The following is a 57,671-nucleotide window of genomic DNA, read 5'->3' as shown; positions in this document are numbered from 1 at the left end:
GTCGAGAAGGTCCGCGACGTGTTCGCCCGGCTCCAGGCCACCTACAACGACGGGTGCACGACCCCGGGGAACTGCGAGTACTTCCTCGGCCGGGTGCTCGACGAGCTGAACGGCCTCGACGCGGCGATGAAGGCGGACCCCCAGGGACCCGCACACTTCAAGGAGCCCCTGGCCCGGATCGCGGAACTCCGGGCCGAACTCGGCGGCGACCGCTCCTTCGAGAACCTCAAGAAGCACCAGCAACTGCTCACCGGCACCCGGGACAGGATCAACGCCTGGATGCAGGGCCACCCGGAGGACTACCGATAGGACGGGCGCCGAGCACTAACGGCGCGAACTCCTCGGCCGCCTGGCCCGTTCAGCCACGCATGGGCCACACGCTGTCCCCGGGGTACGACGGCCGGATGGTCACTCCTCCCGGCCGTCGTACTCGGTACGGGACTCGCCGATCTCCTGCGCATGGGCGTCGGCCCAGCCGGCCAGATCGCGGACGACGCCGAGCAGCGAGCGGCCGCGTTTCGTCAGCGCGTAGTCGACCTGGGGCGGAACCGTCGGATGCACGGTGCGGCTGACCAGGCCGTCCCGCTCGAGACCGCGCAGCGTCACGCTGAGCATCCGCTGCGTGATGGGGCTGGTCAGTCGCCGCAGTTCGTTGAACCGGTAGGTCGACTCGCCCAACTGGCAGACGACGACCACGCTCCACTTGTCGCCGATCCGCTCCAGCACGCTGCGGATCAGCGGACGGGCCTCCTCGCGGCAGCCCGGGGTATCGGACGCCGCTTCCGTACGGAGTTCTTCTGCAGTTGCCGCGGCCACGGTTCCCTCCGGGATACCTGGGCACTTCGAAGTGCTCTCTTGTCCGGATCCGCCACCGGCACGAGGCTCGATCGTGAGCAGTCGGCGGTGCCGGAGCGCATCACATGCGTCCCACCACTGTAAAAGCCACAGGGCGGTGACCGGAGGCCGGAGGCGGACTGTCACAGCGCACGAGGAGAACCACATGGCGAAGATCGGCGTCGGCATCATCGGAGCCGGCCGCGGCGGCTGGGCCGCACTCGGACACATACCGGCCATCAGGGCCCTGCCCGACTACGAACTGCGGGCGATCAGCACCACCCGGCGCGCGTCCGCGGACGCGGCCGCCCAGGAGTTCGGCGTCCCGTCGGGCTTCGACGACCACCGCGACCTGATCGCCCACCCGGAGGTGGACCTGGTGGTCGTGTCGGTGAAGGTCGCTCACCACCACATGCTGGTCTCCGAGGCGCTGGGGGCCGGCAAGGCCGTCTACAGCGAGTGGCCGCTCGGCGTCGACCTCGACCAGGCCGCGGACCTGGCGCAGCGCGCCCGCGCCGCACGGGTCCGCACGGTGATCGGTCTGCAGGCGCGGTTCGCCCCCGCCGTGCGCCATGTCCGCGACCTGGTCGCGGACGGCTACGTCGGCAAGGTGCTCGGCACCACCCTGATCGGCTCGGGGCTCGCCTGGGTCGGCGAGACCGACCGCGCCCACGCCTACATCTTCGACCGTGCGAGCGGCACGACGACCCTCACGGTCCCCGCCATGCACGCTCTGGAGGCGCTGAACTTCGCGCTCGGAGACTTCGACGAGGTCTTCGCCAACCTTGTCAGGGGACGTACGGAGGTCCGGATCACCGACGAGGGGATCACCGTCCCGGTCACCGCACCCGACCAGGTGTCCGTGACCGGCACCCTGCGGGGAGGCGCCGCCGCCTCCGTCTACTACCGCGGGGCCCACTCCCGCGGCGACAACCTGCGCTGGGAGATCAACGGCACCGAGGGCGATCTCGTTCTGACCGCCCCCGGCGTCAACGGCAACCTGCAGGTGGCAGACCTGCGCCTGGAGGGTGGCCGCGGGTCCGACGAGACGGTCGCACCCATCGAGATCCCCGACCGATACTTCGCCGCGGTTCCCCGCGGGCTGACGGGACCGGCGCACAACGTGGCGCAGGTCTACGCCGCGTTCGCCGCCGACCTCCGCGACGGCGGCCGTACCGTCCCCGGCTTCGACCACGCCCTGGAACGGCACCGGCTGCTCGGCCTCATCGAGGCGACATCCCGGACCCGGACCGCCCTCAAGCCCGCCGCCTGAGGTCCGCCCGACGCACGGACGGGCCGGACTCCGGCGTTCGCTGCGTCCGTCCGGTGACCGTGGCCGGGCGGGCGATGGTGAACGCGCCGAAGAAGGAACTGCTGGAAGCGGTGGGGAAGTACGCAGCACACCTGCTGTCCGAGGCCGACCGAACCGGGGCTTTCGCGGGCGGAGTCGGGACCACCGGCCGGCCCGGCTCGATCCGCTACCGCTCCAGGGCCTCGATCACCGCGTACTCCACGCTGTCGTCGACGAGTACCACCCGGTGGCCGGCGGCGGCGAGCAGCGAGGCGGCGATCGCGGCTCGGAAGCCGCTGTGGCAGTGCACCCAGTACTCCGCGTCCGGCAGGGACGCGAGGGCATGGGGCAGTTGGGGCAGCGGGATGTGGCGGGCGCCGGGGAGGTGGCCGGAGCGCCACTCACGGCCGCCCCGGACGTCCAGTACCTCCACAGGACGCGCCGTCCGGACCCGGGCGAGGGTGGCGAAGTCGGCACGCGGGTACGAGGCGAGCCACTGGGCGCCCGCCCATTCCAGGGGGCTTCCGACGGCCGCGGCCGCGATGCGGTCGAAGCCGATCCGCAGCAGCTCGATCCGGACCGCCTCCAGTTGGTTGCGGCCGGTGGCCAGCAGGGAGAGGGACGAGTCGAACGGCACCAGCCAGCCGAGATAGGTGGCGAGCGACCCCGAGGCGTCGAAGTTGACGGTGCCCGGCAGGTGGGCCGAGGCGTAGTCGGCTCGTGCGCGCACGTCCACCACCCACTCGCCCGCCGCGATCCGGTCGGCCAGTTCGGCCGGTTCAGCCGGCCGGGGCGGGGCGAGCGAGGCCCGCGGCGCCGGACCGGCGGCGTTGATCGCCCCCATACGGTGGTAGTACGCGGGACAGGGCTCCAGAGCGGCCAGCGTCGTCGTGGCGAAGGCGTCTTCGGCCTGGTCGAAGACGGGGTTCACCTGCCGTTCCCGGCCGATGGTGGACCGCTGCACCGCGCTCGTCGTGGTGGCGGCGCAGAAGCTGCCGAAGCCGTGGGTCGGGAGCACCACCGTGTCGTCCGGCAGCAGCTCGGCCAGGCGGCGGACCGAGCGGTACTGCTGGTGGACCAGCGGCCCGGTCCGCTCACTGCCCATGAGGTCGGTGCGTCCGGTGGTGCCGTAGAGCAGCGAGCCTCCCGTGCACACGAGCCGCGGCACCCCGTCGGCGGACGCGAAGGCGTAGGCGACGTGGTGGTCGGTGTGCCCGGGCGTGGCGATCACCCGGATCCGCAGCTCACCGGCGTCCAGCAGGTCCCCGTCGGCGACCCGGACGGCATCGAAGCCCAGCCTCGGCCCGGTGGGCACCGCGTACCCGGTCCGGAAACGGCGGCTGAGTTCGAGACCGCCGGTCACGTAGTCGTTGTGCAGATGGGTCTCCACGACCAGACCGAGCCGCAGGCCGCGGGAGCCCAGCACGTCGGCGATCCGCTCCACGTCGCGCTGCGGGTCGACGGCGACCGCGACCGTCCCGTCCGTGATGAGGTAGCTGCGGTTGCCGAGGCTGAGTGTGGAGATCTGGATGATCTCCAGGCGTTCGGGGAGCAGTTCGCACAGACGCAGCTCGGCCTCGACGGTCCGGCCGGGCTCCGCCTCGACCGGTGTCTCGGTGACTCCGAGCGGAGACAGCGCCCGCAGCACCCAGCGCCCCGGGAGCACGTCGAAGCGGAACTCGCCGTCCGGTGAGGTGGCCACCTCGGCGACGAACTCGCCCGCCGGGTCGAGCAGGCGGACCCAGGCGCTCGAGGCCGACCCGTCGGCGGCCTGGACCCGCCCGGCCACGACGGTCCGGGTGGTGGTAGCGGAATCCACGGGCGTTCCGATCATCTGTGGCGTGCCGTCCGCGGACCGGTGCGTGCGAGCAGGTCGCCCCACACCGGGAACGCCGGGCGCAGTGCCGTGGACGTGAGCCGTCGACGACGGCTCCGGACGGCACGTCCCTCGGACGGGATACCTCCACCACACCCCATCCCTTCGGCGCCGTCAAACCCACGAGGCCCCTGATCACAACGGCCGCACCGGAGCGGGGTGGGGCATGCGCCCTCGTGGCACCCCGGGCACCCGCAGTGTCATCCTGGCCGCCGCGCCTGGGAGGGCACCTGGTCGCAGACCGTCCGGGCGGCCAGCGACGTGAACGCGCGGACCTTCGCGTTCTCGGTGTCCGCGCGCCAGACGAGTGCGCCGTTGGCCCGGGGCAGACCACTGAGCGGGCGGTGTACGACGCCGGGGTGCCGGTATGCGCGGAACAGTCCCTCATGGGTCGTCCACACCGTCTCGCCGGTGGCGACGTTGTGCAGCGCCTCCTGGTAGGTGCTCCCGCCCCTCCCGCGGCGCAGGGGCCTGCCGGTCGGGGTGAACGGCGGGCAGAAGCCGTGCCGCAGGGCCTCCGGCAGTTCGGCGGGACCGTCGAGCAGGACCCAGCCCGCCAGGTCCTCGATGTCGACCGACTCCCGCTCCCCCAGCGGATGGTCCAGGCCGACGGCCAGCACGCGCCCGTGGGACACGAGGACGGGCCCCACCTGGAGGTCGGGCTCGTCTGTCGGCAGCAGGGTCAGCAGCACGTCGACCTCGCCACTGCGCAGCGGCGAGTAGGGGTCGCGCCAGGCCACCTCGGTCACCACGACGTCACAGGCCGGGTGGCGGCGGCCGAAGACGACGACCATGTCCGTCAGGGGTGGCCCGTTGAGGCAGCCGAGGAAGCCCACCCGCAGGGTCCCGACCATGCCCTGCGCGATGGCACAGGCCTCGTCGTAGCTTCTGCGGAGGCCGGTGTACGCCGCGCCGAGCGTCCGCCGGGTGTGCTCGCCCAACGGGGTCAGCTCGACCCGGCGGCTGGTGCGGGTGAACAGCGGCGCGCCGATGTGCCGTTCCAGGGACCGGATCAGCTGGCTCACGCGGGACTGGGACAGTCCCATGCGTTCCGCCGTGCGGCCGAAGTGCAGCTCCTGCGCCAGTGCCAGGAAGGTCTCGATCTCCGTCAGATCCACTGCCTTGCTCCTCGCATCGATGAGCCCGGCTCATGGATTGTGTACTACTTCGGCCTTGATCGACCAACCCCCCACTGCGATCGTCTGGTTGCGGCCGGCCGACTCGTCGACATTCGGGGGAGTCGACAAGTCGGTCGGCGGCATGCGCGACGCGGAGGCGATCGCCCGGCGCTCCGCTCCGTGAACCGCCGTGCAGGGGCACGGGCCTTGGGCACCGCCACCACCGCGGCCCCGTTGCGGGGAGTCCACCGTGGGACGGGCGCGCCGTGCCGCCGGAGGCCGACGCAGAGGCTACCGCGTGGATCGAGGAGCGGTGCCCCCGGGCGGTACAGCCCTCCAGGTGAGTGGGGGGCGGTTCCCGTTTCTTGACGAACTCCTGACGCTTCGCCCGCATCCGGCAATCCGGTCCGCGGTGTCCAACTGGGTGTCACTCTTCGAAACCCTGTAAGGGAAGTGAAGTGCCATGGAAGGCACCGTCGTGGCGGTCGTCCTGGTGGTCGTGCTGGTTCTGCTCGTGCTGCGCAGCGGAATGCGGGTGGTCAACCAGGTCGAGCGCGGGGTCGTGTTCCGCTGGGGGAAGGCACAGTCGCACCACAGGCAGCCGGGCATCACGTTCCTGATCCCGTTCGCCGACCGGATGCGGAAGGTGAACGTGCAGGTGGTGACCATGCCGGTACCCACTCAGGAGGGAATCACCAAGGACAACGTCTCGGTCAAGGTCGACGCGGTCGTCTACTTCCGGGTGATCGATCCCGTGAAGGCCGCGATCGAGGTCCAGGACTACGTCTTCGCGGTCGGGCAGGTCGCCCAGTCCTCGCTCCGGTCCATCATCGGCAAGAGCGACCTCGACGATCTGCTGTCCGACCGTGAGCGGCTGCACGAAGGCCTCGCTCTGATGATCGACAGCCCGGCCGCGGGGTGGGGCATCCACATCGACCGCGTCGAGATCAAGGACGTCCAGCTGCCCGAATCCCTGAAGCGCTCCATGTCGCGGCAGGCCGAGGCCGAGCGCGAGCGGCGGGCCCGGGTCATCACCGCCGACGGCGAGTTCCAGGCGGCGCAGCAGCTGGCCAACGCCTCGCGCATCATGTCGGACACCCCGGAGGCCATGCAGCTCCGGCTTTTGCAGACGGTCGTGGAGGTCGCCGCGGAGAAGAACTCGACGCTGGTGATGCCCTTCCCGGTCGAGCTGCTGCGGTACTTCGACCGTGCGGCGCGCAAGTTCGGGTCCGAGGAGGCGCCGGGGCCCCGGGCGGACACCGTCAAGGCCCCGCAGGCCCCGCAGGTGCAGCCGCCCGCGGACCCGCGGCTGTCGACCGCGGTCTTCCCGTCGCCCGCGAACGAGGCACCCGGCAACGAGGCGTGACAACGCGGACGGCCCCGTCCCGGACCTTCGTGGTCCGGGACGGGCCCCCTCGCCGGCGAACGCGACGCCCTCCCCCCGCATACCGAAGTGCGGCCTCACTCCCCGCTCTTCGCACCCGCGGCGGCCGGCACGAGAAGGCCGTCGCGGGGCTGCCGACGCCGGGCCCCGACCGCCAGCGTCACCATGACCGACGCCACCGCCATCACGGTCATCGCGACGCCCGGTGAGGCGAGTTGGGCCACCGCTCCGGCCAGCGCCGCGCTGACGCCCTGCATCGTGAGCATTCCCGCCGAGTGCAGACCGAGGGCGTGCCCGGCGAGTGCGTCCGGCGTCAGCTCCATCAGCCGTTCCTGCTGAACGAGGCTCGCCCCGAAGCCCGCCGAGGCCACCGTCACGCAGACCGCCGCGACCGGCAGCGCGGGACGGAGCACGAACAGCAGATAGGGCGTCGCCAGAAGCAGCAGCAACGGAACGCCGAGGCGGCGCCGCACGGCGGGCGGCAGGAGTCGGCCCAGGGTCACGTCCCCCACGAACATCCCGAACGCCGCGCACGCGAACAGCACTCCGGCGCGCTCGGGTGCGTAGGCGACATACAGCGACTCGCAGCCGACGATCAGGCCGTTGGGGATCCACAGCAGCAGATAGATTCTCCGGCGCGGCGGCGACGACCACAGCAGCGCGTTGGTGCGCCAGGTCTGGGCGACCGAGGGACGACCGCCGGTGCGCGGGGCACGGCGACTCAGACCCAGACGGATTCCCGCGGCCGCCGCCAGGTACAGGGCCGCCGCGGTCAGCAGGGTCGTGCGCGGGGACAGGACCGCCACCAGAACACCGCCGGTCGCATATCCGGCGATCTGCATGAGCCCGCTCATCATGTTGAACAGCGAACGGCCCAGCAGATAGCCGTCCTTGGACAGGATCTCGTTCAGCAGCCCCCAGCGGACCCCGCCGCCGAGCGACTGGACCAGGCCGAGAAGCAGGACCAGCGCGAACACCCCGCCGACGGGCAGACCGGGCGCCGCCATGGCCGCCGTACCCACCGCGAACACGCACGCGATGCCGGCCAGGGTGGCCCGCGGGGGCAGCCGGTCCGCCGCCGACAGCAGGGTCGTCGCGCCCAGGACCTGCGCCAGCTGCGGGCCGAACATGCTCACGGCCGACAGCAGGGGCGAGGCGGTGGCGCGGTACACCAGGGTGCCGAGGGCCAGACCGCCGACGGTCGAGGCGGCCGTCAGGAGGGAGGTGGACAGGAAGAACGGGGTGAACTCCCGGGTGCGGAAGAGATCGGAGTAGCTGCGCATGCGCGGAGTCTGGGCGGCGTCCGCGCACGGTCGTTAATGTTTCGCGTACACGCGAAACATCGGGAGGGCGCGGGCCCCATGAGCCTCTGGTACCTCAACGCCGACACCCTCGCCGGCAGCCGGTTCGTGGTGTCGCCGCTCGCCGAGACCTTCGCGAGCCTGAAGCTGCTGCACGCGGGCGCGGCCTCCCACCCCGGCGAGAGAGCCTGGCTGGACACCCATCTGCCCGCCTACCGGCGGCTGCTGGCCGACGACCCGGTCACGGCGCTGCTTGTCCGCAGCGGCCTGGGCCAGGAGTGGATCGCGGACTTCCTCACCCCCACCCCGAGGGAGCAGGAGAGCTTCGAGGAGGGCGTCGCCCGGGTGCGCACGGCGTCCCCCGCCGTGGCCCGCGCCCATCTCACGGTCTCCCTGCGCGGCCCGCTCCCCGACCGCCTGGACCGCGACGACCTGCCGGAACGCGCCGCCGAACTCCTGACCTATGTGTGGACGCGGACCGTACTCCCCTACTGGGACCGGCGGCGGCGCATCCTGGAGGCCGACGTGGTCGCCCGCACCGCACAGTTCGGCCGGGGCGGCTGGGCGGCCGCGGTGGACACCCTGCGGCCCGGGAGGACACGCTGGCTCGGCGGGAACCGGCTCCAGGTCAATCTGCACGAGTACCCGCCGCGCGAGATCTCCGGCGCCGAGCTGCTGTTCGTGCCCGTCACCCCGCAGACCGGCTGGGTGTCCTGGGAGGACACCGACCGGTACGCCGTCGTCTACCCGTGTGCGGGCGTGCTGGCGCAGGGACCGCGTACGGAGGTGCCGGAGAGCCTCGGCACCCTGCTCGGACCGGCCAGGGCCGGGGTCCTCGTCCTGCTCGACTCGCCGATGAGCACCAGCCAGCTGGTCGCCGTGACCGGACAGGGGCTCGGCACGGTCGGGCGCCACCTCAAGGTGCTGCTCGACGCCCGTCTGGTGGATCGGCGACGGGCCGGCCGGTCGGTGCTCTACTCCCGTACGGCCGCGGGTGAGGTGCTCGTCACAGCACAGCGGGACTGACGGCTTCGTCATGATGCGGAGTTAGCATCCGCGTCATGACTACAGACAACACCAGCGGTTCCGGCGGCTCCGTCCTCGACGTCGAGATCGACGCCCTCCAGGGCGGTTCCGCGAACCTCTCCCAGTACGCGGGCAAGGCCGTCCTCGTGGTGAACGTGGCCTCCAAGTGCGGGCTGACCCCGCAGTACGCGGGCCTGGAGCGGCTGCAGGAGCGGTTCGCGCCGATGGGCTTCACCGTGCTCGGGGTGCCGTGCAACCAGTTCCTCGGGCAGGAGCCCGGGAGCGCCGAGGAGATCGCGGAGTTCTGCTCGGCGACGTACGGCGTGACCTTCCCGATGACCGAGAAGGTCGAGGTGAACGGCGACGGGCGGCACGCGCTGTACGAGCGTCTGGTCGGCCACGCGGACGCCGAGGGCCACACCGGCGACATCCGCTGGAACTTCGAGAAGTTCCTGATCGGCAAGGACGGCCGGATCGCGGCCCGCTTCGCGCCGAAGACGGAACCGGAGTCCGCCGAGGTCGTGGCGGCGGTGGAGAAGGCGATCGTCTGACCGCGTCCTCCACGTGGTTGACCCTGCCCCAGGGGCAGGGTGGAGCGTCCTCGTCACCGGGCGGCAGCCGCCCGGTGACGGAGGATGACAGGGTGAAGGACGAACTGCTCACGATCGGCGCCTTCGCCGCGCGGTCCCGGCTGTCGGCGAAGGCGCTGCGGCTGTACGACCGGCTGGGGCTGCTGACGCCCGCGCACGTCGACGAGGCCAGCGGCTACCGCTACTACCGGGCCGACCAGGTGGAACGCGCCCGGACGGTGGCACTGCTGCGGCGGCTCGACATGCCCCTCGCGCAGGTCGCCGATGTGGTGGCGGCGCGCGAGTCGGACGGCGGCCGGGCGTCCGAGCTGCTCGCCGGCTACTGGGCCGGTGTCGAGGAGCGGATCGCCGGACAGCGCACCCTCGCCGACTTCCTCCGTGGACGACTGTCGGGGAGGAGCTCCGAGATGTACGGGAAGTTCGTGGTCGAGACGGTGGACGTGCCGGCGCAGGTGGTGATCACCGAGAAGCGGCACACGCTGGCGGACGAGCTGCCGGCCTGGATCGGCGCCTCGTTGGGACGGCTGGAGGAGGCGGCACGGGCGTGCGGCGGGGTGGCCGGCGCACCGTTCGTCGTCTACCACGCCGAGGTCTCCCAGGAGAGCGACGGACCCGCCGAGGCGTGCGTACCGGTGGCCGACGAGGCGGCGGCACGTGCCTGGGCCGAACAGCGGGGCCGGACATGGGAGACCGAGGTGCGGGTCGAGCCCGCCCAGCGGCTCGCGAGCACCCGCATCACCAAGGCGCAGGTCGCACATCCGCAGATCCTCGCGGCGTTCGAGGCTGTCGAGGCCTGGGTCGCGGAGCAGGGACTGGAGTACGCGGGGCCCTGTCGCGAGGTGTATTTCGCCGACTGGGACGCGGCGGGGCCGCAGGACCCGGTGTGCGACGTGGCGTTCCCGGTCAGGGGCGCCGCCGAGCGGTAGCACGACCGCCCGCGGTCGCGACGGACGGCGGCTACCGCAGCTCCTCCGGACACGGGGTGCCCCGCGGCAGCTGGTACGGCGCGGCCAGGCGATAGACGCCGGAGCCGGGGGCGACGAGTTCCGTCCACTTGTCGCCCGCCGCATCCTCGGCGGTCTCCATCAGACAGCCGTGGACGTTGTCGTACGTCTTCGGCATGCCCGGGGCCCGGTGCTTGGACTCCTCCGTCTCCTGCGGCGGCTTGACGCTCTTGCCGTCCGCGTCGACCAGGCCCAGCCAGGGCGAGTACGGGATGCGGATGAGCACCCGGCCCGCCTTCTTCACCTCGATCGTCAGCTCACCCTGCTCCGCGCGGTCGACGACCGCCGGGGGGTCCGCCAGCGGAGTGGGGTCGGTCACCGCGAACAGCTGCCAGTTGGCGTCGCCCCAGACCTGTTTCAGATACGGCATCCCCCGCTGGACGAGCTCCCGTTCGCGTTCGCCGCCGTCCCCGTCGGGCTCCTCCTTCGGCAGTACGACGTAGTGCACCGCCCAGCGCTGGAGCCACGCGTGGTAGTTGGCGGAGTTGAGCGTGTCGTCGTAGAAGAGCGGGTTGCGCTCCATGTCGGCCTGCCGGTTCCAGCCGCGCGCCAGGTTCACGTACGGGGCGAGCGCCGACGCCTCGCGGTGCGAGCGCGCGGGGACCACCTCCACCCGGCCCCGCTCGGCGCCCGCCACCTGGAGCTGGTTCACCAGCGGCGCGAGCTCGCGCGCCCAGGACGCCGCCGGGGTCGTATGGACGATGTCGTCGACCGTCTTGGCCCCGATCCAGACGACGAAGCCGGCGGACGCGATCACCAGGGCGTACCACTTCCGGCTGCGCGGCACGGCGAACGGCAGGGCCGCCACCAGCGCCACGCCCGCGAACAGCATCGCCAGCCGGGTGATGTTCGAGCCGATCTGGGAGCTGATCAGCCAGACGAGGAGCACGGACAGCGCGTAGACCGCCGCCGTGATCCGTACCGTCCGCCACTCCCTCGGGACCAGGACGGCGACCAGGACCGCGTACACGAACGGCAGGAGCGCCGAGGCCCACGTCATCGGCTGCGTGCCGGAGAAGGGGAACAGCCAGGCGGAGAGGGCCACCACGACGGTCGGCGCCAATCCCAGGGCCCATGCTCCCGGGCGGCGTCTCTGCAGGAACAGCGCCACCGCCACCAGACCCACGAACAGGCCCGCCACCGGTGAGGAGGCCGTGGCCAGCGCGGCCAGCGGCGCCGCGCACAGCGCCTTCGCCCAGCGCTTGTGACGCCAGCGGTGGGGCCAGCAGAAGACGCACGCCGTGGCACCCAGCGCGAACATCGTGCCAAGGCCGAAGGTCACCCGTCCCGAGATGGCGTTGCACAGCAGGGCGAACACCCCGGCCAGGGCCGGGCCCCACGGCTCGCGGACCGCACGGCTGCGGATGAGGATCAGGGTCAGCAGCCCCGCCGAGATCGTCCCCGCGACCATCATCGTCGTACGCACGCCGAGGACCGACATCAGATACGGCGACACCACGCTGTACGACACCGGGTGCATACCCCCGTACCAGGCGAGGTTGTACGCCGAGTCGGGGTGGCGGCCCACGAACTCCGCCCAGGCGTCCTGTGCGGCGAGGTCGCCGCCGCTGTTCGCGAACGTGAAGAACCAGGCGAGGTGCAGCACTCCCGCGAGGGCGGTGATCGTGAGGACCGCGTGCCGGCGGGCCAGGTCCGCCGCGCGCGACGACCTCACCCGGGTCAGCAGGGGGCGCAGGCTCGATGCCGGCTCGGGGCTCGCGCCCGGGGCTTCGGGCGCCGAGTCCGCGGCCGGGGGCCGGAGGCTGTCCGCAGCCGCGGGGACGGTCCGAGGCGGCGTCCCGTCGGCGGTGGGCGCGCTCAGCGGTATTCGCGGGCCCGACGACCCGCCCGCATGACGACCCGGATCGGCGTCGTCGGCGTGCTTCGGCTCCGCTGTGGCCACCTGAAGGTACTCCCCGTGTCCCGTTTTCCGTTCTCGTCCGCCCCGGTTCCGTTCTCTCCCCGTGTCCGGGCGTCCGCAAGAGTTACGTCACCGTTCCGTCGGGGTTCTCTCCGGTGTCCGGGCCGGGTCAGGTCGTGCGGCTCACGGTCTGTCCCGATCTCGCGACGCTAGCACGCACCCCGCCGAGAGGATCCCGGGTGGGGGCCCCCTCGGCGGGGTGCGCGACGTCGTTCCGGCGGCCGGTACGGCGGCTCAGCCCATTCGGGTGAACTTCGCGCCGTAGCCCGGTTCCGCGAGGTCCTTCTGCAGGGCGACCGGGATCGTCACCGCGCGGTTGGATCCGTCGCCGACCTTCAGCTCGCCGACGACCGTGCCGGCCTTCGCCTCGTGCGGGAGCGGCTTGCCGTTGTCCCCGATGGAGATGCCGGTCTTCAGTCCCGGCCAGCCGATCGCCTTCATGTTCTTCGTGGCGACCACCGGGGTCCGCCCGCCGAGCTGGTCGTCCACGTAGCCGACGACCTCACCCTTCTTGACCACCGTCGCGGTGGCCAGGCTCTGCTGGACCTTGTCGATCAGCTTCTGGCTGTTGTCGAGCGCCAGCTGGAGGCTGTCCCAGACCCGGCCCGTGTGGGCGTCCTGGTTGAGGACGGCACCGTAGATCGTCTGCGTCTCCCCGTCGACGACCTTGGTCGCCGCCCACACGAGGTTTCCGCCGGCCGGGGTCGACGAACCGGTCTTCAGGCCGATCACGCCGACCTGCTTCACCAGCAGGTCGTTGTTGTTGTAGATCGGCTGGTCGAGGCCGGGGATCTCCGCCTTGGCCATGCCGACGACGGAGCGGAACACCTCGTTCTGCATGACCGCCCGGGCCAGCTTCAGCTGGTCGACGGCGGTGCTGACTGTCGTCTTCTCCAGGCCGCTCGGGTCGGTGTACGTCGTCTTGGTCATGCCGAGCTTCTCGGCCGCGGCGTTCATCTTCCCGACGAAGGTCTTGTTGTCGGAGTCCCAACGGGCCAGCAGCCGTGCCGCGTTGTTCCCGGAGGGGATCATCAGCATCTGCAGCATCTGCCGCTCGCTGAACTTCTGGCCCTTCTTCATGGCCGCCGTCGACTCGTCCTCGTTCTTCGACTCGTCCTCGGCCTGCTGGTCGGCGGTGATCGTGGGGCCGCCGTCGTTCCCCTTGAGCGGGTGCTCCTGGAGGGTGACGTACGCCGTCATGATCTTCGCGACGCTCGCGATCGGCTTCGGGCTCTGCGTGCCCTCCGTGCCGATCGTGCCGACGCCGTCGACCGCGATCGCCGACTGGCCCTGGCCCGGCCAGGGCAGGTCGAGTTCGCCGCCGCCGAAGGTGTAGGTGTCGTCGGCGGTCAGTTCGAGGGAGGCCGCGGGCAGTGGGCGGACCGCCTGCACGATCGCAAAGATGATCACCAGCAGCACGACGAGCGGCGTCCAGATCTTGATCCGTCGCAGGACCGTGCGCACCGGCGTCTCCGGCGGCGGCGGGGTGTTCGTCAGCTCGGCGAGCAGGTCCAGCGGCGGCTTCGGCGGAAGCGGCTGCTGTGCGGTGCGCTCGGGTCCGACCTGGGGCAGCGCGGCGGTCGCCTCCGCCGGGCTCATCCGGGGCGCGACGTCGTCCGGCGACCTCAGCGGGACGAACCTGCCGGTGCGTTCGGCGTCGGACGGCGCCGGGGCCTTGGCGGCAGGCTTATCGGCGGACTTGCCCGACGCCTTGCCGGACGGCTTCACATCGCCCAGCTTGAGCATCGTCGTCGGCTGGTCCACCGCGGGCTTCCCGGCCCCCGCACCACCCGACTCGCCGGACTTCTCGGGCGCCTTGTCCGCGGGCTCGTCCTCGGGCTCGCCCGGCGACTTGTCAGCGGACTTGCCCGACGCCTTGCCGGACGGCTTCACATCGCCCAGCTTGAGCATCGTCGTCGGCTGGTCCACCGCAGGCTTCCCGGCCCCCGCACCACCCGACTCCCCGGACTTCTCCGGCGCCTTGTCCGCGGGCTCGTCCTCGGGCTCGCCCGCCGCCTTGCCCGCAGGCTCGCCCGACGCCTTGCCGGACGGCTTCACATCGCCCAGCTTGAGCATCGTCGTCGGCTGGTCCACCGCGGGCCGGCGCGTGGTCTTGAAGACGGCGGTGGGCCGGTCCACGGCCTCCTCGTCGGCGTCCTCGTCCGCAGTCGGTTCGGAGGCGTCCCCGGTCTCGGCCGGCCCGGAGGCGTCCCCGTCGGCGTCGTCGTCGCTCTCGGTCCCGCCCTCGGTCTCGGGGGCTTCCTCGGTCTCGGCATCGGCCTCGGGCGCCGCGTCGGCCTCCGACGGGGCGTCAGCCGCGGGTGCGTCCTCGCCCTCGTCCTCGTCCTCGGAGGTGTCCTCCGGCTCCGCCTCGGTGGTGGTCTCGGCCTCCGGCTCCCCGGGCTCCTCGGTTCCCTCGGGTTCCGCGGGGGTCTCCACGGCGTCGGCGGACGGCGCGTCCTCCACCGACTCGGCCGCCTCCGGCTTCTTCGCGACCCGCTCATGCGCGTCGCCCGAACGCTCGCCGGCCGTCTCCGTCACGGCTTCGGGACCGGCCTCGTCCGCCGCGTCCCCGGCCGCGTGGTCGTCCGCCGTCCGCACCCAGGAGGCCAGGGAGGTACGCCGTCGTGTGTCGCTCGCCCCGCCGTCCCCGCGCACGACGGTCGCACGGCCGGAGGAGCCGTTCCCGGCCTCGTCCCCGGAATCCGGGGCCTCCGCGTCCTCATCGGCGGCCCCCGGCGCCGTGGCGGCCTCGTCCAGGGCCGTTCCGGCGGAGCCGCGCAGCCCCCGCGTGGAGAAAACCGCCGTCGCCTGGTCGACCCGCGACGTGTCACCGGCCCGCGCGAGCCGGGGATCGCCTCCGGCCCCCGCCGGCCCCGGAACCGCCGCCCCGCTCCCCGACGTCGGTTCCTGCGACGACTCGTGCTGCTTCGACCTGTCGGGGGACTCGCCCGCCACCGATGCCTCCTCGTTGCGTCACGCACCCACTCGCGCGCCTCGCCGAACCGTGAACCGCCGCCCGAGCACGGCTGTCCGAACCATGTACCAGTGTCCTGTGTGAGGGATTGACCCAAGCGCTAGACGAGAACGACATACCTACTGGTTCCACTACATTCCGGTCACGCACCCTCGACAGACCAATGTGAGAGGGGTCACCCTGTCATTCATCCACGCGGGGAGGCATGGATGGGCAGGAGCCGCAGAACAATTCCGGAGGAGCTTCTGCTGCTCGCACTGGACCCGACCACGGGTACCACTGCGCAGCCGCAGTCGCTCGACCTGGGTCTGGCCGGAGCACAGCTAGTGGAGCTGGCGCTGGCCGGACGGATAGCCCCAGACGGGGATCGTATCGCCGTGGTGGCACCACGGCCGACTGGAGATCCAACTCTGGACAGCGCGTTGGAGTTGCTGCGCAGGCGCGGCGCTCCGGTACGGGCCGTCCATTGGATCGGCGGGCCCCGTCTAGGGCTGCGCCAGACCTATCTCTCGCATCTGGAGCGGTGCGGCATGGTCCACGCCGTGCCGGGCCAGATGTGCGGGGTGCTGCCGACGACCCGGTACCAGGCGACGGACACCGCCATCAGCCGGGAGATCAGGTCCCGGCTGGACTCCGCGATCCGCACCGGCGTGCCGCCGGACCCGCGGACCGCGGCGCTCGCCGCGCTGGCCCACGCGGTCGGCCTGGGCAAGCACCTGTATCCGGGCAACGAGGGACGCTCGTCCCGCTCCCGGCTGCGGGACCTGATCAGGCACGACCCCATGGGCGGTCTCGTGGCGCACGCCGTGATGGACGTCCAGAACGGCGCGGTCGCACAGCCGCGCCGGAGCCCGGCACCGGCCGGCCGCCCGGCCGCCGGACCCAGGCCCGCACCGGAACCCGCCCGCGGTGTTCCGATGCAGCCGCGCCACGGTTCCATGGCGCGCGTCGTGGCCCACTGAGCCGCAGTCCCACGGCACGCCGGGACCACGGCACCACCAACGGCCGTACCGGCAGGACCGGTACGGCAGGTACCGCACGACCCGGCAGGCGCGCGATCCGTCCCCGAGATCCGGTTCGGGAGCCGCCGGTCCGCGCGGGGCGGTGAGACCGTACGTCCGACGACACGGTCCCACCGCCCCGCGCGGCCGCATGCGGCCGCGCCGTAGGATTCCGCCGCGCACGGCACCCCGCCGGCCGGCCCGGGACGGGCGTCGTCCAGGACACCGTCGGCCGCGGCATCCGGCCGACTGCCGCCCAAGTGGTGCGCGGGCTGCGCATATCCGGTGTTTCCCAGCGGTAGAAAGCACCTTGGTGGCAATCTGCTCAACGGCAGATACGCAAAGCAGCAGAGGCACGCAGCCGGAGGTGCACGTCCCGTGGCGTCGAATGTCAATCCCACCGTCCGGCGGCGCCGGCTGGGCCAGGAGCTGCGCCGGCTCCGTGAAGTCAAGGGCATGACGGCGGAAGAGGTCGCGGAACGCCTGCTGGTCTCGCAGTCGAAGATCAGCCGTCTGGAGAACGGCCGCCGCAGCATCAGTCAGCGTGACGTCCGCGATCTGTGCGGGGTCTACGAGGTCGAGGACCAGCGTGTCGTCGAGTCCCTGATGGAGATGGCGCGGGACTCTCGCCAGCAGGGCTGGTGGCACGCCTTCGGGGACATCCCCTACAGCGTCTACATCGGACTCGAGACCGACGCGGAGTCGCTGCGGGTGTACGAACCGCAGATCATCACCGGTCTGCTGCAGACGCGCTCCTACGCCGAGGCCCTGATCCAGGGGGCGTTGCCGGAGACGTCGGCGGCGGACATCGACAAGCGCGTCCAGGTGCGCATGCGCCGCCAGGAACGTATCGCCGCCGAGAACAGCCCCCTGCGCCTGTGGGTCGTCCTGGACGAGGCGGCTCTGCGCCGCGTCGTGGGGAACAACCTGGTGATGCGCGAGCAGTTGGAGCATCTCGCGGAGATGTCCCAGCTCCCGCACGTCACCGTGCAGGTGCTGCCCTTCGGTGTGGGGGCCCATCCCGGGCTCAACGGCCAGTACGCGATCCTCGAGTTCGCGGACGCGGCCGACTCCAGCGTGGTGTACCTGGAGGGCGTCACCAGCGACCTGTATCTGGAGAAGGCGCACGACGTCCAGAAGTACGCGGTGATGTACGAGCATCTGCGGGCGCAGGCCCTGAACGTCGACCAGTCGCGGCAATTCATCACTGATACCGCGAAGGAGTACGCGCGCTGAGCCCTTGCGCGAAGGAGCGGCGGATCTTACACCAGCGCAACCTTCACGCGTAAGGGCCAACTGGAATATGCCATCCGGTCGAGTGAACGACTCCTCCGAGCAGGGATGTCGACGAGTAGCTTCGATCACGCCATCAGACAAACAAGTTGGCGCGAATCGCATCGCGGGCACCATCCAGGTTCCCGCAAGGCGACGACAGCAACTCAGCAACTCGCTACCGGAGTGAACATGGCAGTACTTCAGGGGGCCACGGCAACGTGGACCAAGTCGTCCTACTCGGCGGGCAACGGCGCGTGCGTCGAGGTCAGGTCGCCCATCGCGGCGGCACTCGCCGTACGGGACTCCAAGGTTCCGGACGGCCCCGTCCTGGCCTTCCCCGCCGACGCCTGGAACGCCTTCGTGGAGGGGATCAAGTAGCAACGAGCAGTACAACTCCACAAAGATCTCCGAAAGCCCTCTCGACTGGCCCGCCGTCCCGGCCGAGGGGGCTCACTCCTTCCCAGGGGCCCGGCCGGCTCCGGGCGCCCGAGGCGGCGTCCGCGCCGCGCGGTTCAGCGGAGCCGGTCCACGTACCGGTCCGTGCCCGGCACCGTGGGGACGAACGGCGCCACCAACTCCACTCTCCCGAGACCGCCTTCGGCCACCGCCCCGTCGAGGCCCGCGAAGTGCTCGTCCCAGCACTCCCTCGGGTCCTTCTCCAGGAACCACAGCAGGGTCAGACGGATGTCCACTCCCTCCACCTGCTGCACATAGGTCATACGGTCGCCCGGCAGCGGGGTCGGACGGAAGAGGGTGACCATGGCGGAGGGGGAGCCGGCGAGGCGCCGCGGCAGATGGCGGGTGCACAGCCACTCCAGCAACGCGGCCCGCTCCTCGGGCCCGTCGGCGTCGACGACCTCCAGGACCAGGCCCGCGTACGGGTGGTCAAGCGCGTGGAAGTCCCGGGGACCCGCCGCACCGTCCCGGTAGACCGTCGCCTCGTGGTCCTGGAAGGCCGTGAAGACATGGGTGCGGTCCCGGTACACGCGGGCGTCTCGGTTGAGCCGCTTGTTCACGGCCACCGTCCAGCGCATGTGGTCGTCGTAGCGGCCGTCCGTGACCCAGTACGTGGAGAGATAGCACCCCGCCGTCACCGGTTGCGCGACGGCCGACCGCTCCGGGCCGCGCAGAAGTTGGAGGTCCCGGGTGGCGACCCAGCGGCGGCCCGCGAACATCCACGGCATCGCCATGGCGCCCGCGTAGTAGTGGTCGTCCTCGTACCAGCGGCTGTACGCGTACTCGTGACCGGGGTGCGGCTCCACCATGGTGATCAGGGCATGGCCCGGGTGGACTCCGTAGGGGCCCACGGCGGCCAGTTCCCCGTACAACTCGCTGCGTGTCCGCTCGCCCATGCCGCTCCCCTTCCTTCATCCGCCGCTCGCCCATACCCTGACGGCCCGTCAGGAAAAGCGCCAGAGGCGCGGTACGCCGGGAGGAAGGGCGGTCGGTTCGATGTCACTGCTCCAGGGCAGGACCGTCGTCGTGTCGGGGGTCGGCGCCGGGCTCGGACACCAGGTCGCCGCGGCCGTGGTGCGCGACGGCGGCAACGCCGTGCTCGGGGCGCGCACGGAGGCGAACCTCGCCGAGTCGGCCGCCGAACTCGACCCGGACGGCGCCCACACGGCGTTCCGCGCGACGGACATCACCGACGAGGGGCAGTGCGAGGCCCTCGCGGCACTGGCGGTCGACCGGTTCGGGGCGATCGACGCGGTGGTGCACGTCGCGGCCCGGGACAGCCACTTCGGCGGCCTTCAGGAAGCGGATTTCACCACCTGGCACTCGGTCATCGACGTGAACCTGCTCGGCACGCTGCGCATGACGCGGGCGTGTCTGCCAGCCCTCAAGAGGTGCGGCGGCTCCGTCGTGTTCATCGGCACGCAGTCGTCGGTGGCCGCGCCGTCCCAGGTGCGGCAGGCGGCCTATGCGGCCTCGAAGGGCGCGCTGACCAGTGCGATGTACTCACTGGCCCGGGAGCTCGGACCGTACCGGATCCGGGTCAACACGGTGCTGCCCGGGTGGATGTGGGGACCACCCGTCCAGGCCTATGTGCAGTTCACCGCACACACCGAGGGCGTACCGGAGGCGGATGTGAAGCACCGCCTGACGGAGCGGATGGCGCTGCCCGAACTGGCAACGGACGGCGATGTGGCGGACGCCGCGGTGTTCCTCGCCTCGGACCGGGCGCGGGCGATCACGGGCCAGTCCCTGCTCGTGAACGCCGGAGAACTCATGCGGTAGTCCGGCCGGTCCCCGGAGCGGCTCCAAGGACGACCGGGCGGGTGGATGTTCCGTGCAACGGCGGCTCCCCTCCGGGCCGCCCGGGACCCGCATCCCGTAAGCCCGTTCCCGATCCATCGGATGTTTCCCACTGGCGAAGTGCCCGCTCATGGTGTGTTCCTCGTCACGAGCACGACAACCGCCGTACAGGTCAAGAGACGGTAAAATCGTTCTGCTTTCTGATCTGAGTTCATATCCGTGACCGAGAAAGGTCTTGACCGACCACCTGACCAGCGGTTCAATCCCCGAAGTCCCCCGCTCCCGCACGGGGGCGCCGCCCGTGTGTACCTACTGGCGAAGTGCCGTCCGGTATCTGCAGGTTCACAAGGCGGACCCCTGGAGGGGGCACATGAACGGTCTCGACTGGGCCGTCCTGATCGCGTACTTCGGTGTGATGACCGCGATCGGCTTCTGGTCCCACAAGCGCGTCGACAACGTCAGCGACTTCTTCACCGCGGGCGGCAAGATGCCGTGGTGGCTGTCCGGCATCTCCCACCACATGTCGGGCTACAGCGCCGTGATGTTCACGGGGTACGCCGGCATCGCCTACACCTACGGCATCACGTCCTACGTCACCTGGGCGCTTCCCATCGCCATCGGCGTACTGATCGGCGCGAAGCTGTTCGCGCCGCGTCTGAACCGGCTGCGCTCACGGCTGCACGTGGCCTCGCCGCTGGAGTACCTCAAGGACCGCTACAACGTGCCCACCCAGCAGGCACTCGCCTGGTCCGGCATTCTGCTGAAGATCGTGGACGTCGGTGCCAAGTGGGCGGCGATCGCGACCCTGCTCAGCGTCTTCACCGGGGTCACGCTCACCCAGGGCATCATCATCACCGGCGGCATCACCGCGGTGTACTGCACGATCGGCGGCCTGTGGGCGGACGCGCTGACCGAACTGGGGCAGTTCGTCATCCAGCTGCTGGCCGGTCTGGCCATGCTGGTCATCGCGCTGAACAAGATCTCCGACCAGGGCGGTCTGTCCAAGGCCCTGGACTCGCCGAAGCTCCACGGTCACGGGGACGGCTTCGCCGGCCCCTATCTGACGGTCTTCTTCATCTCCTATCTCTTCATCAAGCTCTTCGAGTACAACGGCGGCATGTGGAACCAGGCCCAGCGCTACATGGCGACGGGCAGCGCGAAGGAGGCGACGCGGTCGGCGCTGCTGTCGGCGGGCCTGTGGTTCGTGTGGCCGGTCATCCTCTTCATCCCGATGTGGCTGGCGCCGCTCCTGGTGACGGCGCAGAAGCCGGACGGTTCGGACGCCTACGGTCTGATGAGCGAGCAGTTGCTGCCGCACGGCCTGCTGGGCCTGGTGGTCGTGGGCTTCTTCTCGCACACGATGGCCATGTGCTCCTCCGACGCCAACGCGATCGCCGCCGTGTTCACCCGGGACGTGGTGCCGGTGTTCTCCAAGGCGGCGCGGACATGGACCTCCCGGACGGGCCTGATCGCCGGCCGGGTCACTACGGTCGCCTTCCTCGGCCTGTCCATGGCGGTGGCGACCCAGGTCAACTCCCCCACCTTCAAGGACATCATCACGGTCGTCATCAAGTGGGTGGCCGGTCTGATGGGCCCGATCGCGATCCCGTTCATCCTGGGCCTGCTGCGGCCGTTCCGTAAGTCCGGCCCCGCGGCCGCGCTGATCAGCTGGGCGGCCGGCCTGCTGGCGTTCTTCTTCGTCAACTACAACCTGGACTTCTCCCAGCGCACGGACGTGAAGCTGGAGTACCAGGTGTCGCTGCCGATGGTGATCTCGCTGGTGCTGTACATCGTGATCGGTCTGGTGCGTCCGGAGGACACCCCGGAGCGGGACGCGATCATCGAGCAGCTGAACACGGACGACGACGGGGCGACTGCCGCGGTGCCGGCGGCGGACGCCGTGGCCCCCGGCCCGGGCACCACCACGTCGTCGGGCACCTGAGGGACGACGAGGTACGGGACCAGGGTCTGTCGTTCGGATCAGGTCGGCTGGGAGATGACGCGCCTTTCGCCCGGCCCCGGCATGATCCGAACGGCGGGCCCTACGCCCGGGGGTAGCGCACGAGCCACCCCTGCGACGACCCGGTGGGGCCGTGCAGGGCGGCGCCCTGTGTCATCTCCATGGCGAAGTCGTCCGCCAGCACCAGCATCGTGGGACGGCCCTCCAGCTCGGCCAGCCAGGCCGGCGGGAGGGCCGTCTCGCCGTACAGTGCCCCGAGCAGTCCGCCGGTCAGCGCGCCCGCGGCCCCCGACGGGCCGCCGTGGTTCACCGCGAGGCACAGCCCGTGCCGCGCGTCCTCCGCCACCAGCGCGCAGTACACGGCGACGGCCAGCGTCCCGTCCGCCCCACCGCCCCCGACGAGTTCCTCGATACGCGCCGGTGTGGGCATGCCCTGCCGCACCGCGCCCAGCGCATGCTGCAACGCGTCGGCGACGGGCTGCTGCCCCGGCCGCGGGGCGAGCAGGGCGAGGGCCCGCTGCACGGCAGCGTCCGGGCTCTCGCCGCGCGCCAGGGCGTGCACGATCACGGCGTACGCGCCCGCGGCGAGACAGGCGGTGGGGTGCCCGTGCGTCTGCGCGGCGCACTCGACCGCGAGTTGGAGCACGAGCTGCGGGTCCCAGCCGACGAGAAGTCCGAAGGCCGCCGAACGGGCGGCCGCCTCGGGCCCCTGCTCGCCGGGGTTCTTGGGCGCGTCCAGCGTGCCCATGGTCTCGTCGCCGAAGCCGGTCAGACAGGTCCGGGCCGGGGAACGGCGGTCGTACAGCCACTCCTCGCGGGCCAGCCAGCCGTCGTCCTCGCGGCGCTCGTCGGGGCCCCAGTCCCGCTGGGTGGCCGCCCAGCGCAGATACGCGCGGTGGAGATCGGTCGGCGGGTGCCAGGCGCCGGTGTCACGGCGGACCTGGGCGCGGATGAGGCCGTCGACGGTGAACAGGCTGAGCTGGGTGAGGTGCGTGATGGCGCCGCGCCGGCCGTGCTCGTCGGCGAGGTCGCTCAGCCCCTCGTGACCGTAGGCCGTGCGGATCTCCTCCAGGGAGAGCCCGTCCAGAGGGGCGCCCAAGGCATCACCCACGGCCACGCCGAGCAGCGTTCCGCGTACGCGGCTGCGGAAGTCCTGCTGCTCGGTCCGGCCCCAGGGGGCACCGGCTGTCGCACCCACCCAGTCCTCCTCGGGGCACCGTCCGCACGTCGACAGTCCAGCACTGTAATAGAACAGGAACGGTCGATTCAGGACACCGAGGAGTCAGGCGCGCCACACCGGTGGACAGCTCTCGCACATTGGGTCGCCCCGGCCGAGGACCGGGAGAAGACGCGGGGTGGACGACACGGTGTGCCGCCCGTGGCCCGTGGCCACGGGCGGCGCACATGGACGTCCGTGCGTCAGGCGGCGGCCCTGCGGCGCACCACCAGGACGACTCCCACACCCAGCGCGAGGGCCAGGAGGGCGGCCCCGCCGATGAGCAGCGCGCCACCTGCACCGGTGAACGCGAGTCCACCGCCCGAACCCGTCGCCTCGTCGCCCGGGCCACCCGCCGAGCCGGCGGAACCGGAGCCGCCGTCGGTGCCGGAGGAACCGGAGGTGTCACCCGCGGAGGCCGTGGGGCTGGGGCTGCCCGACGGCCCGCCGGTGGACGGCCCTCCCGTGCCCTGCCCGTCGTCGGGGCCGTTCAGGACGATCCAGGCGGTGTTGTTGGACCGCTCGGTCTCGAACGGGTTGTCCCAGGACGGCAGCGCCACCTTGCCCCGGGCGTTCTTCACGACCTTGTCGATGCGGAGCTCGAAGGGGAAGGCGACCTTGGTGTTCTCCAGGAGCGGCGTGTCCACCTGGCAGCGGTAGCCCTTCGTGCCCGCCTCGATGGTGGTGAAGGTGCAGCGGTCGGGGCTCTTGGTCACCGTCGCGCCCTCGGGCACGGCGACGGAGAAGGAGATCGGCTCGCCGCCCGAGCGCAGCGCGCTGATCCACGCGGGTCCGTCGTTGCGGAATCCGATGTCCGCCTTCACCGTGTCCCCCGCCTCGCCCCGGAGGGAGGCACCGGTCAGCACCAGGTCGTAGGTGTTGTGGCTGGGGAGGTCAAGATCGGTGTAGCGGGTGTAGTCGGACGCGGCGCCCGGCACCTCCTCGAGGGTCAGCGGCGCGCCGGTGCCCGGTGTGTAGCCGTCCCCCGCGAGCAGGGCCTTCGCCTTCCCCGCCTCGACCGCGGAGAAGCCGTAGCTGAACACGTCGTTGAGCGCGAAGCCGGCCGTGCGCACCTTCAGCGGCTCGGCCAGTGCGTAGGCCGTGCCCGCCTGGTAGGTGCCGGAGAAGGTGCAGATCGCGTCGATGCCCTGATGCAGCAGCGAACCGGTGGTGGTCGCCTTGTAGGCGCAGTTGCCGTAGCCGTCGGGGAAGCTCAGGCCGCGTGAACCGTGGAAGTGCAGCACGGCCCCTTCGGCCGCCAGGCCGCCGGCGTTGCGGAAGCCGACCGGTGCCCGGTAGGTGTCGCCCGCGGCGAGACCAGCCGGTTCGGTGAGCTTGCGGCCGAGCAGTTCGGGGCCGCCGACCAGCACATCGATGGTCAGCGGCGCGAAGTCGACGCCCTCGCCCTCTCCGGTGACCTTGATGGAGCCGAAGTCGCCCGCAGCGCTGTCGTCGTCGATGTCGAGGCGGATGTCGCCGAGCCGGTTGTACTGCTCCCCGGCGTAGATCTCGTTGCCCTCGCAGACGGCGGTGAGGCCGCTCGCCTGGCAGGGCAGTTTCACGGCTGCGACGCCCTTGAGACCGCTTGCATCGATCTTGATCTTGTAGTCGCCGTTGTGCGCGACGGGGATGACGCCGCCGCCTTCACCGGGCTCGTCACTGCCGGGGGCGGCCAGCCGCAGGGTGACCTGCGGCTGGGACGGGCCGCCGTTGTCCCCGTGGAGCGAGAGGTCCACATGGTTCGGTCCGGTGATGGCGACCGGCAGCGGCGTGCCTCCGTCGGCGAAGGCGGGCACAGTGGCGAAGGACCCGGCGGACAGAGCGGCGACCGCCGTGAATCCGAGCACTGCCCGGGATACGGCTCTGCGGACGGGACGTCTCATCAACGCTTCCTTGTCGGATGTCGGAGTCTGAGGGGTGTTCCGTGCCTGGGCACACCCCTCAGACCACCCGGGCGCCTCGTTCGTTGCCCGGAGCAACATCACAGAAACATCACAGGGTTTGGGCTCCTCCCGCCGCCGGCCGCGGCGGGAGGAGCCGAACGCAGCCGTCCCGTCAGTCCAACACCGGCAGCAGTTCCGGCAGATGCCCGTCCGACGCCGCCGCCGCCCGCTGCCGTTCCTGCGAGACCTCGCCGTACAGCGTCGTGCGCGGTTTCGCCGGGCGGCCCGCCGCCTCCGCCACCGCGACGAGTTCCCTGACGGACTTGTACGACCCGTACGACGAGCCCGCCATCCGCGAGATGGTCTCCTCCATCAGCGTGCCGCCCAGGTCGTTGGCGCCGGAACGGAGCATCTCCGCCGCGCCCTCGGTGCCGAGTTTCACCCAGCTGGTCTGGATGTTGCGGATGTGCGGATGCAGCAGCAGGCGCGCCATGGCCGTGACGGCGCGGTTGTCGCGCATCGTGGGACCGGGGCGGGCGATGCCCGCCAGGTAGACGGGCGCGTTGGTGTGGATGAAGGGGAGGGTGACGAACTCCGTGAACCCTTCGGTCCGTTGCTGGATGCCGGCGAGGGTGCGCAGATGCCCCAGCCAGTGGCGGGGCTGGTCCACATGGCCGTACATCATCGTCGCCGACGAGCGGATGCCGAGTTCGTGCGCCGTCGTCACGACCTCGATCCAGGTGGCCGCCGGCAGCTTGCCCTTGGTCAGGACCCAGCGCACCTCGTCGTCCAGGATCTCGGCCGCGGTGCCGGGGATCGTGTCGAGGCCCGCCTCCTTCGCCGCCGTCAGCCATTCGCGGATCGACATGCCGGTGCGTGTCGCGCCGTTCACCACCTCCATGGGCGAGAAGGCGTGCACATGCATCCCGGGAACCCGGGACTTCACCGCCTTCGCGATGTCGAAGTAGGCGGTCCCGGGCAGGTCGGGGTGGATGCCGCCCTGCATGCACACCTCGACGGCGCCCACGTCCCAGGCCTGCCGGGCACGGTCGGCGACCTGGGTGAGGGAGAGGGTGTAGGCGTCGGCGTCCGTGCGGCGCTGGGCGAACGCGCAGAAGCGGCAGCCGGTGTAGCAGACATTGGTGAAGTTGATGTTGCGGGTGACGATGTACGTGACGTCGTCGCCGACCACCGACTTGCGGACGTCGTCCGCCACCCGGCAGAGCGCGTCGAGCGCGGGACCGTCCGCGTGCAGCAGGGCCAGCGCCTCCTCGTCGCTGAGCTTCGTCGGATCGTCCGCCGCCCGGCGCAGCGCGGCCCGTACGTCGGTGTCGATGCGCTCGGGCGCCATGCCGGGCACGGCCGCCTCCCTCAGCGCCTCCCAGTCGCCGTACACCTCGTCGAAGTCCGCACGGCGGTCGCCGGTGCGCCCGTGGGTGTCGATGTCGCGGTGCAGATCCGTGCGCCCCGACGCCCGGAACACCTCTTCCGGCTCCTGCCACGGATGCCCCTCGACGACCGCGTCCGCACGGGCGAGCCCCGACTCCGGATCCGCCAGCGCCCGGACGTGGGGCAGCAGCCTCGGGTCCAGCCAGGGCTCACCGCGCCGGACGAACTCCGGGTAGACGCAGAGGCGTTCGCGCAGCTCGAAGCCCGCAGCCCGGGAGCGCTCGGCCAGCCGCTCGATCTGCGGCCAGGGCCGCTCCGGGTTCACATGGTCGATGGTCAGCGGCGAGACCCCGCCCCAGTCGTCGATACCGGCGCCGATGAGCCGCTCGTACTCGCCGTCCACCAGGTTGGGCGGCGCCTGGAGGCAGGCCGCCGGACCCATGATGTGCCGGGCGACGGCCACCGTGGCCACCAGTTCGTCCAGTTCCGCGTCCGGCATGCCCCGCATCGCCGTGTCCGGCTTGGCGCGGAAGTTCTGGATGATCAGTTCCTGGATGCCGTGATGGCTGCGCGCCACCTTCCGCAGCGCGAACAGCGACTCCGCGCGCTCCTCGTACGTCTCACCGATCCCGATCAGAATTCCCGAGGTGAAGGGCACCGAGGAACGGCCCGCGTCCTCCAGCACCCGCAGCCGCACGGCCGGTTCCTTGTCCGGGGAGCCGTGGTGCGGTCCGCCCGGCTCCGACCACAGCCGGGTCGCCGTGGTCTCCAGCATCATCCCCATCGACGGGGCGACCGGCTTAAGCCGCTGGAAGTCCGTCCACGACATCACCCCGGGGTTGAGATGGGGCAGCAGACCCGTCTCCTCCAGGATCCGGACGGACACGGCCCGCACATAGGCGATGGTGTCGTCGTAGCCGTGCGCGTCCAGCCACTCGCGCGCTTCGGGCCAGCGGTCCTCGGGCTTGTCCCCGAGGGTGATCAGCGCCTCCTTGCAGCCCAGTGCCGCCCCCTTGCGGGCGATGTCCAGGACCTCGTCCGGGGACATGAACATCCCGTGCCCGTCCCGGCGCAGCTTGCCCGGCACGGTGACGAAGGTGCAGTAGTGGCACTTGTCCCGGCACAGACGGGTCAGCGGGATGAAGACACTTTTGGAGTAGGTGATGACACCCGGTCGGCCCGCGGCCCGCAGGCCTGCGTCCCGCACCCGGGCGGCCGAGGCGGCCAGGTCCTCCAGATCGCCGCCACGGGCCTGGAGCAGCACCGTCGCCTCGGCGGCGTCCAGAGCGACTCCGTCACGAGCACGTTTCAGGGCGCGACGCATGGAGTTCTCGGTGGGTCCGGTTCCGGAGGTCGCGGAAGTCGTCATCCTCCGAGCATACGTTTGCGGTGATCAGGTCATACAGGGCGCTCGCATCCCGGTGGGACGGCGCCGCAGTGCACGGGCACCCCCTGTTACGCCGACGCGCGGCTGCAGATCGGCTTCCCGTGGAATGGAGTTCACGGGTGAACACCAGAGTGGGAAGCACCATCTCTGCACCACCCCGTCATCCGACACTCCGGGAGCAGCAGCATGTGCGAGGACGACCACCGCATCGGAAGACGCGCACTGTTCGTGACGGGTGCGGCCGCCGCGCTTACGTTGGGAACCGTGAGCTTCTCCAACGGGCCCGCCGCGGAGGCGGCCGACAACCAGGAGACGAAGACGGTGCGCGGCACGCTGCCCACCGGCTCCCCCGACTTCGTCTACCTCCCGGTCGACGTCCCCGAAGGCGTCCGGGAGATCAAGGTCTCCTACACCTACGACAGGCCGTCCGTCCCGGCCGGCACCCAGGCCAACGCCCTCGACATCGGAGTCTTCGACGAGCGCGGCACGGAACTGGGCGGCAAGGGCTTCCGCGGCTGGTCCGGCGGCGCGCGCACGGAGTTCTTCATCCGCGCGGACGACGCCACCCCGGGGTACATCCCGGGCCCGGTCCGCGCCGGCACCTGGCACATCGCTCTCGGCCCGTACACGGTGGCGCCGCAGGGCCTGACGTACGAGGTGACGATCACGCTCACCTACGGCGCGCAGGGCCGGACCCCGGCGCCCGTGTACCCGCCGAACCGGGCCAAGGGCCGCGGCCGCGCCTGGTACCGGGGCGACTGCCACATGCACTCCTGGTACTCGGACGGCCGCCGCACCCCCGCGGAGATCGCGGCGCTGGCCCGGGCCGCGGGCCTCGACTTCATCAACACCTCGGACCACAACACCCACTCCTCCCACGCTCACTGGGCCGACCAGGCGGGTGACGACCTGCTCATCATGCTCGGCGAGGAGGTCACCACGCGGAACGGCCATGTACTGGCGCTGGGTACCGACCCGGGCACGTTCGTCGACTGGCGCTACCGGGCGGGCGACAACCGCTGGGCGCGGTTCGCCCGGGACATCCGTCGGGCGGGCGGCCTGGTCGTACCGGCCCATCCGCACGCCACCTGCATCGGCTGCGGCTGGAAGTTCGGCTTCGGCGAGGCGGACGCGCTGGAGGTGTGGAACGGCCCGTACACGCCGGACGACGAGGTGACGCTGGCGGAGTGGGACAACACCCTGGTGGCGGCTGTCCGGGAGGGGCACGGCAGGTGGCTGCCGGCGATGGGCAACAGCGACGCCCACCGCGACCCCGACGCGATCGGCACCCCCCAGACGGTCGTCCTCGCCGACGACCTCACCAGGGAGGCCGTCCAGGAGGGCATCCGCGCGGGCCGCTCCTACGTCGCCGAGTCGAAGAACGTCTCGCTGACGTTCACCGCGGCGGGCGGCCGCGGCGAACACGCGGGCATCGGCGAACGGCTGCGGGTGGACCGCGACACCCCGGTCACGGTCCGCCTCGAGGCGCAGGGTGTGCCCCGTTGCTCGGTCCGTTTCGTCACCGACCAGGGCGTGCTGTTCACGAGCGACCCGCTGCCGGTGACCGGCTCGGGCACCGTCGAGTGGCACACGACGGCGCAGTACGCGGCATACGTGCGCGCGGAGCTGCGGCACGAGACGGCGGTCGGCCCGTTGCCGGGCGTCCTGGCCGCGTTCACGAACCCGGTCTTCCTGGGCCGGGCGTAGGCCCACCGGGGGCGCATGGCCGGTTACCGCGCGCCCCCGCACGAGGTCTGCGAGACTGCGTGGAGCGGATCGCCCTTCACGTCGTCAGGGGGACACGGGACCATGCCGGGCTTCACCGACCTCAAGTACCGTGCGATCACGGCACTCCAGCGGCACGTCGTGAATCCGGTGCAGCGCCGCATGCCGCTGCAGACGCTCCTGGAGACCACGGGACGTGTCTCGGGCCTGCCGCGCCGGACCCCCCTGGGCGGGCGCCGCGTCGGCGGCTCCTTCTGGCTGGTCTCCGAGCACGGCGAGCGGTCCCAGTACATCCGCAACCTCCGCGCCGATCCACGGGTGCGTGTCCGCATCGCCGGACGCTGGCACCCGGGCACCGCCCATGTGCTCCCCGACGACGACCCCCTGGTCCGGCTGAAGGCGCTGCCCCGTCTGAACAGCGCGGCGGTGCGGGCGTTCGGGACCGGGCTGCTCACCGTGCGGGTGGACCTGGACGACTGAAGGTCGCTCAGCCCGGCCAGACGATCGCCTGCAACTCGCTGTAGGCGTGCAGGGCGTAGGAGCCGACGTCACGGCCGACCCCGCTCCTCTTGAAACCGCCGAACGGCGCCTCCATGTTGCGGCCGACGGTGTTCACGCCGACTCCGCCCGCCCGCAGACGCCGGGCGACGCGGAAGGCATGGGCCACATCCCCGGACCAGACGTAGTCGATCAGGCCGTAGTCGCTGTCGTTGGCCAGTGCCACCCCCTCCTCCTCGTCGTCGAAGGGGACGACCACGACCACGGGTCCGAAGATCTCCTCGCGGACCACCCGCATATCGGGGGTGCAGTCCGCGAGAAGCGTCGGAGCGACGTAGAAGCCCCGCTCACAGGGCGGCCGTTCGCCCCCGGCGACCAGCCGCGCACCCTCCTTGCGGCCCAGTCGGACATACGACTCCACCCGGTCCCGGTGCGCCGACGAGATCACCGGACCCACCACCGTGGCCCTCTCGCGCGGATCCCCGACCGTCAGATGGCGGGCGTACCCGGACAGTCGGGACACCAGGCGGTCGTACACACCCCGCTGTGCGATCACCCGGGTGGGCGCCGTACAGATCTGGCCGCTGTAGAAGGAGAACGTCGTCCCGATCCCCGCCACCGCCGCGTCCAGGTCCGCGTCGTCGAAGACGAGCGCCGCGCCCTTGCCGCCCAGCTCCATCAACTGCCGTTTCATGGAACGGCCGCAGACCTCGGCGATGCGCTGCCCGACGGCCGTGGAGCCGGTGAAGCTCACCATGTCGACGTCGGGGCAGTCCACGGCCGCCTCGCCGGCCTCCGGGCGCGAGCCGCCGACCACGTTCACCACGCCGGGCGGCGCGCCCGCCTCCTGGAGGGCCTCGGCCATGCGGTACACCGACAGCGGGTCCTGCGGCGCCGGCTTCACCACCACCGTGTTGCCCGCGGCCAGCGCGGGCGCGACCTTGCCCGCCGGGTTGGCCCAGGGGTTGTTGTACGAGGTGATGCAGGTGACCACACCCACCGGCTGGCGCACCGCGAGCGCGCCGAGGACGGCGGCCCCGCCGAACGGCCCCGCCTCGTTGATCTGCGGAGGCAGCGGCCGCTCCGCCGGTTCCACCCGTGCGTACCGGCGGAACCGGGCCACCGCCACCCCGACCTGCATCCCGCGCGCCGTACCGGTCGTGGCACCGCTCTCCGCCCGGGCCAGGTCGGCGTACGGCACGAGGTTGCGCTGCATAACGTCCGCCGCACGGGCGAGGACGGCCGCCCTCTCCTCCGGGGACCTCCGCGACCACGGCCCGAAGGCATCACGGGCCGCCGCGGCCGCCGCGTGCACCTGCTTCCGGGAGGCCTCCGGCGCCCATCCGACGGTCTGCTCGGTGGCCGGGTCGACGACCTCGTAGTGGCCGTCGTCGGGCTCCACCCAGGCACCGCCGACGAACAGCCGCTGCCGCTGCGTCACGTCGTGCTCACCGTCCTGGTGTCCCGCCCGGAGCGCAGCACCGTGCCGGGCACGGCCCCGGTCACCTCGTCGTCCCGGATCGCCACCACGCCGTTGACCCAGACCGCCCGTATCCCGATCGCCTTGGAGTCGAGCCGTGGGCTGTCTCCCGGCAGGTCGTGCACCAGGGTGGCCTGACCGGCGTCGACGCGCTCCGGGTCGAGGAGGACCAGGTCCGCATGGAAGCCCTCCCGCACCCGGCCCCGCTCCCGCTCCCGCAGCCCGAACAGCTGCGCAGGGTCGTGCGTCAGCATCTTCACGGCCTGCTCCAGCGGCACCAGCCTCCGGCCGCGCAGACAGTCCCCGAGGAACCGGGTCGTGTACGGGGCACCGCACACGGGTTCGGCGTCGACGATCGCCGTCTTGTACTGCTCGAGCACCCACTCCATGTCGGAGACCTTCTGGATGCTGAAGCCGAGCACTCCGAGGCCCTTCCTGGCGGCCATGGCCGCGGGAAGGTCGGGAAGCAGAGCGCGGACTGGACGTGGTTGACGTCCATGTCGGCGAGGCGCCGGGGGACGTCGTACGAGCCGGGCCGCATCTGCGCGTATGTGATGACCTCGAGCTTGATCTCGTCCCCGCTGTACCCGACGGCCGTGTCCAGACGGGTCAGGGGGCGCTGCAGATCCTCGTAGACCCACCAGTCGCCGACCGGTCCGTCGTCGCCCGGTGCGCCCATGACGGGGGCGAACCTGCCGCCCAGGAAGGACATCTCCTTCAGGGGCGCCCGGACGATGCGCGGTCCCGTGTCGCGGTACTTCCGCGGGAGCCGGTCCTGCCAGACGTCCGGGGGCTCCACCGTGTGGTCGTCGACGGAGATGATCTTCGGGAAGGTGCTGGTTCCGTTGGACTGTGAGGTCTCCATACGGTCACGGTAGCGCCGATCTGACGACCCGTCAGCTACTCGTGGAACCACTCCGGCCCGGCGATGCGTGGAGAGAACTTGTGTGGGCAGTGTGATGTCCCACCCGGCGGGTTGTGATCGCTGTCTCCCATGGCTGACGTATCCGCCATGAACAAGGCAAACTGGCCTCCTGGTTGTGGACGGTTCGGCAGGGGGCCTGGGGGCAGCGATGGAGGGTGTACCGCGAGTGCCGCAGCAGCGGGGTCCCGAGGAATCGGCGACGCTGCGCTTCGGCGTGCTCGGGCCGGTGCGCGCGTGGCGCGGAGAGGAGCTGCTGGCCACGGGCTCGCCGCAGCAGCGTGCCCTGCTGGCCGCGCTGCTGCTGCGCGAGGGCCGTACGGCGACCGCGTCCGAGCTGATCGACGCACTGTGGGGCGAAGAGCCGCCGCCGCGCGCGCTGGCCGCCGTGCGGACCTACGCCTCACGGCTGCGCAAGGTCCTCTCGCCCGGAGTGCTGGTCAGCGAGTCGGGCGGCTACGCGCTGCGGCTGGGCGACGCCCGCTCCCTGGACGTCGCGGCCGCCCAGGAGCTGGCAGCGGAGGCGGAGAAGGCCAAGAACGCCGGGGACCTGTGCCACGCACGGCAGCTGCTGAACGAGGCGCTGGCGCTGTGGGACGGGGAGTCGCTGGCGAGCGTGCCCGGACCGTACGCGGACACCCAGCGCACCCGCCTGGAGGAGTGGCGTCTGCAACTCCTCGAGTCCCGCCTGTACATGGACCTCGAGCAGGGCTGCCATGCCGAGGCGGTCTCCGAACTCACCGCCCTGACGGCCGCGCACCCGCTGCGCGAGCGGCTGCGCGAGCTGCTGATGGTGGCGCTGTACCGCTCGGGCCGCCAGGCGGAGGCGCTGGCGGTGTACGCCGACACACGGCGTCTGCTGGCCGACGAGCTGGGAGTCGACCCGCGTCCCGGCCTGAAGGACATCCAGCAGCGGATCCTCCAGGCGGATCCGAGCCTCGCGGAACCGTCCGCCCCGGCGCAGGAGGTCTCGTCCGCACCCGTCCGGCCTGCGCAACTGCCCGCCACCGTTCCGGACTTCACGGGCCGGGCGTCGTTCGTCGCCGAGCTGGGAGAGGTCCTGGCCTCGGCCGAGGGCAGGGTGATGGCCGTCTCGGCGCTGGCGGGGATCGGCGGCGTCGGCAAGACGACGCTGGCGGTGCACGTGGCACACCAGGCGCGTTCGGCCTTCCCGGACGGGCAGTTGTACATGGACCTGCAGGGCGCGGGCCCCCGGGCGGCGGAACCCGAGACGGTCCTCGGCTCCTTCCTGCGCGCTCTGGGCACCGCGGACTCTGCGATCCCGGACTCGCTGGAGGAACGGGCGGCGCTGTACCGCTCGGTCCTGGACGGCCGTCGGGTCCTGGTCCTGCTGGACAACGCGAAGGACGCCGCCCAGGTACGCCCGCTGCTGCCGGGCACGGAGGGCTGCGCGGCCCTGGTCACCTCCCGGGTGCGCATGGTGGACCTGGCGGGCGCGCATCTCGTGGACCTGGACGTGATGTCCCCGGACGAGGCGCTGTCCCTGTTCACGAAGATCGTGGGCGAGGAACGGGTGGCCGCGGAGCGCAAGGCGGCGCTCGACGTGGTGGCGGCGTGCGGCTTCCTGCCCCTGGCCATCCGCATCGCGGCGTCCCGCCTCGCGGCCCGGCGCACCTGGACGGTCTCGGTCCTTGCGGCGAAGCTGGCCGACGAGCGGCGCCGCCTGGACGAGCTCCAGGCCGGAGACCTGGCGGTGAAGGCCACCTTCGAACTGGGCTACGGCCAACTGGAGCCTGCCCAGGCCCGCGCGTTCCGCCTGCTGGGCCTGGCGGACGGCCCTGACATCTCCCTGGCGGCGGCCGCGGCGGTACTGGACCTGCCGGTGGACGACACCGAGGACCTGCTGGAGTCGCTCGTCGACACCTCCCTGCTCGAGTCGGCCGCGCCCGGCCGGTACCGCTACCACGACCTGGTCCGCCTCTACGCGCGTGCCTGCGCCGAGCGGGACGAACATCCGCCGAGCGAGCGGGACGCGGCGATGTCGCGGTTGCTGGACTTCTACCTGGCGACCGTCTCGGGGGTCTACCTGATCGAGCGGCCGGGGGACCGGCTGGTGGACCACCTGGAGCACGCCGCATATCCGGGGCTGACCTTCTCGGACCGGCACCCCGCCCAGGACTGGCTGTATTCGGAGGCGGTCTGCCTGCTGGCGTGCGTACGCCAGACCATGCGCACGGGGATGATGCGCCGTGCCGTCGACGTCCTGTGGGCGGCGGTCGACCTGGCCGAGTCCGGGGCCAACTCCAAGGAGTACGAGGCCGTGGCCGCGCTCCTGCGGGATGTCGCCCGGGAGGAGGGCGACCCCCGTACCGAGGCACGGGCGCTGACGGCGCTGGCCTTTGTGCACCAGCACAACGGCAGCCGGTTCGACGTGGCCATCGAGGAGGCACAGTCGGCCAATGAGCTGGCCCGGTCCGCCGACGACCCGCTCACGGCCTGCTGGTCGTCCAACATCAGTGGCGTGATCGCCCTTTACCAGAACCGGAACGACGCCGGCGAGGTGCACCTCACGGGTGCGATCGAGAACTTCCGCGCGCTCGGGGACCGGCCGGGCGAGGCGAGCGCGCTGTGCAACCTCTCGCGCGTCCACCTCGCCACCGGACGCACGGAGACCGCCGTGGAACTGGCACGGCAGGGCACGACGATGTACGACGACATGGGGCACGCCCTGAAGGGCGCCAACGGACGGTACGCACTGGGCCTCGCCCTCACGCAGAGCGGGAAATTGGCCGAGGCGACGGAATGCCTGCACCAGGCGCTGTGGGTCTTCCGGGACAGCAGGCAGCGGCTGTGGGAAGGCATGACGCTGTTCCGCCTCGCGGAGCTCGACCTCGCCGCCCGGCGCCCCGCCCAGGCGGCGCCGAACGCCGAGATGGCCCTGACGCTGCTGCGCGGCATCGGCGGCGAATGGCGGCACGCCAATGTCCTCACGGTGCTGGGGCGCTCCCTCAACGGGATCGGCCAGCTGGACCGTGCCCAGGTGTGCTGGCGCGAGGCCCTCGAACTCCTGGAGGCGCTGGGCGCACCGGAAGCGGACGAGGTCAGAGGGCTGCTCAAGGTCGCGTCCGCCGCCTGAGTCCAAGCGGATCGCCGCCCGGGAGCAGACGTTCATCATTCGTTTATCGCCGCACAGCACTCTTGGCTGTGTCGAACCGTCGCATCGGGGGGCAGACGGAGCGGCGGCCGGCCGGCCCCTCTAAGGTGTACCGGCCCAGCAGATCCGTCCGGCAACCCTCGGGGGAGTTGCCGGGCGGATCCTGCTCAACCAGCGCACAACACAGGGGAGTCAGCGAGATGAGCGACCAGAACACCACGGACAACGTCCACGCCACCGGCGAGCCGACCGGCGACGCGTCCACGGACAACGTCCACGCGACCGAGGAACCGGTCACGGTCAAGAACGTCCACGCCACGAGCGAGCCGCTCGACCTGAAGGGCGAGGGCACCGGCACGGCCACGCCGGACAACGTCCACGCCACGGACGAGAAGGCCTGACCGGACTTACCTCCACACGGGGATCGGCCGCGGCGGCGCGGAGGGGGAGCCGCCGCGGCCGTGGTGTGTCACGAGCAGGGTTGTACCGGCGCCCGGCGCTCACACGACCATGACCCGCACGTCGTACTCCGGGATCCACTTGTCCCGGGTCACCAGGGTCATGGCCTCGATCTGGGCCTGGGCGACCAGTATCCGGTCGAACGGATCACGGTGGTGCGCAGGCAGCCGCCCCGCACGCACACCGTGCCCCGCCGAGATCGGCAAGCCGGTGAACCGGCTGTCGCGGACCCGCTCGCCGTCGGCCCGCGGAGAGCGGCGGGGCCTCGGCCGCAAGCCCTCTCCGCCCCGTTCGCCCGCCGGACATCCACCCGTCGCACCCGGGGGCCACGCTCAGGTGCCATGGCATCCGACCGGAGCACGTCGGCAGGAGCTGGGCTGCCGACGGCGATCGCTGAGTTCCTCCCGCTCGCCGTGGTGGCCGTCGTGCTGATGGACGCCGCCACCGACTTCTTCCCCGACGACCCGCTCGTCGGGATCCTCACACCGACACGGCTCGCCCTGGTGGTCGGGCTGATCGCCCTGGTCGTACCCGTCCCGGGCCGGCGGCGGGCCCGGCTCCCGGACTTCAGGACCCGGCTCGACCTGCCCGTCGTGCTGCTGCTCCTCGCCGCGGCGGCGACCACGTACGCCGGCGGGCACCCCACGGCGCCGCTGCGCGGACTGCTGACCGTCGTCGTCTGCTACTACCTGGTCGTCGGACTGCGCCGCACCCAGCCCCCGTCGTGGCGCGCCATCGGAGTGCTCGCGGTGGCCGGGCTCGCGGCGGCGAGCACCACCGCCTTCTCCCAGGTGACCAATGAGATCCCGACCGGCTTCTGCCGTACCGGCCTGCTCACCGACGTCGCCTGCGACGCGGGCGGGAACGGTGTGCTCATCCGGGCCACGGGGACCTTCTCCAACCCGAACCTGCTGGCCGCCTTCCTGGTGCTCCTGCTGCCGTTCGTCCTGCTCGCCGCCGTCTCCGTCGACGACCGCACGGCGCGCACCGCGATCGTCGTCCTGGTGCTCGTCGGATACGGGGCCCTGCTGACCACGTTCTCCCGCGCCGGATATGTCGCCGGTGCCGCCGGGCTCCTGGTGCTCGGCGGGGCCTACTGGCTGGCACCCCGGCTCGCCGAGCGGGCGCAGCGGCGGCTGTTCGCCGTCCTGGGCGTGCTGTCCCTGCTCCTGGCGTCCGGGGTCATCTGGGCGGTGTCAAGGGCCGGGAACTCACTGGGCGTACGGGGCCAGGCCTGGGCCGCGGCTCTCGAGATCGGCGCCCACCATCCGCTGGGCGTCGGCCTAGGACGGTCGGGCGCCGTCATATCCGCCACCGCGCCCGGCGACCGGGTCTTCGTCCACGCCCACAACCTCTGGCTCAACTGGCTGGTGGAGGCGGGGCCGCTCGGTCTGCTCGCGGTCGCCCTGGTCGCGCTGATCGCCTTGGCCACCGCGGCGCGCGCCGCCCGTACGAAGTCGGTCGTCGGCACCGTCGGGCTCGCCTCGCTGACCGGGTTCTTCCTGATGAGCATGCTGGACCATCCGGCCAACCTGGACCGGATCGACGTCCTGTTCTGGTGCGTACTCGCCGTGATCATGGCCGACGCCCCGGCCGGCCGCCGCCCCGGTGGCGCCCCGGCACCCGGCCCCGCTCGGATCGAGCCCTTCGGCCGGGGACCCCGGCCCGTCGGCGCCGGTGTGGGCTCCCACCGCGCTCCGGCCCCGGTGACCTGCGGACCGGACGGCGCGCTCTGAACCGGAACCGCCCGTCCTGAACCGCCGCGCTCAGCCCCGCCGGCCGGCCCGTCCCCGCAACTCGCCCTTCACCACCTTGCCGCTCGCGTTGCGCGGCAGTTCCCGTACGAACTCCACCGCCCTCGGCACCTTGTAGTTCGCCATCTCCCGGCGGGACCACGCGATCAGGTCGTCGCGGGTGAGCACCGCCCCGGGGCGACGGACCACGTACGCCTTGCCGACCTCTCCGAGGCGGGCGTGCGGTACCCCGATCACCGCGACCTCCGTCACGTCCGGGTGCAGGCCGAGCAGTTGCTCCATCTCGGCCGGGTAGGCGTTGAAGCCACCGACGATGAACATGTCCTTGAGCCGGTCCGTGATACGGAGATTGCCGAGCGCGTCCAGCACGCCCGCGTCGCCCGTGCGCAGCCAGCCCTCGGGGGTCAGCACCTCGGCCGTGGCACGCTCGTCCTCGAAGTAGCCCTGCATGACGTTGAAGCCGCGGACCAGCACTTCACCGGGGACGCCGGGAGCCACCGGCCGACCGCTCGCGTCGGCGACCCGTACCTCCGTGCCGGGCAGGGCGCGGCCCGACGTCGTCGCGATCACGGACGACTCGTCCCCCCTGCGGCACATCGTCACGAAACCGCTCGCCTCCGACAGGCCGTACGCCGTCAGGACCGTCTCCACACCGAGCTCGGCGCGCAGGCGTTCCACCAGCCGCAGCGGCACCACGGCCGCCCCGGTCACCACCAGGCGCAGGGCCGAGAGGTCGTGGGCGGCACGGGAGGGGTGGTCGAGGAGGGACTGGTGGAGGGTGGGCGGGCCCGGGAGGACGCTCGGCCGCGATGTTATTCGGACATCCCACCCCGACCGCCACCGTCTGGCACGACTCACGCACCCGGCGTAGCGTCTGCGGTGACGGCCGCCGTCCGGCGCCCCTTCCGTCAGGCCTGGTGCGACGGCCGTCCGGCTCACACCGGCTCAGGTGGTCCGGGCCGTCCCCGTCCCCTTCTCCGCGTCCAGGGCGTACACGCAGCGGTCCTTGCTGCACGCGTACACCACACCGTCCTTGACGACCGGCGCACCGGTGATCTCGCCCCCGGTCGCCAGCTTCCAGCGCAGCCGGCCGTCGTCGGCCTTCAGCGTGTAGAGCAGATGGTCCGTGGAGCCGAAGTGGATGCGGCCCTCGGCCACCGCCGGGGAGCCCACGATGTCGCCGCCCGCCTGGAAGCGCCACTTGGGGGTGCCCGTGACCGCGTCCAGCGTGTAGAGGCCCTTGCCGCTGCCCACATGGACGTGCCCCGCGGCCACCAGGACCGGTTCGATCGCGGCACGCGACTCGGTGGCGATGCGCCAGCGGTCGCGGCCGTCCGCCGCGTCGAGGGCGTACACCGTGCCGAGGTAGTCCGCGAGATAGATGCCGCCGCCCGTCACCGCCGGACCCGGCACGAACGTCGGCGGGCACAGGAACACCGCCGGCGCCTCGAAGTGCCAGCGCACCATTCCGCTCGACACCTCGACGGCAAGGACCCGGGTGCCGGCCGAGACGTACACATAGCCGTCCGCGGCCTGCGTCAGGCGCACGGGGACACCGCCGCACGAGGCGGCGTCCCCGATCGGGTAGGACCAGCGCTCCTCGCCGGTACGGGCCTCCAGCGCCCGCAGCCGGGCGTCCTTCCACACGTACACCGTGCCGTCGTGGACCACCGGTCCGGCCTCGGGCGACTCGAAGTCCGTCTGGGCACCGGTGATCTCCCACAGCTTCTGCCCGCTGGACGCCTCCCACGCCTGGACGCCGCCGCCGCGGGTGCCGGTGACGACCGTGCCGCGGTCGGCCTTGAGGGAGTACACCCAGCCGTCCATGGACAGCCGCCACAGGTCCGAGCCCTCACGGGCGTCCAGGGCGAACAGCGTCGGCCCGTCGGAGGCGTGCACGCGGCCGTCCGCGACCTCCATCGACCAGGCCACGTCCCGGGTCTTGAAGCGGCGTCTGCCCGTCGCCACGTCCAGCGCGTGCACCTCGAAGGACGTGACGTAGACGAGGTCGTCGGCGACGGAAGGGGTGCCCCAGACGTCGTTCGACATCCGAAAGCGCCACGGCCGCCATCCGGAGGCGCTCTCCGGGGGCGCGATCGCGGGGGCGACCGCGGCGGCCCCGACCAGGCCGTTGACGCCGGGACCCGGGCGGGACCAGGAAGCGACCAGGCCCGCCTCCGGGGGCGGCGCCTTGACCGCGGCGGCCCGTGCGTCGGCGACCCGCGGCCCGGGCCCGATGGGCACGGCGGCACCGGCGAGCCGCACCGGTCCGGCGTCGGGCGCCCCGACCGGAACCGGCACCGGGGGGTGCGGGGGCGGAGGCGGCACCGCCGGGCGGGCGCCCCCGCCGCTGCGGTTGCCCGAGGAGGACGGCTTCACCGCCGGACGCCCGCCCCGGCGCGACTCGATCAGGCCCACGGCCTTCTCGGGCAGCCACGCGGACGCCGTACCGCTGTCGTCGGACCCCGAGCCGAAGAGGTGCGGCGCGAGCTGCGCCTGGAGGTCGGCCGGGTTCGGACGGCCGGTCGCCTCCATCTGCATGCAGGACTCGATCAGCGGACGCAGTTCGTCCGGCAGCCCCGAGAGGTCCGGGCCCTCGCGCAGCAGCATGAACACGGTCTCGACGGGGTTGGCGCCGTGGAAGGGGGGATGTCCGGTGGCCGCGAAGACGAGCATCGAGCCGAGCGAGAAGACGTCGCTCGCCCCCGTCACGCTGCGCGAGTCCTTCGCCTGCTCGGGGGACATGTACGCCGGGGTGCCGACGGCGACGTTCGTCATCGTAAGCCGCGTGTTCGACACCCCGGAGGCGATACCGAAGTCGATCACCCGTGGACCGTCCTCGACGACGAGCACGTTCGACGGCTTCAGGTCGCGGTGCACCAGGCCCGCCCCGTGGATGGACTGCAACGCCTCCGCGACGCCGGCCGCCAGCCAGCGCACGGCCTGGGCCGGCAGCGGCCCGCAGTCGGTCACTATCTCCTCGAGGGAGGGTGCGGGCACGTATGCGGTGGCGAGCCACGGCACGGCCGCGCGCGGGTCGGCGTCGACCACGGCCGCCGTGTAGAAGCCGGAGACCGCGCGCGCGGCCTCGACCTCACGTGTGAAGCGCACACGGAAGAGCTGGTCCTCGGCCAGCTCGGTGCGCACCGTCTTGATAGCCACGCGCCTGCCGGACGCCGAGCGCGCGAGATAGACCAGCCCCATGCCGCCGGCACCCAGCCGTCCCAGCACCTCGAACGGCCCGATCCGGCGCGGATCGTGCTGTGTCAGCTGATCCACCACTTGCCTGCCACCTCCCCGTACGGGTCGCGTCATCCGCCTTGTGCACGCGACCCCGTGCAGCGTCTCACCACCGCACCGCCATGGCGGCACGCAGCCCGATTCTCCCTGTCCGGGCCACTGGTTGCGAACCCGGGGGCGGATCGGGGTGTCTCAGGACAAAACCATGCCGGACCGCCCTTCGGGAAGCAGGCGCCCGCATCATGAAACGCCTGAGGCGCCCGTGAAGTGCCGCCCCGCGCGCCCCCGCCGTGCCACGAAGTGCGGCCCCTGACGGGGAAAGGGCCCCGGTCAGCGCTGGAGCAGTGCGAAGGAAGCCCCCTGATCGTCCGTGACCACCGCCACCCATCCGTACGAGGTCTCGAACGGTGGTACCTGTACGCGACCGCCGAGCCGGCTCAGCACGCCGAGCGCGGCCGCGCCGTCCGCGACACCGAAGTGGACGAGGAAGTGGGGCGGCATCTCGGCCGGGAAGACGTCCAGCAGGGATGCGCGACCGAAGTCGGGCACCGCGTCCGGGCCGAACAGGGCGTCGTGGAACAGACCCGTGTAGAAGGTGTTCGCGGCGGCCGTGTCCCGCGCGTAGAGCTCGGCCCAGGTGAAGGAGCCGGGTTCGTGCCGCCTTCCGAAGCCCGGGTGCGTACCGGCCTGCCACAGTCCGAAGACGGCGCCCTCGGGGTCGGCGGCCAGCCCCATGGCGCCCAGCGAATCCACCGGCGTGGGCGGAACGACGATCCGGCCCCCTGCCGACCGGATCCGCCCGGAGAGCGCCGTGGCGTCGGGCGTCGCGAAGTACACCGTCCAGACGGTGGGCATCCGCCCGTTCCGCTTGGGCACCAGCGCGGCCACCGTCTCGCCGCCCGAACGGGCCCACACCGAGCCCCGGGCGTTCTCGAAGTCCCATCCGAAGACGCCGCCGTAGAACCGCTTGCCCGCCTCGACGTCGGGCAGGTGCGCGTCGATCCAGCAGGGGACCCCCTCCGGGAAGGCGGGCCCGTCCGGATCCTCACGACCGGAGGTGCCCTCTCCAGGGCTCGCACCGTTCCCGCCTGGCGGGGTCGAGGGCGGATTTTCGGCCATGCCGCCAACTTAAGGGCGCTTCCCGTCGGGCGCGCGCCCGCGTACTCCCTTCTCACACGCCCGGGGAGCGGTTGTGCACCCCCCTACTCCCCATTTGCAGTCGGCCGAATCGCGCTCCGATCACCCCTCGGTAAGCTGACGGCATGACAGGACAAGTGCGTACCGTCGACGGCCGCGTGGCGGGTCGGCGTGGGCAGGCGACCCGGCAGAAGCTGCTCGACTGCCTCAGCGAGATGCTCAGCTCGTCGCCGTACCGGGACGTCAAAGTCATTGATGTCGCCCGGAAGGCCGGGACGTCGCCGGCGACCTTCTACCAGTACTTCCCGGACGTCGAAGGCGCCGTCCTGGAGATCGCCGAGCAAATGGCCGCGGAGGGCGCGGGGTTGACCGCGCTGCTCGAAGGGCGCTCGTGGGTCGGCAAGACGGGCTGGCAGACCGCGCAGGAACTCGTCGACGGATTCCTCGAGTTCTGGCGCAAACACGACGCGATCCTGCGGGTCGTCGACCTCGGGGCGGCCGAGGGCGACAAGCGCTTCTACAAGATCCGCATGAAGATCCTCAACTCGGTGAACAACTCCCTGGCGGACTCCATCACCGAACTCCAGTCCAAAGGCAGGGTCGACAAGGACGTGAACCCGGCGGCCGTGGCCGGTTCGCTCGTGGCGATGCTCGCGTCCGTGGCCTCGCACCAGAAGGGCTTCCAGTCCTGGGGCGTCAAACAGGCCGAACTGAAACCGAACCTCGCACTGTTGGTGCATCTGGGTGTCACGGGGAAGAAGCCGACGAAGTAGGCGTTCGTCACGCTGCGTCGCCGTAAGCTTTTCCCTGCCCTGGTCGGCTGTTCCAGCCCAAGTTCTGTCATGCGGGCGGTGGTTCACTCCGGTGGACCATCGCCCGCTGCTCATGTGCGGGTGGCGGGCAGCGGACGGTCCTCCACCACGTGCTTCATCACCAGGGTGGACGTCAGCCGCCCCACGCCGGGAAGCGTGGCGAGGCGCTCGTCGTACAGCCGCTGGAAGGCGGCTAGGTCGCCGGTGGCGATCCGCAGCAGATAGTCCGGGTCGCCGAACAGCCGCTGCGCCTCCAGGACGTGCTCCACCTCGCCGATCGCCCGCTCGAACTCGGCGACGGTGTCCCTGTCCTCTTGGCGCATCGAGACGAAGACCAGCGCCTCGAAGTTCAGCCCGAGTGCGGCCGGGTCCACGACCGCCCGGTACCCGCGTATCGCCCCGCTCCGCTCCAGCTCGCGCAGCCGCCGGTGGCACGGCGAGACGCTGAGCCGCACCCGCGCGGCCAGCTCCGTCACGGTCAGCCGCCCGTCCCGCTGGAGCTCGGCAAGGATTTCCCGATCCACACTGTCCATGAGACAGATTCTCCCTCGAAACGGGCTGCTTTGTGCAAATTCAAGGAACACTTTCGGGCCGATCCCGCCTAATGTCACCGGCATGGACACGGGAACCTTGATGTCTTTCCTCGCCGTGGACCTGCTTCTGGTGTGTGTGCCGGGTGCGGACTGGGCGTACGCGATCGCGGCGGGCTTGCGGGGGCGGTCGGTGGTCCCGGCGGTGGCGGGCCTGGTGGCCGGGTACGCGGCGCACACGGCCCTTGCGGCGGCGGGGCTCGTGGTTCTGGTGGCGGGGTCACCCGGGTTGCTGACGGCGCTGACGGTGGCCGGAGCCGGATATCTGGTCCGGCTGGGCTGGCAGGTGCTGCGCCGCCCCGGCACTCCGGGCGCGGCGCCGGAGGGCACCACCGGCACGTCGCCGGCCATCGGCTTCCTGCGGGGCGCGGCGATCAGCGGACTGAACCCCAAGGGGCTGCTGCTGTTTCTCTCGGTGCTGCCCCAGTTCCTGGTCACGCGGGGTGCGCACCCGCCGGTGGCGGTGCAGACGGGGGTGCTCGGCCTGGCGCACATGGCGTGCTGCGCCGCCGTCTACCTGACCGTCGGCACCCTGGCCCGGGCCGTGCTGCGCACTCACCCTTCCGCCACCCGTGCGGTCACCCGGACAAGCGGCGCGGCGATGCTGGGGATCGGTGCGTTCCTGCTGGTGGAGCGTCTGGCGACGATCTGAACGACGCGTCGGCCCCGCACCGGCCCACCGCCGGGCCGATCGCCCGCCGGCCCGGCGATCGGCGCCGCCCGACGGCCTGATCACCGCCGCACGAGCCGGAACAACCGGATCTCCCGCTCCACCCGCTCCTGGTACGTCGCGTACGGGGGCCAGAAGGCCACGACCGCCTCCCAGGCCTCCGCCCGCTCACGGCCCTCCAGCAGACGGGCGGTGACCGGGACGGCCTCCCCCTTCCAGCTGATCTCGGCGTCGGGACGGACGAGGAGGTTGGCGGTCCAGGCGGGGTGACCGCTCCGCCCGAAGTTCGACCCGACGACGATCCAGCGGCCGCTGCGCTCCGGCATGCACGCCAGGGGCGTACGGCGCGGCAGCCCGCTCCTGGCTCCGGTGGAGGTGAGGACCACACCCGGCAGCATCAGGGAGCTGAGCAGGACCCTCCCCCGGGTCAGCCGATGCACCGCACGGTCCGTCGCCGGCACGACGTGGGGCGCGACCTTCGCGAAGGCGCCCATGGAGGAAAGCTTCTGCACGATCCGTACACCCGCGGACGTCATACGGCCACCTCCCGCCCCTCGAAGAGCCCGGCGGCGTCGGCGGCGTGCGCCCGCAGCCGGTGCACGGGACCGAACAGCAGCTCGTCGCCGGCCGCCCGCTTGAAGAAGAGATGCGCCTCGTGCTCCCAGGTGAACCCGATGCCGCCGTGCAGCTGGATCCCCTCGGCCGCGGCGGTCCGCAGCGCCTCCAGCGCCTGTGCCAGGGCGAGCCCGCCCACCGGCTCCCCCTGCCCGGCCGCCCAGGCCGCGTAGTAGGCCGCCGAACGAGCCGTCTGCACACTCACGTACACATCGGCCAGGCGGTGCTTCACGGCCTGGAATGACCCGATCGCCCGCCCGAACTGCTCCCGTTGCCCGACGTACTCGACGGTCCGTTCCAGCACCCGGTCGGCGGCCCCCACGGCCTCGCAGGCGAGGACGGCCGCGGCGCGGTTCCCGACGGCGGCGAGCGCGCCCGGCACATCGGCTCCGTCCTCGCCCAGCAGCTCCGCCTCGACGTCGCGCAGCCGGACCCGGGCGCGGGGACGGGTCACGTCCAGAGCCGTCTGCCGTGTCCGCAGCCCGGCATCGCGTACGAGGAACAGCAGGGTCCGCGACCGTGCGAAGCCGCCGGCGTGGGCGGCCACGAGAAGCAGCCCGGCGCTGTGCCCGTCGAGCACCTGGCCGGCCTCGCCGTACAACCGCCAGGCCCCGCGGACCCGCCGGGCCTGGACGCCGCCCGCACGCCCCCCGCCGACCCAGTCCCCCCGGTTGCCGCCGACCAGAGCGAGGGCGGTGGCGAGGGCCGTGCCCGGCACGGCCAGGGCGGCGGTCAGCTCCCCCGAGGCGATGCGGGGCAGCAGTTCGGCGCGCTGGTCCTCCGTGCCGAGCGCGAGCAGCAGCGGGGCGGCGAGGACGGCCGTCGACAGCAGCGGGGAGAGGGCCGGGCCGCGGCCGACCTCCTCGCTCGCGAGGGCCAGTTCGGTGATGGTGCAGCCGACGCCGCCGTAGTCCTCGGGAAGCGCCAGACCGGGCAGACCGAGCTGCTTGGCGAGCGTGGCCCAGAGAGCGGGGTCGTACCCGGCGTCGGTACGGACGGCGGCCCGGACGTCCTCCGGCCCGCAGCGTGCCGCGAGCACCTCCCGCACGGTGCGGCGGATCTCGTCCTGTTCGGCGGTGAAGCGGGCGTCCATGGGCAGGCCCTCTCTCATCTGACGAGGCGTCATATTAGAGCGGAGGGCCGCTCATGCACAGGTCCGGCGGTCAACGATCTGATGTACCGTCAGATCCATGACTCCCCTGACCGCTCGGAGAGCCGCGATCGCGGGCGTTTCGCTGTCCGACTGCGGCCGGGTCGACGAGGCGACGCCCTACACCCTCCACGCCCAGGCGGCCCGCCGCGCCCTGGCCGACGCGGGCCTCGACCGCGCTCTGGTGGACGGCTTCGCCTCGGCGGGGCTCGGCACACTGGCACCGGTGGAGGTCGCCGAGTACCTGGGGCTCAGACCCACCTGGGTGGACTCCACCTCCGTCGGCGGCTCCACCTGGGAGGTCATGGCGGCGCACGCCGTGGACGCGATCGCGGCCGGCCGCGCGCGGGCGGTGCTCCTGGTCTACGGCTCGACGGCCCGCGCCGACATCGGAGCGGGACGCCGCACCGGCACACTGTCCTTCGGTGCCCGCGGCCCCCTCCAGTTCGAGGTGCCCTACGGCCACACGCTCATCGCCAAGTACGCGATGGCGACCCGCCGCCACATGCACCGGTACGGCACGACGATCGAGCAGCTGGCCGAGGTGGCGGTGCAGGCGCGGGCCAACGCGTCGGCCAACCCGGAGGCGATGTTCCGCGACCCCGTCACGGTCGACGAGGTGCTGTCCGGCCCGATGATCGCGGATCCCTTCACCAGACTCCATTGCTGCATACGCTCCGACGGTGGCGCCGCGGTGCTGCTGGTGGCCGAGGACCTGGTGCCGGACTGCCGCACCGCACCGGTGTGGGTGCTCGGCGCCGGCGAGCACGTCTCGCACGCGGCCATGTCCGAGTGGCCGGACTTCACCGTGTCGCCCGCGGCCGTGAGCGGCAGGCTGGCCTTCGAGCGCGCGGGGGTGCGCCCGCAGGAGGTCGACTTCGCGGAGATCTACGACGCCTTCAGCTATATGACGCTGGTGACGCTGGAGGACCTCGGCTTCTGCGGAAAGGGCGAGGGAGGCCCGTTCGTGGAGAAGGGGCGGCTGCTGGTGCGGGGCGGGGAGCTGCCTGTGAACACCGACGGGGGCGGGCTCTCGGCCCAGCATCCCGGGATGCGGGGCCTGTTCCTGCTGGTCGAGGCGGTGCGGCAACTGCGCGGTGAGGCCGGGGACCGTCAAGTGCGTCGGCGCGGCGGCGCATTGCCCCGGCTGGGGGTCGCCTCCGGGACGGGGGGCTGGTTCTGCTCGTCGGGGACGCTGTTGCTCGGGCGGTGAGCGGTGCGAGGGCACTGCCGCGAGTGGGTCGCGGACCCGGCCGCCGCACGGACGACGGCCCGGCATGTCCCGCCCTCGGGTGCGGAGGTGATACTCGAGGCATGGGAACGGATCTTCACGAGCTGCTCAGGACCCTGAAGGTGTGGGACCCGGAGACCACCGAACTGCCCTCCTTCGACCCGGCGACGGCACCGGAGGAGCCGCTGACACTGTTCACTCAGTGGTTCGCCCGGGCGGTGGCCGCGGGACAGAGCGAACCGCACACGATGTCGCTGGCGACGGCGGACCCGGACGGCACGCCGGACGTCCGCATCGTGATGCTGCACGGCGCGGACGCGCAGGGATGGGCGTTCGCCACGCACGCGGGCAGCCGCAAGGGCCGGCAACTGGCGGCGAGACCGTATGCCGCGCTGGGCTTCTACTGGCCTGTGCAGGGCCGTCAGGTCCGGGTGCGCGGACCGGTCTCGGCCGCGCCCGCCGCCGAGGGCCGGGCGGATCTGCACGCCCGCTCGACCGGCGCGCTGGCCGCGGCGCTCACCGGCCGCCAGAGCGAAGTGCTCGGATCGGCACAGGAGTTGGCGCGCGCCTCGCAGGAGGCGTGGGAGCGGGCGCAACGGCAGCCCGATGCCCCGGTGCCGTCCTGGACGCTCTACCGCGTCCGTCCGCAGGAGGTGGAGTTCTTCCAGGGGGACGAACGGCGCCGGCATGTGCGCCTGGTCTACCGCCGATCGGAGCAGGGGTGGGCGAGGGAACTGCTGTGGCCCTGAGCGGGGAGCAGCCCCGGCCCCCCGCGATCCGTGACGGCTACGGGACCGTCGGCTCCGGGTCCCCGGCGATTCGGCCGTGCAGATGTTCGTCCCGGAAGGCGTCCTGCCGTCCCGCTTCGAACATCGCACCGCGCAAGGTGCCCTCGTACCGGAAGCCGCACCGCTCGGCTATGCGGCAGGACGCCTCATGGCCCAGGGCATGGCCCAGCTCCAGACGATGGAGGCCCAGGCCGGCAAGGGCCCAGTCGGCGGCGAGGGCCAGTGCGCGGGTGGCCACGCCCCGGCCGCGGGCCTCGGGCAGCACCCAGTAGCCGACGCGGGCGGTGCGCATGACCCGGTCGATGTCATTGACGCCGATGTGCCCGAGCGTCGTACCGCGTTCCGGGTCGGTGATCCGGAACAGGGCGCTCGTCCCGTCGGCCGCGTGCTTCGCCTTCGACCTGAGCGAGTCATGCGCGCTCTGCCGGTCCACCACGGTCATCAGGGGGGTGTTCCACCGGCGGAAGTCGGGATCCGTCAACCCCCGCAGATGCGCCTCGACATGCTCCTCGGACCCGGGGTCCCACGAGGACAGCAGCAGCCCGTGGCCGCGCAGTTCGGGGAAGGGGGTCACCAGCACCGCGGAGTTCTTCTCGAAGTCGGCCATCGGGCCATTGAAACCCGTACGGCGCCTGCGCACCTCCCGATTTCCGGCTTCCGCGACGAGGTCGCCCTCAGCCCCGGTGCGACGGCCGGAAGACCGGTACGGCGACGGACCCCACCGCCCGGAAGGCCGCCCTGAGTCCCATCCCCACGCGCAGTTCGGCCTCCCGCACTCCACCACCTCCGTCATCATCCGCGGACCCTCCGCGAGGTCGACCACGGCGGCCACATACGGCGTGCGGTCCCGGAAGGGAGGCAGGTCGTTGCGGTGGACGACGGACCAGGTGTAGAGCGTGGCCCGGCCGCTCGCCGCCTCCCAGACCACGTCCTCGCTCCAGCAGTGCGGGCAGAACTCCCGCGGGTAGTGGTGCGCGCGCCCGCACGCGGCACACCGGCGGATCAGCAGCCGCCCCCGCGCCGCCGCGTCCCAGTACGTCCGCGTGAAGGCGTCGGCCTCGGGCTCGTCGTAGCGGGGCCCGCCCTGCGGCGCCCCGCTCACCGGAACAGCCCCAGGGCGCCGTCGGCCGCCCAGGTCTGCCAGGACATCCCGAACAGGGCGACCACCGAGATCAGCGCCATCATCGAGTTCTGTCCCTGCTCGGCCCAGTCATGGATCATGAGGACGAAGTAGAGGACGTTGAGGAGCAGTCCGCCGGCCAGGGCGACCGGGGTGAGAAGGCCCGCGATCAGGCCGAGCCCGATGGCCAGTTCGGCGTGGACGACCACGTAGGCCGTCGTCCGCGGCCGGGGCGCGACCACGACGTCGAACCCCCTGCGCACCGCCGTCCACCGGTGTCCGGAGGCGACGTCCGCGGCCCACGCGATCCCGGTGCCCCGCCGGAACCACGCCTTCCTGTCCTTGTGCCGCCAGCTCTCGAGCCACCACAGGCCGAGACCGATGCGGAGCACGGCGAGCCATTCCGCTCCGGTGAGCCAGATCGTGTCCATACGGCGCCCCGCCTCCCACCGAGCCCATACCTGACGGTACGTCAGTTCAGCGCACGGACCCGCTCGGCGCAAGAGCCCCGTGCCGCACCGCAGCTTCCCGCCCTCCGCGGACGAGCGACAGGAACGCACACCCGTCCACCACAACCGGTCGGACTACGACACGCGCTCCGCGCACTCCTCCTACAGCCGTGATCGATTCGCAACCGATTCCGGTCTTGACCGAGACCCATCAACGACATGCGCGGATACGCTCCGCTCATGGCCGACTCGACCACCACTTCGTCGCGCCCAGCGGTGCCGTCGCACGAGGACCGACCGGTGTACGTCATCGGCGGCGGGCCGGGAGGGCTCGCCGCGGCGTACGCACTGCGCGCCCAGGGCGTTCGGGCCGTCGTCCTGGAGAAGTCCGACCGCGTCGGGGCGTCCTGGCGGCGCCACTACGACCGGCTGCGCCTGCACACCACGCGGCGCCTGTCGGCCCTGCCCGGACTGGCGATGCCGCGGTCCTTCGGGCGGTGGGTGGCCCGCGACGACGTGGTGCGCTATCTCGAGAAGTACGCCGAACACCACCAGTTGGAGATCGTCACCGGCGTCGAGGTCTCACGCATCGAGCCCGCGGCGGGCGGCACCGGCTGGCTGCTGCACGCCACCGGCGGCCGTGAACTGACGGGCAGCGCCGTGGTCGTCGCCACCGGCTTCAACCACACCCCGCGCATGCCGGACTGGCCCGGCCGGGACACCTACGGCGGTGAGTTCCTGCACGCCGGCGAGTACCGCAACCCGGCGCCGCACGCGGGCCGGGACGTCCTCGTGGTCGGCGTCGGCAACACGGGTGCCGAGATAGCCGTCGACCTGGCGGAGGGCGGGGCCTCCCGGGTGCGGCTGTCGGTGCGCACCTCCCCCCATGTGGTGCGCCGCTCCACGGCCGGATGGGCGGCCCAGTTCACCGGGATCCTCGTACGGCGGCTTCCGGTGCGGCTCGTCGACCGGCTGGCCGGTCCGATGGCCAGGATCAGCGTGCCGGACCTGTCGGCGCACGGTCTGCCCCGGCCCGACACCGGCCTCTACTCCCGCGTCAAGGAGGGCGCCATCCCCGTGCAGGACGTCGGACTCATCGACGCCGTGCGCAAGGGCCGGGTGGAGATCGTGGCGGCCGTCGAGGGATTCGAGGACGGCAAGGTCGTCCTGGCCGACGGCAGCCGGATCGAGCCGGACGCCGTGATCGCCGCGACCGGCTATGTACGCGCCCTGGAGGGCCTCGTGGGTCATCTGGGCGTTCTGGACGCCCACGGCAGGCCGGTCGTCCACGGTGCCCGTTGCCCGCGCACCGCCCCCGGCCTGTACTTCACCGGCTTCACCAATCCGATCAGCGGCATGTTCCGCGAACTGGCCATCGACGCCCGCAGAATCGCCAAGGCGGTGGCCCGCCGCACCGCGCGCGACCGTGCGGCACTCTGAGCCCGGGCCGGAGCCGGGCGCAGGAGGCGTCGCCGGCGGTGCGGGCACCGGGGAGGGACCGTGCCGGCGCCGACGGCACCGAGGGTGCCCGTGTCCCGGGTCGGGCCGCTGCGCACCGAGTGCCGCTCCGTCTCTTCCTGACAGTGCGTCAGTTCAGTAATCTGACACTGCGTCAGTTACCGAGCTGTATCACACAGGAGCGGGTGGACCGATGCTTGGATCAACCCACGGCACCCTCACCACCGACGCCCGCCGGGCCCGGGTCCTCGGCTGCGACGAGCAGCCCTCGCCCGTGGTGCACGGCAGGCCCGCCGAAGGTCCGGACGTCGACGTCAGCGGGCGTCCGCTGTACGCCGAGGTCCCCGATCTGGACCGGTTCTTCCGGCCCGGGTCGGTCGCCGTCGTCGGCGCGTCGGACGCCGAGGGACGGCCCAACACCGGCATCACCCGGCAGTTGCTCGACTGGGCCGGACGGGTCGGAGCCCGGGTGCATCCGGTGCACCCCACCCGCGGCTCGGTCTTCGGGGTGCCCTGTTCCCCCACTCTCTCCGACCTGCCCGAGCAGGTCGATCTGGCCGTTCTGCTCGTCTCCGACCCTCTGCCGCTGTTCGAGGAACTGGGCGCCGCCAAGGTGAAGTTCGCGGTGGCCTTCGCCTCCGGGTTCGCCGAGACCGGCAGGGAGGGCGCGGACGCGCAGGCGCGGCTCGCGGCCGCGGCGGAGCGGTCCGGGACCCGGCTGCTCGGGCCCAACACCAACCTCAACGCCTTCCAGCGGTTCCGGGACGACCTCGACGGCCCGGCCATCGCGCTCATCACCCAGTCCGGGCACCAGGGGCGGCCCGTCTTCGCCCTGCAGGAGCTGGGTGTGCGGCTCTCCCACTGGGCCCCCACCGGCAACGAGGCCGATCTGGAGACCGCCGACTTCCTCTCCTACTTCGCCGAGCAGCCCGAGGTCGGCGCCATCGCCTGCTACATCGAAGGGCTGAAGGACGGCCGCTCCTTCCTCCTCGCCGCCGACCGTGCCGCCCGGCGCGGAGTACCGGTGGTCGCGGTCAAGGTCGGCCGCACCGGGACCGGCGCCCGCACGGCCGCCTCGCACACCGGCAAACTGACCGGCGCGGACGACGTGGTCGACGCGGCGATGCGGCAGTACGGGGTCATACGCGTCGACGGGCTCGACGAACTCCAGGACACCGCCGCCCTCCTGGCCCGGGCACGCGCCCCGCGCGCCGGGTACGGGCTCTCGGGACGCGGGACGACGAGGAACCGCCGCTGCTGTTCCACCGGGGCCGGTTCGTCTAGCGGGCAGGGCACTCCGCCGCCCGGCCGGCCCTCGCGTTCAGGCGAGTGCGGGCACCACCGCCGGGCGCCGCCGGATCACCAGCGCCATCAGGGCCGCCGCCGCACACAGCGCGCCCGAGGCGTACCAGACCACGTCGTAGGAGCCGAACACATCCCGTGCGACGCCGCCCAGGAAGGCGACCAGGGCCGCGCCGACCTGGTGCGAGGCGAGGACCCAGCCGAAGACGATGGCGCTGTCCTCGCCGTACCGCTCCCGGCACAGCGCGAGGGTGGGCGGGACCGTGGCGACCCAGTCCAGGCCGTAGAAGACGATGAAGAAGATCATCGGTGGACGGACCGTCGGGGCCAGGAGCATCGGCAGGAAGAGCAGGGAGATGCCGCGCAGGGCGTAGTACACCGCGAGCAGACGCCGCGGTTCGTAGCGGTCCGTGAACCAGCCCGAGGCGACCGTGCCCAGCACGTCGAAGACGCCGATGACCGCGAGGAGGGAGGCGGCCGCCGTGATGGGCATGCCGTGGTCGTGCGCGGCCGGGACGAAGTGGGTCTGGATCAGGCCGTTCGTGGAGGCGCCGCAGATCGCGAAGGTGCCGGCCAGCAGCCAGAAGGGACCCGTGCGCACCGCCGAGAGAAGCACCGTGACCGCGCGGCGGGCGGCCCCGCGCGCCGGCTCGGGACGCGGCACGAACTCCTTCGCACCGTACGGCTTCAGGCCGACGTCGGCGGGGTGGTCGCGCAGCAGCAGCCAGACGAAGGGGATGACCGCGAGGGCGGCGAGGGAGACCGTCACCGCGGCGGGGCGCCAGCCGTGGCCCTCCACCATCCAGGACAGCACGGGAAGGAAGATCAGCTGTCCCGAGGCGGAGGCGGCGGTGAGGATCCCGCTCACCAGTCCGCGCCGCTCGGTGAACCACCGGTTGGTGACCGTCGCCGCGAAGGCCAGCGCCATCGAGCCCGTGCCCAGGCCGACCAGCAGGCCCCAGCAGAGCATGAGCTGCCAGGCCGCCGACATCCAGACGGTCGTGCCCGAGCCGATCGCGATGACCGCGAGGGCCACGGCGACGATCCGGCGGATGCCGAAGCGGTCCATGAGGGCCGCCGCGAACGGCGCGGTCAGCCCGTACAGCGCCAGGTTGACGGAGACCGCGGCGCCGATCGTGCCGCGCGACCAGCCGAACTCCTGGTGCAACGGGTCGATCAGCAGTCCGGGCAGCGAACGGAAGGCGGCGGCGCCGATGATCGTCACGAAGGTGACCGCCGCGACGAACCATGCCCGGTGGACGCGGGACGGCTTCTTGTCGCCCCGGGCGTCCTCGGTGGCTGCGGCTTCGGTTGTCTGGGTCACGACATACAGGATCCGACAGCGGATCCAGCGGATCGAGTGGCCCGAGGGACAGGGTTCGCTAGGATCGGGCCATGACCCGTGAGCCAGCGTTCCGGCCGCACCGCGTCGTCGTCCTCGCCCTCGACGGACTGCTCCCCTTCGAACTGGGCATCCCGCACCGGATCTTCGGACGCCCCAAGGACGCCGAGGGGCGGCATCTGTACGAGGTCGTCACCTGCTCCGTCCGGCCACCGGGTCCGGTCGAGACCGACGCCGACTTCGCCATCCACGTCGGCAACGGCCCGCAGGCGCTGGCCACCGCCGACACCGTCGTCATCCCGGCGTCCTACGAACTCGGCCCCGTCTTCGAGAAGGGCGTGCTCACCGAGGAGCTGGCCGCGGCGCTCGCGTACATCCGGCCGGGCACCCGGCTCGCCTCCATCTGCACCGGCGTCTACGTCCTCGCGGCCGCCGGTCGCCTCGACGGCCGGCCCGCCACCACGCACTGGGCCGAAGCCGAGCACTTCCAGCGGCTCTTCCCGCGGATCAGGGTCGACGCCGATGTGCTGTTCATCGACGACGGCGACGTCCTGACCTCGGCCGGTGTCGCGGCCGGCATCGACCTGTGCTTGCACATGGTGCGCCGCGACCACGGCACCGCCGTCGCCAACGAGGTTGCCCGCCGCACGGTCGTACCGCCCCATCGCGACGGCGGCCAGGCGCAGTACATCCACCGCCCGCTGCCGGAACCGCAGCTGGCCACCACGACCGCCGCCCGCGCCTGGGCACTCGAACGCCTCCACGAGCCCATCCAGCTGCGCGACATGGCGGAGCAGGAGTCCATGTCGGTGCGCACCTTCACACGCCGCTTCCGCGAGGAGGTCGGCGTCAGCCCCGGCCAGTGGCTGACCAGGCAGCGCGTCGAACACGCCCGGCAACTGCTGGAGTCGACCGATCTCTCGGTCGATCTGGTGGCGCGGGACGCCGGGTTCGGCACGGCCCAGTCGATGCGCCAGCACCTACAGGCGGCGCTCGGGGTCACCCCCACGGCGTATCGGCGGACGTTCCGCACGGGTGTCGCGGAGCCGGACGACCCTCCCGCCGTCCGCACCGGCGATGGAAACCGCACCCCCCTCGCCGTCGGCGAGGGATGAGCCGGCGAGGGATACGGAAGGGCGCCGCGGACCCTCGCCCCAGGCGCCCAGCGCCGTGAGCGCGAGGGTCAGGGCGACGCCCGCCATGATCGCGGTCGAGGGCGCGACGAAGTGGAGCAGGGCGCCCGCGAAGGAGCCTGTGGCCGCGTAGCCGGCGCCCACGGCCGCATACATCACCGAGTAGCCCGCGGCCAGCGCGGCGGGCGGGAGGATCTCGCGCAGGGCGAGATTCCGGGTGACCTGCGCGCCCGCCTGGAGCGCGCCACCCATGACGAGTGCCACCGCCGTCCAGGCCGTGTTCGGTGCCAGCGCGGCCAGCGTCAGGCACATCGAGAGGCCGCACATCAGCACCACGCTCCGGGCGCGCGTCCCGCCCGGCCAGGAGCGCAGCCCGTACACGAACGCGCCCACCGCCGAACCCAGGGCGAGCCCCGTCAGCAGCGGGCCCGCCCAGCCGACGGACACACCGCGCTGTTCGAGCAGGGCGGGAAGGACCAGTTCGGCGAGGGGGAGCAGGGACAGACTGGCCGCGCCCGTCACGTACACCGGCCAGGCCCGGGCGAGGAGTCGGGCCATCGACATGCCGTCCCGCTCCTCGGTGCCCGCGTCCCAGCCGGACGGCAGCAGCCACAGTCCGACGACCGAGGCGGCCATCAGGGCCGCCGCCAGGAGCAGCGGCACCCGGGGCGCCACCGCGAGAGCGAGACCGGTGACCGCGGCCGGCGACACCGCCCAGATGCCGGACATCAGCATCGACTCGGCGGACAGGGCCTGGGCGACGGCCCGCCCGGGGACGAGGGCCGTGAGCAGCGAGCGCAGGCCGCCGGGGGCCGCCGCCGGGGCGCCGCCCGCGAGAAACGCCAGCACCGCGAGGACCGCCACGGGCGCGGCCGGGAACGCGCCGAGGCCCGCGAAACCGGCCGCCCCCACCGCGAGGCCCACGGCCAGATGGGAGCGGGCACGGTCCGGGGGCATGCGCATCCCGAGGAGAGGGGCGCCGACGATCTCGCCGATGACGTACGCGGCGGCAAGGGTGGCGCCCAGGGTGTAGCCGCCGGGCCGCTCACGGGCGAGGAAGACCAGGGCGAGCGGGGCCATGGCGACCGGCATACGGGCGCCGACGGCCACCACGGCCCAGGTCAGGACCCCTCGGGAGGCCACGTCTCGGTACGTCATGCGGCTGAAGGTAGGGGATGGCACCGACAGCGGCCCACGGGTTTTTCCCCCGCCTGTGGACAAGTCCCCGAGAGCGGTTGCCCGGAGTCGCTCAGAAGGTCAGCACGGCCCGCGCGACCTTCCCCGCGTGCGCGTCCGCCGCCGCCTTTCCGTAGTCCTCCACCGGGTACGTGGCCGTCACCAACTCGTCCAGGAGCAAACGTCCTTCACGGTAGAGCCGGGCGTAGAGCGCGATGTCCCGCTGGGGGCGGGAGGAGCCGTAGCGGCAGCCGAGGATGGACTTGTCCAGGTACATCGACGACACCAGGAACGTGGCTTCGGCCGTCGCCGGGGGCACCCCCAGGAGGATCGCCTGGCCGTGGCGGTCCAGGGAGTCGATCGCCGCGCGGATCAACTCGACCCTGCCCACGCACTCGAAGGCGTGGTCGGCGCCGCTGGGAAGCACGTCCCTCACCTCGTCGACGGAGTCGAGGAAGTCGGTGGCGCCGAACCTGCGGGCCGTCGGCTCCTTGTCCGGGTTGGCGTCCACCGCCACGATCCTCGACGCCCCGGCGATCTGGGCTCCCTGGAGCACATTGAGGCCGATCCCGCCGGTCCCGATGACAAGAACGGTCTCGCCCTGGCCCACCCGGGCCCGGTTCAGCACGGCTCCCACACCGGTCAGCACGCCGCATCCGATGAGCGCCGCCGACGGCAGCGGGATGTCCTCCGGGATGCGGACGGCCTGCACCGCCTTGACCACCGTGCGTTCCGCGAACGCGGAGTTGGACGCGAACTGGTACACCGGCCGGCCGGCCCGGGTGAACGGCTGCCCCGGTCGTCCGATCGCCTTCCGGCACATCGTCGGCCGCCCACGGTCGCACTCGGCGCACGTCCCGCAGTTCGCCAGGGTCGACAGCGACACATGGTCGCCCGGCCGGACATGCGTGACCCCCTCGCCCACCGCCGCGACGACGCCCGCGCCCTCGTGGCCCAGCACCACGGGGCACGGGAACGGAATGGTCCCGTCCACCACGGACAGGTCGCTGTGGCACAGCCCCGCCGCCGAGACCGCCACTTGCACCTCGCCGGGTCCCGGCTCCCTCACCTCCAGGTCGCTGACAACCTGCGGCCGTGTGCCGTCGTAGAGCACGCCTCGTATGGTCCCTGGCATCGCAACTCCTCAGCCCTTCGGTCCCCTGGGTTCCTTCGGCAGACCGAGCACACGCTCGGCGATGATCGTGCGCTGGATCTGGTCCGAGCCGCCGTAGACGGTGTCGGCCCGGCTGAAGAGGAACAGGTGCTGGAACGGGTCGAGTTCGTACGGTGCCTCCGGCGACCAGTCGGTGGGGCCCACCGCCCCGGCGGCGCCCCGCACCTGCATCGCCAGCTCGCCCAGCCGCTGGTGCCAGCGGCCCCACAGGAGCTTGGCGACGCTCGGGGCGCCCGGATCCGCCGCGGCACCCAGCGTGCGCAGGGCGTTCCAGCGCATGGCCCGCAGTTCGGCCCACTGCGCCACGAGGCGGTCGCGCACGACCGGGTCGCTCGCGGCACCCGTCGCCACCGCCGCCCGTACGACATCGCCCAGTTCCCGTGCGAAACCGATCAGCGTGCCGGAGCGCTGTGCGCGCATCACCGCCGACGCCGCGCGGAACACCGTGAACGTGCCTTTGAGGTGGGTCGCGAGGACCGGGTCCCACTCCTCCTCGGTCATGTTGAAGAGCATCCGCTCGCGCAGGATGCCCGTCACGCACAACACCCCGTCCAGGTGCCCGTAGCGGGAGAGCGCCTCGTCCACCACTCGTTGTCCGCCCGCCATCGTGGAGATGTCGTCGGCGACCGCGACGGCCTCGCC

44 protein-coding genes and 8 pseudogenes (2 of these 52 cut by a window edge) are annotated in these 57,671 nt (G+C 72.0%); 24 read left to right on the top strand and 28 right to left on the bottom strand.

Annotated elements, in window-relative coordinates; all coding sequences use genetic code 11:
* Window positions 1-309, top strand: partial view of a hypothetical protein gene (locus tag RCR19_RS21020; RefSeq protein WP_331266531.1) — the 3' portion only. 216 nt of this gene lie to the left of the window's left edge; the window shows 309 of its 525 coding nt (coding positions 217-525); its start codon lies off the left edge, out of view; it ends in the stop codon at window positions 307-309.
* Window positions 310-408: 99 nt separating this feature from the next.
* Here the strand turns inward: RCR19_RS21020 and RCR19_RS21015 are convergent, their stop codons facing one another.
* Window positions 409-816: a helix-turn-helix domain-containing protein gene (locus tag RCR19_RS21015; RefSeq protein ID WP_331266530.1), complete on the bottom strand. Its 408-nt coding sequence runs from the start codon at window positions 814-816 to the stop codon at window positions 409-411.
* A gap of 184 nt (window positions 817-1,000) precedes the next feature.
* Between RCR19_RS21015 and RCR19_RS21010 the strand changes: the two genes are divergently transcribed.
* Window positions 1,001-2,107 carry a Gfo/Idh/MocA family oxidoreductase gene (locus RCR19_RS21010; protein WP_331266529.1) on the top strand — a complete coding sequence of 369 codons (1,107 nt, stop codon included), beginning with the start codon at window positions 1,001-1,003 and terminating at the stop codon, window positions 2,105-2,107.
* Window positions 2,108-2,312: 205 nt separating this feature from the next.
* Here RCR19_RS21010 and RCR19_RS21005 read toward each other — a convergent pair whose 3' ends face one another.
* A complete protein-coding gene (locus RCR19_RS21005) occupies window positions 2,313-3,944 on the bottom strand; it encodes a DUF1416 domain-containing protein (protein WP_331266528.1) in 1,632 nt (543 codons plus the stop codon).
* A 257-nt stretch (window positions 3,945-4,201) separates the two neighbouring features.
* Window positions 4,202-5,119, bottom strand: a complete 918-nt coding sequence (locus tag RCR19_RS21000; protein ID WP_331266527.1) for a LysR family transcriptional regulator — start codon at window positions 5,117-5,119, stop codon at window positions 4,202-4,204.
* A 55-nt stretch (window positions 5,120-5,174) separates the two neighbouring features.
* On the opposite strand from RCR19_RS21000, the gene RCR19_RS20995 reads away from it, so the two are divergent.
* Window positions 5,175-5,303 carry a hypothetical protein gene (locus tag RCR19_RS20995; protein WP_331266526.1) on the top strand — a complete coding sequence of 43 codons (129 nt, stop codon included), beginning with the start codon at window positions 5,175-5,177 and terminating at the stop codon, window positions 5,301-5,303.
* 279 nt (window positions 5,304-5,582) lie between these two features.
* Window positions 5,583-6,485 (top strand): slipin family protein, encoded by a 903-nt coding sequence (locus RCR19_RS20990; RefSeq protein ID WP_331266525.1) that lies wholly within the window; start codon window positions 5,583-5,585, stop codon window positions 6,483-6,485.
* Between the two features lie 95 nt (window positions 6,486-6,580).
* Here RCR19_RS20990 and RCR19_RS20985 read toward each other — a convergent pair whose 3' ends face one another.
* The gene (locus tag RCR19_RS20985) at window positions 6,581-7,786 is read right to left on the bottom strand and encodes an MFS transporter (protein WP_331266524.1); all 1,206 of its coding nucleotides are present in this window, start codon (window positions 7,784-7,786) and stop codon (window positions 6,581-6,583) included.
* Window positions 7,787-7,864: 78 nt separating this feature from the next.
* On the opposite strand from RCR19_RS20985, the gene RCR19_RS20980 reads away from it, so the two are divergent.
* The 3 genes from RCR19_RS20980 (at window position 7,865) to RCR19_RS20970 (ending at window position 10,346) form a co-directional block, all read left to right on the top strand.
* The gene (locus tag RCR19_RS20980) at window positions 7,865-8,830 is read left to right on the top strand and encodes a winged helix-turn-helix domain-containing protein (protein ID WP_331266523.1); all 966 of its coding nucleotides are present in this window, start codon (window positions 7,865-7,867) and stop codon (window positions 8,828-8,830) included.
* A gap of 35 nt (window positions 8,831-8,865) precedes the next feature.
* Window positions 8,866-9,381, top strand: a complete 516-nt coding sequence (locus RCR19_RS20975) for a glutathione peroxidase (RefSeq protein WP_059130579.1) — start codon at window positions 8,866-8,868, stop codon at window positions 9,379-9,381.
* Between the two features lie 74 nt (window positions 9,382-9,455).
* The gene (locus RCR19_RS20970; protein WP_331266522.1) at window positions 9,456-10,346 is read left to right on the top strand and encodes a MerR family transcriptional regulator; all 891 of its coding nucleotides are present in this window, start codon (window positions 9,456-9,458) and stop codon (window positions 10,344-10,346) included.
* A 31-nt stretch (window positions 10,347-10,377) separates the two neighbouring features.
* Here the strand turns inward: RCR19_RS20970 and RCR19_RS20965 are convergent, their stop codons facing one another.
* Together RCR19_RS20965 and RCR19_RS20960 are read right to left on the bottom strand one after the other, a co-directional pair.
* Window positions 10,378-12,327, bottom strand: coding sequence for an MFS transporter (locus tag RCR19_RS20965; RefSeq protein ID WP_331266521.1), 1,950 nt, complete (start codon window positions 12,325-12,327; stop codon window positions 10,378-10,380).
* A 252-nt stretch (window positions 12,328-12,579) separates the two neighbouring features.
* Entirely contained in the window at window positions 12,580-15,303 is a 2,724-nt protein-coding gene (locus RCR19_RS20960) for a serine hydrolase (RefSeq protein ID WP_331266520.1), read from the bottom strand.
* A gap of 228 nt (window positions 15,304-15,531) precedes the next feature.
* On the opposite strand from RCR19_RS20960, the gene RCR19_RS20955 reads away from it, so the two are divergent.
* The 3 genes from RCR19_RS20955 to RCR19_RS20945 all read left to right on the top strand — a co-directional run bounded on the left by RCR19_RS20955 (window position 15,532) and on the right by RCR19_RS20945 (window position 17,976).
* A complete protein-coding gene (locus tag RCR19_RS20955; RefSeq protein WP_331266519.1) occupies window positions 15,532-16,284 on the top strand; it encodes a GPP34 family phosphoprotein in 753 nt (250 codons plus the stop codon).
* A 417-nt stretch (window positions 16,285-16,701) separates the two neighbouring features.
* Window positions 16,702-17,559, top strand: a complete 858-nt coding sequence (locus tag RCR19_RS20950) for a helix-turn-helix transcriptional regulator (RefSeq protein WP_059130574.1) — start codon at window positions 16,702-16,704, stop codon at window positions 17,557-17,559.
* Between the two features lie 228 nt (window positions 17,560-17,787).
* Window positions 17,788-17,976, top strand: a complete 189-nt coding sequence (locus tag RCR19_RS20945; RefSeq protein ID WP_331266518.1) for a DUF397 domain-containing protein — start codon at window positions 17,788-17,790, stop codon at window positions 17,974-17,976.
* 134 nt (window positions 17,977-18,110) lie between these two features.
* On the opposite strand, the gene RCR19_RS20940 is transcribed toward RCR19_RS20945, so the two are convergent.
* Window positions 18,111-18,950, bottom strand: a complete 840-nt coding sequence (locus tag RCR19_RS20940) for a hypothetical protein (RefSeq protein ID WP_331266517.1) — start codon at window positions 18,948-18,950, stop codon at window positions 18,111-18,113.
* Window positions 18,951-19,050: 100 nt separating this feature from the next.
* Here RCR19_RS20940 and RCR19_RS20935 point away from each other — a divergent pair, with 100 nt between their 5' ends.
* Window positions 19,051-19,836, top strand: coding sequence for an SDR family oxidoreductase (locus tag RCR19_RS20935; protein WP_331266516.1), 786 nt, complete (start codon window positions 19,051-19,053; stop codon window positions 19,834-19,836).
* A gap of 388 nt (window positions 19,837-20,224) precedes the next feature.
* A complete protein-coding gene (locus RCR19_RS20930) occupies window positions 20,225-21,796 on the top strand; it encodes a sodium:solute symporter family protein (protein WP_331266515.1) in 1,572 nt (523 codons plus the stop codon).
* Window positions 21,797-21,896: 100 nt separating this feature from the next.
* On the opposite strand, the gene RCR19_RS20925 is transcribed toward RCR19_RS20930, so the two are convergent.
* The 3 genes from RCR19_RS20925 to RCR19_RS20915 all read right to left on the bottom strand — a co-directional run bounded on the left by RCR19_RS20925 (window position 21,897) and on the right by RCR19_RS20915 (window position 27,671).
* Complete coding sequence (locus RCR19_RS20925) at window positions 21,897-23,012, bottom strand: ADP-ribosylglycohydrolase family protein (protein ID WP_331266514.1); 1,116 nt, start codon at window positions 23,010-23,012, stop codon at window positions 21,897-21,899.
* A 221-nt stretch (window positions 23,013-23,233) separates the two neighbouring features.
* Window positions 23,234-24,913, bottom strand: coding sequence for a hypothetical protein (locus RCR19_RS20920; RefSeq protein ID WP_331266513.1), 1,680 nt, complete (start codon window positions 24,911-24,913; stop codon window positions 23,234-23,236).
* Between the two features lie 172 nt (window positions 24,914-25,085).
* Entirely contained in the window at window positions 25,086-27,671 is a 2,586-nt protein-coding gene (locus RCR19_RS20915) for a bifunctional FO biosynthesis protein CofGH (RefSeq protein ID WP_331266512.1), read from the bottom strand.
* Between the two features lie 204 nt (window positions 27,672-27,875).
* Between RCR19_RS20915 and RCR19_RS20910 the strand changes: the two genes are divergently transcribed.
* Window positions 27,876-29,396 (top strand): CehA/McbA family metallohydrolase, encoded by a 1,521-nt coding sequence (locus RCR19_RS20910; RefSeq protein ID WP_331266511.1) that lies wholly within the window; start codon window positions 27,876-27,878, stop codon window positions 29,394-29,396.
* A gap of 102 nt (window positions 29,397-29,498) precedes the next feature.
* A complete protein-coding gene (locus RCR19_RS20905) occupies window positions 29,499-29,894 on the top strand; it encodes a nitroreductase/quinone reductase family protein (RefSeq protein WP_331266510.1) in 396 nt (131 codons plus the stop codon).
* 7 nt (window positions 29,895-29,901) lie between these two features.
* Here the strand turns inward: RCR19_RS20905 and RCR19_RS20900 are convergent, their stop codons facing one another.
* The 4 genes and pseudogenes from RCR19_RS20900 to RCR19_RS20885 all read right to left on the bottom strand — a co-directional run.
* On the bottom strand, window positions 29,902-31,353 hold the full coding sequence (locus RCR19_RS20900; RefSeq protein WP_331266509.1) for an aldehyde dehydrogenase family protein: 1,452 nt from the start codon (window positions 31,351-31,353) through the stop codon (window positions 29,902-29,904).
* Window positions 31,350-31,730 (bottom strand): annotated as a pseudogene (locus tag RCR19_RS20895) (amidohydrolase family protein); the annotation flags it as partial. The pseudogene RCR19_RS20895 and the gene RCR19_RS20900, both read right to left, overlap by 4 nt.
* Window positions 31,728-31,847 (bottom strand): annotated as a pseudogene (locus RCR19_RS20890) (LLM class flavin-dependent oxidoreductase); the annotation flags it as partial. The pseudogenes RCR19_RS20890 and RCR19_RS20895, both read right to left, overlap by 3 nt.
* Window positions 31,841-32,257, bottom strand: a pseudogene (locus tag RCR19_RS20885) (amidohydrolase); the annotation flags it as partial. The pseudogenes RCR19_RS20885 and RCR19_RS20890, both read right to left, overlap by 7 nt.
* Window positions 32,258-32,465: 208 nt before the next feature.
* Here RCR19_RS20885 and RCR19_RS20880 point away from each other — a divergent pair.
* Window positions 32,466-35,411, top strand: a complete 2,946-nt coding sequence (locus RCR19_RS20880) for a BTAD domain-containing putative transcriptional regulator (RefSeq protein WP_331266508.1) — start codon at window positions 32,466-32,468, stop codon at window positions 35,409-35,411.
* 218 nt (window positions 35,412-35,629) lie between these two features.
* Complete coding sequence (locus RCR19_RS20875; protein WP_331266507.1) at window positions 35,630-35,830, top strand: hypothetical protein; 201 nt, start codon at window positions 35,630-35,632, stop codon at window positions 35,828-35,830.
* A 99-nt stretch (window positions 35,831-35,929) separates the two neighbouring features.
* On the opposite strand, the pseudogene RCR19_RS20870 reads toward RCR19_RS20875, so the two are convergent.
* A pseudogene (locus RCR19_RS20870) lies at window positions 35,930-36,124 on the bottom strand (type II toxin-antitoxin system VapC family toxin); the annotation flags it as partial.
* A gap of 105 nt (window positions 36,125-36,229) precedes the next feature.
* Between RCR19_RS20870 and RCR19_RS20865 the strand changes: the two are divergent.
* Window positions 36,230-37,624 carry an O-antigen ligase family protein gene (locus RCR19_RS20865; protein ID WP_331266506.1) on the top strand — a complete coding sequence of 465 codons (1,395 nt, stop codon included), beginning with the start codon at window positions 36,230-36,232 and terminating at the stop codon, window positions 37,622-37,624.
* Window positions 37,625-37,654: 30 nt separating this feature from the next.
* Here RCR19_RS20865 and RCR19_RS20860 read toward each other — a convergent pair.
* The 3 genes and pseudogenes from RCR19_RS20860 to RCR19_RS20850 all read right to left on the bottom strand — a co-directional run.
* Window positions 37,655-38,443: pseudogene (locus RCR19_RS20860) on the bottom strand (AMP-binding protein); the annotation flags it as partial.
* A gap of 144 nt (window positions 38,444-38,587) precedes the next feature.
* Entirely contained in the window at window positions 38,588-40,924 is a 2,337-nt protein-coding gene (locus tag RCR19_RS20855) for a PQQ-binding-like beta-propeller repeat protein (protein ID WP_331266505.1), read from the bottom strand.
* Between the two features lie 288 nt (window positions 40,925-41,212).
* Window positions 41,213-42,001 (bottom strand): VOC family protein, encoded by a 789-nt coding sequence (locus RCR19_RS20850; RefSeq protein ID WP_331266504.1) that lies wholly within the window; start codon window positions 41,999-42,001, stop codon window positions 41,213-41,215.
* A 143-nt stretch (window positions 42,002-42,144) separates the two neighbouring features.
* Here RCR19_RS20850 and RCR19_RS20845 point away from each other — a divergent pair, with 143 nt between their 5' ends.
* Entirely contained in the window at window positions 42,145-42,792 is a 648-nt protein-coding gene (locus RCR19_RS20845; protein ID WP_079050609.1) for a TetR family transcriptional regulator, read from the top strand.
* A 110-nt stretch (window positions 42,793-42,902) separates the two neighbouring features.
* Here the strand turns inward: RCR19_RS20845 and RCR19_RS20840 are convergent, their stop codons facing one another.
* Window positions 42,903-43,364, bottom strand: coding sequence for an Lrp/AsnC family transcriptional regulator (locus RCR19_RS20840; RefSeq protein ID WP_331266503.1), 462 nt, complete (start codon window positions 43,362-43,364; stop codon window positions 42,903-42,905).
* Window positions 43,365-43,446: 82 nt separating this feature from the next.
* Here RCR19_RS20840 and RCR19_RS20835 point away from each other — a divergent pair, with 82 nt between their 5' ends.
* On the top strand, window positions 43,447-44,073 hold the full coding sequence (locus RCR19_RS20835) for a LysE family translocator (RefSeq protein WP_331266502.1): 627 nt from the start codon (window positions 43,447-43,449) through the stop codon (window positions 44,071-44,073).
* An 80-nt stretch (window positions 44,074-44,153) separates the two neighbouring features.
* Here RCR19_RS20835 and RCR19_RS20830 read toward each other — a convergent pair whose 3' ends face one another.
* Window positions 44,154-44,627 (bottom strand): nitroreductase family deazaflavin-dependent oxidoreductase, encoded by a 474-nt coding sequence (locus tag RCR19_RS20830; protein WP_331266501.1) that lies wholly within the window; start codon window positions 44,625-44,627, stop codon window positions 44,154-44,156.
* Complete coding sequence (locus tag RCR19_RS20825) at window positions 44,624-45,799, bottom strand: acyl-CoA dehydrogenase family protein (RefSeq protein ID WP_331269504.1); 1,176 nt, start codon at window positions 45,797-45,799, stop codon at window positions 44,624-44,626. The genes RCR19_RS20830 and RCR19_RS20825 overlap by 4 nt, the downstream gene beginning before the upstream one ends.
* 97 nt (window positions 45,800-45,896) lie before the next feature.
* On the opposite strand from RCR19_RS20825, the gene RCR19_RS20820 reads away from it, so the two are divergent.
* On the top strand, window positions 45,897-47,069 hold the full coding sequence (locus RCR19_RS20820) for an acetyl-CoA acetyltransferase (protein ID WP_331266500.1): 1,173 nt from the start codon (window positions 45,897-45,899) through the stop codon (window positions 47,067-47,069).
* Window positions 47,070-47,170: 101 nt separating this feature from the next.
* Window positions 47,171-47,836: a pyridoxal 5'-phosphate synthase gene (locus RCR19_RS20815; RefSeq protein ID WP_331266499.1), complete on the top strand. Its 666-nt coding sequence runs from the start codon at window positions 47,171-47,173 to the stop codon at window positions 47,834-47,836.
* Window positions 47,837-47,873: 37 nt separating this feature from the next.
* Here the strand turns inward: RCR19_RS20815 and RCR19_RS20810 are convergent, their stop codons facing one another.
* The 3 genes and pseudogenes from RCR19_RS20810 to RCR19_RS20800 form a co-directional block, all read right to left on the bottom strand.
* On the bottom strand, window positions 47,874-48,482 hold the full coding sequence (locus RCR19_RS20810; RefSeq protein WP_331266498.1) for a GNAT family protein: 609 nt from the start codon (window positions 48,480-48,482) through the stop codon (window positions 47,874-47,876).
* Window positions 48,483-48,549: 67 nt separating this feature from the next.
* Window positions 48,550-48,977 (bottom strand): annotated as a pseudogene (locus RCR19_RS20805) (OB-fold domain-containing protein).
* A complete protein-coding gene (locus tag RCR19_RS20800; RefSeq protein ID WP_331266497.1) occupies window positions 48,974-49,426 on the bottom strand; it encodes a DoxX family protein in 453 nt (150 codons plus the stop codon). Before RCR19_RS20800 ends, RCR19_RS20805 begins: the two are co-directional and overlap by 4 nt.
* 258 nt (window positions 49,427-49,684) lie before the next feature.
* On the opposite strand from RCR19_RS20800, the gene RCR19_RS20795 reads away from it, so the two are divergent.
* On the top strand, window positions 49,685-50,884 hold the full coding sequence (locus RCR19_RS20795; RefSeq protein WP_331266496.1) for an NAD(P)/FAD-dependent oxidoreductase: 1,200 nt from the start codon (window positions 49,685-49,687) through the stop codon (window positions 50,882-50,884).
* Window positions 50,885-51,095: 211 nt separating this feature from the next.
* Window positions 51,096-52,115, top strand: a pseudogene (locus tag RCR19_RS20790) (CoA-binding protein); the annotation flags it as partial.
* 108 nt (window positions 52,116-52,223) lie between these two features.
* Here the strand turns inward: RCR19_RS20790 and RCR19_RS20785 are convergent.
* Window positions 52,224-53,528 carry an MFS transporter gene (locus RCR19_RS20785; RefSeq protein WP_331266495.1) on the bottom strand — a complete coding sequence of 435 codons (1,305 nt, stop codon included), beginning with the start codon at window positions 53,526-53,528 and terminating at the stop codon, window positions 52,224-52,226.
* A 71-nt stretch (window positions 53,529-53,599) separates the two neighbouring features.
* On the opposite strand from RCR19_RS20785, the gene RCR19_RS20780 reads away from it, so the two are divergent.
* On the top strand, window positions 53,600-54,661 hold the full coding sequence (locus tag RCR19_RS20780; protein WP_331266494.1) for a helix-turn-helix domain-containing protein: 1,062 nt from the start codon (window positions 53,600-53,602) through the stop codon (window positions 54,659-54,661).
* Between the two features lie 33 nt (window positions 54,662-54,694).
* Here the strand turns inward: RCR19_RS20780 and RCR19_RS20775 are convergent.
* The 3 genes and pseudogenes from RCR19_RS20775 to RCR19_RS20765 all read right to left on the bottom strand — a co-directional run.
* A pseudogene (locus tag RCR19_RS20775) lies at window positions 54,695-55,837 on the bottom strand (MFS transporter); the annotation flags it as partial.
* 91 nt (window positions 55,838-55,928) lie between these two features.
* The gene (locus RCR19_RS20770) at window positions 55,929-56,978 is read right to left on the bottom strand and encodes a Zn-dependent alcohol dehydrogenase (RefSeq protein WP_331269503.1); all 1,050 of its coding nucleotides are present in this window, start codon (window positions 56,976-56,978) and stop codon (window positions 55,929-55,931) included.
* Window positions 56,979-56,999: 21 nt separating this feature from the next.
* Window positions 57,000-57,671: the 3' portion of an SDR family NAD(P)-dependent oxidoreductase gene (locus RCR19_RS20765; protein WP_331266493.1), read on the bottom strand. 192 nt of this gene lie beyond the right edge of the window; 672 of the gene's 864 nt are visible here — the last part of the coding sequence; its start codon lies beyond the right edge, outside the window; its stop codon occupies window positions 57,000-57,002.

Origin of the sequence: Streptomyces sp. WAC07094 (genome assembly GCF_036320405.1) — a bacterium.
GTDB lineage: Bacteria > Actinomycetota > Actinomycetes > Streptomycetales > Streptomycetaceae > Streptomyces > Streptomyces lannensis.
Note: the sequence above shows the minus strand (reverse complement) of the source record. Positions and strands in the feature narration are given on the sequence as shown.

Coding starts and splice junctions, on each gene's coding strand:
- RCR19_RS21010 (WP_331266529.1), top strand. CDS start 1,001: ATGGCGAAGATCGGCGTCGGCATCATCGGAGCCGGCCGCGGCGGCTGG.
- RCR19_RS20990 (WP_331266525.1), top strand. CDS start 5,583: ATGGAAGGCACCGTCGTGGCGGTCGTCCTGGTGGTCGTGCTGGTTCTG.
- RCR19_RS20985 (WP_331266524.1), bottom strand. CDS start 7,786: ATGCGCAGCTACTCCGATCTCTTCCGCACCCGGGAGTTCACCCCGTTC.
- RCR19_RS20980 (WP_331266523.1), top strand. CDS start 7,865: ATGAGCCTCTGGTACCTCAACGCCGACACCCTCGCCGGCAGCCGGTTC.
- RCR19_RS20975 (WP_059130579.1), top strand. CDS start 8,866: ATGACTACAGACAACACCAGCGGTTCCGGCGGCTCCGTCCTCGACGTC.
- RCR19_RS20955 (WP_331266519.1), top strand. CDS start 15,532: ATGGGCAGGAGCCGCAGAACAATTCCGGAGGAGCTTCTGCTGCTCGCA.
- RCR19_RS20945 (WP_331266518.1), top strand. CDS start 17,788: ATGGCAGTACTTCAGGGGGCCACGGCAACGTGGACCAAGTCGTCCTAC.
- RCR19_RS20940 (WP_331266517.1), bottom strand. CDS start 18,950: ATGGGCGAGCGGACACGCAGCGAGTTGTACGGGGAACTGGCCGCCGTG.
- RCR19_RS20935 (WP_331266516.1), top strand. CDS start 19,051: ATGTCACTGCTCCAGGGCAGGACCGTCGTCGTGTCGGGGGTCGGCGCC.
- RCR19_RS20930 (WP_331266515.1), top strand. CDS start 20,225: ATGAACGGTCTCGACTGGGCCGTCCTGATCGCGTACTTCGGTGTGATG.
- RCR19_RS20920 (WP_331266513.1), bottom strand. CDS start 24,913: ATGAGACGTCCCGTCCGCAGAGCCGTATCCCGGGCAGTGCTCGGATTC.
- RCR19_RS20915 (WP_331266512.1), bottom strand. CDS start 27,671: ATGACGACTTCCGCGACCTCCGGAACCGGACCCACCGAGAACTCCATG.
- RCR19_RS20910 (WP_331266511.1), top strand. CDS start 27,876: ATGTGCGAGGACGACCACCGCATCGGAAGACGCGCACTGTTCGTGACG.
- RCR19_RS20905 (WP_331266510.1), top strand. CDS start 29,499: ATGCCGGGCTTCACCGACCTCAAGTACCGTGCGATCACGGCACTCCAG.
- RCR19_RS20880 (WP_331266508.1), top strand. CDS start 32,466: ATGGAGGGTGTACCGCGAGTGCCGCAGCAGCGGGGTCCCGAGGAATCG.
- RCR19_RS20875 (WP_331266507.1), top strand. CDS start 35,630: ATGAGCGACCAGAACACCACGGACAACGTCCACGCCACCGGCGAGCCG.
- RCR19_RS20865 (WP_331266506.1), top strand. CDS start 36,230: ATGGCATCCGACCGGAGCACGTCGGCAGGAGCTGGGCTGCCGACGGCG.
- RCR19_RS20850 (WP_331266504.1), bottom strand. CDS start 42,001: ATGGCCGAAAATCCGCCCTCGACCCCGCCAGGCGGGAACGGTGCGAGC.
- RCR19_RS20845 (WP_079050609.1), top strand. CDS start 42,145: ATGACAGGACAAGTGCGTACCGTCGACGGCCGCGTGGCGGGTCGGCGT.
- RCR19_RS20840 (WP_331266503.1), bottom strand. CDS start 43,364: ATGGACAGTGTGGATCGGGAAATCCTTGCCGAGCTCCAGCGGGACGGG.
- RCR19_RS20835 (WP_331266502.1), top strand. CDS start 43,447: ATGGACACGGGAACCTTGATGTCTTTCCTCGCCGTGGACCTGCTTCTG.
- RCR19_RS20830 (WP_331266501.1), bottom strand. CDS start 44,627: ATGACGTCCGCGGGTGTACGGATCGTGCAGAAGCTTTCCTCCATGGGC.
- RCR19_RS20825 (WP_331269504.1), bottom strand. CDS start 45,799: ATGGACGCCCGCTTCACCGCCGAACAGGACGAGATCCGCCGCACCGTG.
- RCR19_RS20820 (WP_331266500.1), top strand. CDS start 45,897: ATGACTCCCCTGACCGCTCGGAGAGCCGCGATCGCGGGCGTTTCGCTG.
- RCR19_RS20815 (WP_331266499.1), top strand. CDS start 47,171: ATGGGAACGGATCTTCACGAGCTGCTCAGGACCCTGAAGGTGTGGGAC.
- RCR19_RS20810 (WP_331266498.1), bottom strand. CDS start 48,482: ATGGCCGACTTCGAGAAGAACTCCGCGGTGCTGGTGACCCCCTTCCCC.
- RCR19_RS20800 (WP_331266497.1), bottom strand. CDS start 49,426: ATGGACACGATCTGGCTCACCGGAGCGGAATGGCTCGCCGTGCTCCGC.
- RCR19_RS20795 (WP_331266496.1), top strand. CDS start 49,685: ATGGCCGACTCGACCACCACTTCGTCGCGCCCAGCGGTGCCGTCGCAC.
- RCR19_RS20780 (WP_331266494.1), top strand. CDS start 53,600: ATGACCCGTGAGCCAGCGTTCCGGCCGCACCGCGTCGTCGTCCTCGCC.